The organism is Trinickia diaoshuihuensis, from assembly GCF_003390925.1.
GTDB classification, from domain to species: domain Bacteria; phylum Pseudomonadota; class Gammaproteobacteria; order Burkholderiales; family Burkholderiaceae; genus Trinickia; species Trinickia diaoshuihuensis.
Genome location: NZ_QUBS01000086.1, coordinates 1 through 57671 on the forward strand (window position 1 = coordinate 1; position 57671 = coordinate 57671).

38 protein-coding genes and 2 pseudogenes (1 of these 40 running past the window's edge) are annotated in these 57671 nt (G+C 62.2%); 24 read left to right on the forward strand and 16 right to left on the reverse strand.

Annotated features, from left to right (window positions below; translation table 11 throughout):
* Positions 1-199 (forward strand): annotated as a pseudogene (locus DXT59_RS31000) (hypothetical protein); the annotation flags it as partial.
* Positions 200-550: 351 nt separating this feature from the next.
* Positions 551-1009 carry an energy transducer TonB gene (locus DXT59_RS23980; protein ID WP_162878226.1) on the forward strand — a complete coding sequence of 153 codons (459 nt, stop codon included), beginning with the start codon at positions 551-553 and terminating at the stop codon, positions 1007-1009.
* 163 nt (positions 1010-1172) lie between these two features.
* On the opposite strand, the gene araH is transcribed toward DXT59_RS23980, so the two are convergent.
* The 9 genes from araH to DXT59_RS24025 form a co-directional block, all read right to left on the reverse strand.
* Positions 1173-2168, reverse strand: a complete 996-nt coding sequence (gene araH, locus DXT59_RS23985; RefSeq protein WP_116139904.1) for an L-arabinose ABC transporter permease AraH — start codon at positions 2166-2168, stop codon at positions 1173-1175.
* Positions 2169-2239: 71 nt separating this feature from the next.
* Positions 2240-3799, reverse strand: a complete 1560-nt coding sequence (gene araG / locus DXT59_RS23990; RefSeq protein ID WP_116139906.1) for an L-arabinose ABC transporter ATP-binding protein AraG — start codon at positions 3797-3799, stop codon at positions 2240-2242.
* 5 nt (positions 3800-3804) lie between these two features.
* On the reverse strand, positions 3805-4809 hold the full coding sequence (locus DXT59_RS23995) for an arabinose ABC transporter substrate-binding protein (RefSeq protein WP_116139908.1): 1005 nt from the start codon (positions 4807-4809) through the stop codon (positions 3805-3807).
* A gap of 161 nt (positions 4810-4970) precedes the next feature.
* Complete coding sequence (locus DXT59_RS24000) at positions 4971-5897, reverse strand: Gfo/Idh/MocA family protein (RefSeq protein ID WP_116139910.1); 927 nt, start codon at positions 5895-5897, stop codon at positions 4971-4973.
* A gap of 15 nt (positions 5898-5912) precedes the next feature.
* Positions 5913-6842 carry a dihydrodipicolinate synthase family protein gene (locus DXT59_RS24005; protein WP_420823425.1) on the reverse strand — a complete coding sequence of 310 codons (930 nt, stop codon included), beginning with the start codon at positions 6840-6842 and terminating at the stop codon, positions 5913-5915.
* A gap of 18 nt (positions 6843-6860) precedes the next feature.
* Positions 6861-7973, reverse strand: coding sequence for a galactofuranose ABC transporter, permease protein YjfF (gene yjfF / locus DXT59_RS24010; RefSeq protein ID WP_116139914.1), 1113 nt, complete (start codon positions 7971-7973; stop codon positions 6861-6863).
* The gene (locus DXT59_RS24015) at positions 7970-9007 is read right to left on the reverse strand and encodes an ABC transporter permease (RefSeq protein ID WP_116139916.1); all 1038 of its coding nucleotides are present in this window, start codon (positions 9005-9007) and stop codon (positions 7970-7972) included. The genes yjfF and DXT59_RS24015 overlap by 4 nt, the downstream gene beginning before the upstream one ends.
* On the reverse strand, positions 9004-10521 hold the full coding sequence (locus DXT59_RS24020) for a sugar ABC transporter ATP-binding protein (RefSeq protein WP_116139919.1): 1518 nt from the start codon (positions 10519-10521) through the stop codon (positions 9004-9006). The genes DXT59_RS24015 and DXT59_RS24020 overlap by 4 nt, the downstream gene beginning before the upstream one ends.
* A gap of 27 nt (positions 10522-10548) precedes the next feature.
* The gene (locus tag DXT59_RS24025; RefSeq protein WP_240324657.1) at positions 10549-11460 is read right to left on the reverse strand and encodes an ABC transporter substrate-binding protein; all 912 of its coding nucleotides are present in this window, start codon (positions 11458-11460) and stop codon (positions 10549-10551) included.
* 420 nt (positions 11461-11880) lie between these two features.
* On the opposite strand from DXT59_RS24025, the gene DXT59_RS24030 reads away from it, so the two are divergent.
* Positions 11881-13626, forward strand: a complete 1746-nt coding sequence (locus DXT59_RS24030; RefSeq protein ID WP_116139921.1) for an IlvD/Edd family dehydratase — start codon at positions 11881-11883, stop codon at positions 13624-13626.
* Positions 13627-13708: 82 nt separating this feature from the next.
* Here the strand turns inward: DXT59_RS24030 and DXT59_RS24035 are convergent, their stop codons facing one another.
* A complete protein-coding gene (locus tag DXT59_RS24035) occupies positions 13709-14437 on the reverse strand; it encodes a FadR/GntR family transcriptional regulator (protein WP_116139923.1) in 729 nt (242 codons plus the stop codon).
* A 219-nt stretch (positions 14438-14656) separates the two neighbouring features.
* Between DXT59_RS24035 and DXT59_RS24040 the strand changes: the two genes are divergently transcribed.
* The 5 genes from DXT59_RS24040 to DXT59_RS24060 all read left to right on the forward strand — a co-directional run bounded on the left by DXT59_RS24040 (position 14657) and on the right by DXT59_RS24060 (position 20391).
* Positions 14657-15817, forward strand: a complete 1161-nt coding sequence (locus tag DXT59_RS24040) for an iron-containing alcohol dehydrogenase (RefSeq protein WP_116139925.1) — start codon at positions 14657-14659, stop codon at positions 15815-15817.
* 183 nt (positions 15818-16000) lie between these two features.
* Positions 16001-16276 carry a hypothetical protein gene (locus DXT59_RS24045; protein WP_162878227.1) on the forward strand — a complete coding sequence of 92 codons (276 nt, stop codon included), beginning with the start codon at positions 16001-16003 and terminating at the stop codon, positions 16274-16276.
* A 13-nt stretch (positions 16277-16289) separates the two neighbouring features.
* Positions 16290-17933 (forward strand): DUF2334 domain-containing protein, encoded by a 1644-nt coding sequence (locus tag DXT59_RS24050; protein ID WP_116139930.1) that lies wholly within the window; start codon positions 16290-16292, stop codon positions 17931-17933.
* A gap of 131 nt (positions 17934-18064) precedes the next feature.
* Positions 18065-19789: a phospholipase D-like domain-containing protein gene (locus DXT59_RS24055; protein ID WP_116139932.1), complete on the forward strand. Its 1725-nt coding sequence runs from the start codon at positions 18065-18067 to the stop codon at positions 19787-19789.
* 32 nt (positions 19790-19821) lie between these two features.
* Positions 19822-20391, forward strand: a complete 570-nt coding sequence (locus DXT59_RS24060; protein ID WP_116139934.1) for a hypothetical protein — start codon at positions 19822-19824, stop codon at positions 20389-20391.
* Positions 20392-20416: 25 nt separating this feature from the next.
* Here DXT59_RS24060 and murI read toward each other — a convergent pair whose 3' ends face one another.
* Entirely contained in the window at positions 20417-21265 is an 849-nt protein-coding gene (murI, locus tag DXT59_RS24065; RefSeq protein WP_240324646.1) for a glutamate racemase, read from the reverse strand.
* A gap of 223 nt (positions 21266-21488) precedes the next feature.
* Between murI and DXT59_RS24070 the strand changes: the two genes are divergently transcribed.
* From DXT59_RS24070 to DXT59_RS24100, 7 genes are all read left to right on the forward strand, one after another.
* Positions 21489-22298 carry an alpha/beta fold hydrolase gene (locus tag DXT59_RS24070; protein WP_116139939.1) on the forward strand — a complete coding sequence of 270 codons (810 nt, stop codon included), beginning with the start codon at positions 21489-21491 and terminating at the stop codon, positions 22296-22298.
* Positions 22299-22437: 139 nt separating this feature from the next.
* Entirely contained in the window at positions 22438-22878 is a 441-nt protein-coding gene (gene gspI / locus DXT59_RS24075) for a type II secretion system minor pseudopilin GspI (RefSeq protein WP_116140097.1), read from the forward strand.
* Positions 22862-23524, forward strand: a complete 663-nt coding sequence (locus tag DXT59_RS24080; RefSeq protein ID WP_116139941.1) for a PulJ/GspJ family protein — start codon at positions 22862-22864, stop codon at positions 23522-23524. The genes gspI and DXT59_RS24080 overlap by 17 nt, the downstream gene beginning before the upstream one ends.
* Positions 23525-23726: 202 nt before the next feature.
* Complete coding sequence (locus DXT59_RS24085; protein WP_116140099.1) at positions 23727-25949, forward strand: tetratricopeptide repeat protein; 2223 nt, start codon at positions 23727-23729, stop codon at positions 25947-25949.
* A 65-nt stretch (positions 25950-26014) separates the two neighbouring features.
* Complete coding sequence (locus DXT59_RS24090) at positions 26015-28249, forward strand: tetratricopeptide repeat protein (RefSeq protein WP_240324647.1); 2235 nt, start codon at positions 26015-26017, stop codon at positions 28247-28249.
* The gene (locus DXT59_RS24095; RefSeq protein ID WP_240324648.1) at positions 28246-30507 is read left to right on the forward strand and encodes a tetratricopeptide repeat protein; all 2262 of its coding nucleotides are present in this window, start codon (positions 28246-28248) and stop codon (positions 30505-30507) included. The genes DXT59_RS24090 and DXT59_RS24095 overlap by 4 nt, the downstream gene beginning before the upstream one ends.
* A gap of 195 nt (positions 30508-30702) precedes the next feature.
* Positions 30703-43410, forward strand: coding sequence for a filamentous haemagglutinin family protein (locus tag DXT59_RS24100; protein ID WP_116139945.1), 12708 nt, complete (start codon positions 30703-30705; stop codon positions 43408-43410).
* A 103-nt stretch (positions 43411-43513) separates the two neighbouring features.
* On the opposite strand, the pseudogene DXT59_RS24105 reads toward DXT59_RS24100, so the two are convergent.
* Together DXT59_RS24105 and DXT59_RS24110 are read right to left on the reverse strand one after the other, a co-directional pair.
* A pseudogene (locus DXT59_RS24105) lies at positions 43514-43711 on the reverse strand (substrate-binding domain-containing protein); the annotation flags it as partial.
* A gap of 122 nt (positions 43712-43833) precedes the next feature.
* Complete coding sequence (locus DXT59_RS24110) at positions 43834-45129, reverse strand: substrate-binding domain-containing protein (RefSeq protein WP_116139947.1); 1296 nt, start codon at positions 45127-45129, stop codon at positions 43834-43836.
* Between the two features lie 452 nt (positions 45130-45581).
* Here DXT59_RS24110 and gspF point away from each other — a divergent pair, with 452 nt between their 5' ends.
* The 6 genes from gspF to DXT59_RS24145 all read left to right on the forward strand — a co-directional run bounded on the left by gspF (position 45582) and on the right by DXT59_RS24145 (position 50322).
* Positions 45582-46796 (forward strand): type II secretion system inner membrane protein GspF, encoded by a 1215-nt coding sequence (gene gspF, locus DXT59_RS24115; protein ID WP_116139949.1) that lies wholly within the window; start codon positions 45582-45584, stop codon positions 46794-46796.
* Between the two features lie 14 nt (positions 46797-46810).
* On the forward strand, positions 46811-47284 hold the full coding sequence (locus tag DXT59_RS24120; protein WP_275895788.1) for a GspH/FimT family pseudopilin: 474 nt from the start codon (positions 46811-46813) through the stop codon (positions 47282-47284).
* A 155-nt stretch (positions 47285-47439) separates the two neighbouring features.
* Positions 47440-48213 carry a TonB C-terminal domain-containing protein gene (locus DXT59_RS24125; RefSeq protein ID WP_116139953.1) on the forward strand — a complete coding sequence of 258 codons (774 nt, stop codon included), beginning with the start codon at positions 47440-47442 and terminating at the stop codon, positions 48211-48213.
* Positions 48214-48236: 23 nt separating this feature from the next.
* Positions 48237-48785 (forward strand): RNA polymerase sigma factor, encoded by a 549-nt coding sequence (locus DXT59_RS24130; RefSeq protein WP_116139955.1) that lies wholly within the window; start codon positions 48237-48239, stop codon positions 48783-48785.
* 8 nt (positions 48786-48793) lie between these two features.
* Positions 48794-49819, forward strand: coding sequence for a FecR family protein (locus DXT59_RS24135; protein ID WP_116139957.1), 1026 nt, complete (start codon positions 48794-48796; stop codon positions 49817-49819).
* A gap of 212 nt (positions 49820-50031) precedes the next feature.
* Entirely contained in the window at positions 50032-50322 is a 291-nt protein-coding gene (locus DXT59_RS24145) for a DUF4880 domain-containing protein (RefSeq protein ID WP_240324650.1), read from the forward strand.
* A 93-nt stretch (positions 50323-50415) separates the two neighbouring features.
* On the opposite strand, the gene DXT59_RS24150 is transcribed toward DXT59_RS24145, so the two are convergent.
* The gene (locus DXT59_RS24150) at positions 50416-51231 is read right to left on the reverse strand and encodes a hypothetical protein (RefSeq protein WP_116139961.1); all 816 of its coding nucleotides are present in this window, start codon (positions 51229-51231) and stop codon (positions 50416-50418) included.
* Positions 51232-51395: 164 nt separating this feature from the next.
* Between DXT59_RS24150 and DXT59_RS24155 the strand changes: the two genes are divergently transcribed.
* Complete coding sequence (locus DXT59_RS24155; RefSeq protein WP_162878228.1) at positions 51396-53024, forward strand: type II toxin-antitoxin system Phd/YefM family antitoxin; 1629 nt, start codon at positions 51396-51398, stop codon at positions 53022-53024.
* Here the strand turns inward: DXT59_RS24155 and gspK are convergent.
* Both gspK and DXT59_RS24165 read right to left on the reverse strand, forming a co-directional pair.
* The gene (gene gspK, locus DXT59_RS24160; protein WP_116139965.1) at positions 53021-54013 is read right to left on the reverse strand and encodes a type II secretion system minor pseudopilin GspK; all 993 of its coding nucleotides are present in this window, start codon (positions 54011-54013) and stop codon (positions 53021-53023) included. The two genes, DXT59_RS24155 and gspK, sit on opposite strands and share 4 nt — an antisense overlap.
* 49 nt (positions 54014-54062) lie before the next feature.
* Positions 54063-54608 (reverse strand): hypothetical protein, encoded by a 546-nt coding sequence (locus DXT59_RS24165; protein ID WP_162878229.1) that lies wholly within the window; start codon positions 54606-54608, stop codon positions 54063-54065.
* Positions 54609-54988: 380 nt separating this feature from the next.
* Here DXT59_RS24165 and DXT59_RS24170 point away from each other — a divergent pair, with 380 nt between their 5' ends.
* Both DXT59_RS24170 and DXT59_RS24175 read left to right on the forward strand, forming a co-directional pair.
* A complete protein-coding gene (locus tag DXT59_RS24170; RefSeq protein WP_116139969.1) occupies positions 54989-56164 on the forward strand; it encodes a TIGR03032 family protein in 1176 nt (391 codons plus the stop codon).
* Between the two features lie 229 nt (positions 56165-56393).
* Positions 56394-57671, forward strand: the 5' portion of a protein-coding gene (locus DXT59_RS24175; protein WP_116139971.1) for a ShlB/FhaC/HecB family hemolysin secretion/activation protein. The gene runs 384 nt beyond the window's last position; only the first 1278 of its 1662 coding nucleotides appear in the window; it begins with the start codon at positions 56394-56396; the stop codon falls past the right edge of the window.

Sequence of the window (57671 nt, forward strand, 5' to 3'; positions counted from 1 at the left end):
AAGTCTGGCTCAATCCGGAGCGTATGCCCCGAGCCGAATTAAAGCAGTGCGCGTGAAGCGACGCGACAACTACGTTGACAAACACCGACATATAGTCGAGACAATTCAGCGAATCGAGCGGTATTCGCAGAACATGGACAAGGCCATGTTCGAAACAAACGAGCTTGTGCAGGATGCAATCGTCCGCAAGCCGCTATAACTGAACCTCTCGAAACCCTCGATCACACGTGCCTGATCGCTTGCCCATTGGCGAGGGGGCGTTTTGATTTGCGACTTCCTCAAGAGTCTCCCTGGGGCGCCGTTAAAGGCGGGTGAGAGGGCCAGCCGTCGGTCCATTTGCCAAACACTACCTGAATCTAAAAGTGCTCGATAAAACATGAAAAAGACTGCGTGTGTCCTCGGAACCTTGATTCTGGCTGGTTATGCCGGTGCCGGCCGCGCCGGCGATATCGCCGACAGCCGGGCTCCTGCATCGTCCAGCCAATGTCCTGTCCAACTGCGGCATGGCGTGCGCGAACCTGTCTGTGCATCTCAAGCGATTACGCCTCCGATGACGCGGTCCCAGGCGCAAGTGCTCGCGGCCGCGGTCGTTCAAACTGGCGCTGCACCGGCGGCGCCCGGCATCCCCGCGATACCTACGATACTTGCGGTACCCGCCGCCATCTCCTCATCGCCCTCATCGCCCTCGGCGCCTGCGCAGACACAAACGATCACCAAGGCGGTGGGCGAACAGCAGATCACTTGCCAGGTCCCGCGTCCCGAGTATCCGGGCGAAGCGCAGCAGCGTCATCAAACGGGCTCCGTCACTGTTCGCATCACGATCTTCCCGCCGCACGTCGTCAAGCAATTGACGTTGATCGAATCGAGCGGCAACGCGTCGTTCGATGCGGCGGCAATGAGGGCGGCCGAAGGCACCGAATGCTCCGACACCGAGCAGCGCTTCCAACTGTTTCAGCCTTTCGCCTTCGATCTGTCGAAGGACGCGGGCGCGACGGCGCTCGCGCAATAGGCGAATCGATCGCGTTCGCGGCGCCTGAAAAGAAAAAAGGCCGAACGCGAAAGCTCGGCCAAACCGCAGATCAGACAGGACCGCGGGACTTCCTCAAAGGACAAGGCGTCCGGGCGAGGGTGCGCCCGGTACGCCGTTGAGTCGATTTCGAGAACGCGCAGCGTTACCGCACGCTGCGCGAGCGGCGGATGTGGTCGAAGAAGACTGCGAGCAACAAGATGCCGCCGCGAATCAAATACTGATAGAACGTCGGTACGTTGAGCAGGCTCATCGCGTCTTGCACCGATCCCATGATCAGCACGCCCACGAGCACGCCCGAGATCGTCGCCACGCCGCCTGTGAGCGACACGCCGCCCAATACGCACGCCGAGATCACGCCGAGTTCAAGGCCGACGGACGTTTTCGGATCGCCGAGGCTCATCCGCGATGCGAGCATCACGCCTGCGAAGCCCGTCACGAGGCCTTGCAGCACGAACACGAGAATCTTGATGCGCGTGACCGGTAGGCCAGCCAGCAAGGCCGCCTCGCCGTTGCCGCCGACGGCGAGCACGTTCTTGCCAAACACGGTCTTGCGCAAAATGAAGCCGAACACGACGAAGCCGACGATGTTGCTCCAAATCGGGTAGGAAATGCCGAGGAACGAGCCTCCGCCGAGGTCGAAGAAGCGTTCCTCGGAGATCATGACCGCGTCGCCGTTCGAGACGATGAAGGCCAAGCCGCGCACGACTTCCATCATCGCCAGCGTCACGATCAACGAGTTGATGCGATAACGCGCCACCAGCACGCCGTTGACGAGACCCACCAGGCCGCCCGCCAACACACCTGCGGTCACGCCCAGCAAGACGCTATGCGTCGCGGTAATGAGCGTCGATGCGACCACGCCCGACAGCGCTACGATCGACGCCACGGACAAATCGACCTCGCCGAGCGCGAGCACGAACATCATCGTGACCGCGATCGAGCCGATCAGCGTCACCGACAACAGCAACCCCTGCATGTTGCGGCTCGTCAGGAAGTCGGGCACGGTGAAGCAAAGGGCGATGAACAAAATCGCGAACACCATGACGATGCCGGATTTGTTGAGCATGCGCCAGGTCTTGGCCGCGTAGGCTGCAGCGCCGCGCGGCGCCGGTTGCGATAGGGTTTGAGGTTGTTGCATGATCCGTTCTCGTTCGTTGCCGCGCTAGCCGGCGCGGCCAAAAAATCAGTGCTGCGGGGAAATCGGCGTGGTCATTGAGGCAGCGCGAGCTTGATCAATTGATCGGGACTCGCCTCGGCCTTGGGCAACTCACCCACGATGCGGCCTTCCTTCATGACGACGATGCGGTCCGCGACGCCGATCACTTCGGCCAAGTCGCTGGACACGAGCAACACGGTCCGGCCCGCTTCGGCCAGTCCGTACAGCAACTCGTAAATCTGCGCGCGGGCGCCCACGTCGATGCCGCGCGTCGGCTCGTCCATGACGAACACATCGATCTTCTCCGCCAGCCAGCGCGCCAAAATCACCTTCTGCTGATTGCCGCCGGAGAGGGTTCCGATTGCCGTATCGCCGTTGCGCGTTTTGATCGAAAGCTTCTCGATATATTCGCTCGTGAGCTCGCGTTCGCGCTTTTCGTTCAAGAGCCAGCGCGACAAGCTGGAGTGGCGCCGGGCGCTGATGTTCAGATTGTCGGAGACCGAGGCAATCGCCACGATGCCTTCTTTCTTGCGATCTTCCGGACATAGCGCGATACCGGCGCGCACGGCGTCGCGCGGCGTCGAAAAACGCATGCGGCGGCCGTTCAACTGAATCTCGCCTTCGCTCGGACGCACGGCCCCGCAGACGAGCTTCATCAGTTCCGAGCGGCCTGCGCCGACCAGCCCGAAGAAGCCGAGGATTTCGCCCCGGCGCGCATTGAACGAGGCGGGCTCCGATAGGCCCGGCCCGAGCAGGCCCTTCGCTTCGATGCGGACATCGCCGACGGGGCGGGCCCGGTAGCCGTACACATCGCGAATCGAGCGGCCCACCATCGAACTGATCAAGCGATCGCGCTCGAGACCGTCCACGGCCTCGAACGTTTCGATCGAGCGTCCGTCGCGGAACACGGTCACGCGATCGCACAGTTCGTAGACTTCGTCCATGCGGTGTGTGACGTAGATGATCGCGCGGCCCTCTTGGCGCAGGCCGTTGATGATCTTGAACAGTTGCTTCGTTTCACGGGCCGACAGCGAACTGGTCGGCTCGTCGAAGGCGATCACGCGCGCGTCGCGCATCAACGCCTTTCCGATCTCGATCATTTGTCGCTGACCGATCGAGAGATTCTTGACCTGCTCGCGCGGGTCGATGCGCTCGCCGAGCCGGTCCAGCGTTTCGGTGGCGCGTTCGATCAAGGCGCGCTCCGTGAGCACGCCCATGCGGCTCGGTAGTTGGCCGAGCATGAGGTTTTCCGCGACGGTGAGTTCGGGGACGAGATGCAGTTCCTGATAGATGATGGCCACGCCTGCTTCGATCGCGGCCTTCGTCCCCGAGAAATGCTGCTCGACTCCGCCGAGCAGCAACGTACCCGACTGCGGTACGTTCACGCCCGAGAGCACTTTCAGCAACGTCGATTTGCCGGCGCCGTTTTCGCCCATGAGGCCGTGCACCTCGCCGGCGCGTACCGCGAACGACACACGATCGAGCGCAAGGACGCCGGGAAAACTGACGGTAATGCCGTCCAACTGCAAATACGGCGGGGCCTTACCGGCATCCGGTGGGCTCGCTGTGCCCGTGCCCGCCGCTACGATAGCGTTGTCGTTCGCGTCATGCATGACGTTTAAATCCCCAGTTCCTTACGCACGTCTTGCCAGTTTTGGCGCGTCATCAGCTTGCCCGTCGTCTGCGTGTCCGCCGGCGGCTGCTTGCCCGCGCGGATCCACTGAACGAGGTTCTCCGTGCTGTCCTTGCCATGGTTCGTCGAGCTCACGGCGATCGTGCCGTAAAAGCCCGTCGGTTCCTTCTTCTGGAACTCGGCGAACGCTTCGCCCGCACCGTTGATGCCGACGCCGATCACGTCCGAGGACGGAATGTGCAACTGCTCCGTCGCCCGCACGCCGCCGAGCACCGACTCTTCGTTCAGCGCGAAGATCACCCACTTCTTGATGTTCGGGTGCTTGGACAGCACGGGCGAGGTGGCAACGAAGCCGCCTTCGTCATCGGTCGTCTTTTGCGGTGCGTCGAAGATGTTCTCTTGCTTGAAGCCGTTCGCGAGCAGCGTTTGCGTGGCGCCGTCCGTGCGCAGCTTAGCCGTCGGCAGCTCGTAGTCGGAGATGCGGATCGCGCCGACTTCGGCGGGGTTCCAGCCGCGGCGCTTCATTTCGTCGGAAATGGCCTGGCCGACTTGGTTGCCGATCTTGAACGCGGACATGCCGAGGTGCGGCACGCCGCCGAGCGGCTTGCCCGACGAATCGACGAGTTGGTCGTCCACCGTCACGAACTTCATGTTGTACTTCTTCGCGCGTGCTTGAATCGCCGGTCCGAGTCGGACGTCGGGCGCGCAAATGACGAAGCCCTTCGCGCCTTGCGCGCCGAGGTTGTCGATCGCGTTCAGGACGCGCTCACCGTCGGGCGTGCCAATGTTGACGACGCTGAATCCTTCAGTCTTGCCGAGCGCCGTGGCCGCCTTTTGCTCGTTGATGAACCATGCCTGCTCGGGCATCTTCACGAGGAAGCCGATCTTCAAGGGCTCGTCCGCGTGGACGCCGAGCGGGGCCGCGAGCGGGGCGGCCAGGAGGGCGGCCATGGCGGCACGCAACGTAAAGCGGCGAAGCTTGCTGGTCATACTAGTCTCCTTCTTGTCGGTCTACCGTAGACCGTGTTGTGAAACAAAATCCAACTTATCGATTCGATTAGGACTGCAAACTGGTCGAAACCGTTAGGGCGCAGGCGCGCTTCGACCCGGTGTCCGGCACCGATGCCGAATCGAAGCACCGCGAATGCGAGTTACTCGACGAACGCTTCGACCATCTCCCGTTTGCCGAGTAAGAAGGCGTCGGCGACGATCGTAAGCGGCCGCGCATCGACATCGCGTTCGCCGCGCCGGATCAGATCGTGCCAATGGCTATAGAGCGAGGGGTACTCGTGGACGGAGCCCAATGCCACCTCGCGATCGTCGATCGTGAGCCGATTGCCGCCTTGCGAAAGCAGCAGGCTGCCATCGGCCGTGCGCACGTCGATTTCCCACAGTTCTTGCGGACCGTGCCGCCAGTCGAATTCGACCTGCACGGGTACCCCGGCCGTGTCGGTCAATTCGAGATCGGCCGCGATCGGCATTTGCTTATTGGACGGAATCTTGAGCGTCGACGAAACGAGCGCGACTTCGCGCGGCAAGATACGCGTGACGATCGACAGCGCGTTGATGCCGGGATCGAAGACACCGAGTCCGCCCGGCTCCCAGATCCACGCTTGGCCCGGATGCCAGCGGCGCACATCCTCCTTCCAACGCACGTGGACGTGGCGGATGTCTTGCGAGGCAAGCCAGGTCCGCGCCGCCTCGACGCCGAGCGCATGCCGGGAATGCCAGCTCGTGAAGAGCGTGAGGCCGGCGGCGCGCGCCATTTCCTCGAGTGCGCCCACTTCGCTCAGGCACGCGCCGGGCGGCTTTTCGAGCATGACGTGCTTACCGGCCGCGAGGGCGAGGCGGGCTTGCGCGAACCGCGGCAACGGCGGGGCGCAGAGGGACACGGCTTCGATGCCGGGCTCCGCTTCGAGCAGCGCTTCGAGCGTGGGGTAGTTGCGCACGCCCTCGACGCTCGCATTGCGGCTCGCGCACGCGACCAATTCGAAACGCGGATCGGCGGCGATGGCGGGCAAGTGCTGGTCGCGGGCGATCTTGCCGATGCCGACGAGCGCGATGGAAATCTTCTTCATGGTCACTCTCCGCGCTCAGCGGCCCCAGCGCAGCGCGAGCGGATTGGCTTCGCGCGCGAGTTCGAGCAACTCGGCGCGCGTGGCCGGCGCGAGCGCCTCCAGCGGACGACGCACCGCGTCGCTCTTGATGACGCCGCCTTCCATCATGACCGTCTTGGCCGCGCGCAAGCCGCATTGGCGGTTTTCGTAATTGATGAGCGGCAGGATGCGCGCGTAGCCGGCCCGAGCTTCATCGCGCCGGCCGGCGCGGAAGTCGTCGAATACGGTGCGGATCAGATCGGGCAGCAATGCGCTCGACATCGTGCCCGTGGCGCCGGCATCGAGATCGGGCAGCAGCGTGATCGCTTCCTCGCCGTCGAACGGTCCCTCGATCGCCGCGCCGCCCGCCGCGATCAACGCGCGCAGTTTGGCCGCGGCTTGCGGCACTTCGATCTTGAAGTACCGCACGAGCGGCAATTCATTGGCCACGCGCACGAGGAACGGCACGCTCAACGCCACGCCGGAGAGCGGTGCGTCTTGAATCATGACGGGCACGTTCGCCGCCGTCGCGACTTGGGCGAAGAAGTCGAACATCGCGTTGTCGTCCACGCGCAACGTTGCGCCGTGGTACGGCGGCATCACCATGATGATGCTCGCACCGGCGGCCGCCGCGCGCTTTGCGCGTTCGGCCGCGATCTGCGTGCTGAAGTGGCTGCACGTCACCATGACGGGCACGCGCCCGGCCACGTGCGTCAAGCACAGGTCGACCAAGACGTCGCGCTCGGCGTCGGTCAGCAAGAATTGCTCGGAGTAGTTCGCGAGAATGCAAATGCCGTCCACGCGCTGATCGATCATGCAATCGAGCACGCGGCGCTGGCCGTCGAGGTCGAGATCGCCCGATTCGGTAAAGGGTGTCGGCGCGACAGGGAATACGCCCGAAAAAGGGCGGGTCGATGCGGTCACTATTCGTGCTCCTAATAAAAACTATCCAAGCGTTCGGGGTGCTCGCGCGAGGCGCGCGCGCAAGCCCAACGAGGCGGTCCCGGCCGCTTCCTCGCCGGCTCCGCGCTTTGCCCTATCGTCCGGCACGGCGGTGCTGCCGAGCCCCGAGCCGTTCGACTTGCGGCGCGCGGCTTGCCGCTCGATCACCCGTTGCAACAAGCAGAAAACGCAGAGCAGGGCGCCGATGACGATACGCGTCCACCATGAACTTAGCGTGCCGTCGAACGTGATCAGCGTTTGGATCGTGCCTAGCACGCCCACGCCGAACACCGAGCCGATGATGTAGCCGACGCCGCCCGTCAACAGCGTGCCGCCGATGACGCTGGCCGCGATCGCGTCGAGCTCCATGCCTTGCCCCTGCAGGCCGTAGCCCGACAGCACGTAGAGCGTGAAGACCAGGCCGCCCAGCGCAGAACACAAGCCGCCCAGCGCATAGACGCCCACCTTGGTACGCGCAACGGGCAAACCCATCAGCAACGCCGATTTCTCGTTGCCGCCGAGTGCATAAACGTTGCGCCCGAACCGCGTGAAATGCGCGACGTAGATGGCGACCGCAAGCGTTGCGAGGGCGATCATGGCGCCGGCGTTCAATTGGCCGCTGCCGATCTGAAGGTTGTATTCGGCGACGGCATGGAACGAAGGCTGCGTGATCGTAATCGATTGCGTCGTGATCAAGAAGCATGCGCCGCGTGCGAGGAACATGCCGGCCAGCGTCACGATGAACGGTTGCAGCCGCAGATAATGAATCAACGCGCCCATGGCGGCCCCGTACGCGGCGCCGATGACCAGCACGACCGGCGCGACGGCCCAGATCGGCCAGTGCCAGTGTTCGCCGAGAACGGCGCAGACGATCGTCGTGAACGCGACGACGGACCCGACCGACAGATCGATTCCGCCCGACAAGATGACGAACGTCGTGCCGATGGCGACGATCAGCAAGAACGAGTTATCGACGAGCAGGCCGAGCAACACTTGCAGCGAGCCGAAGCCCGTGTACATGAACGAGCCGAAGCCGAACAGCGCGGCGAACAGAGCGATGGTGACGACGATCGGCAGCGTGCGAGGATCGAGAAGACGGCGGATGAACGCGCTCATTGCACCTCCGGCCGAACGCGAGTGGAAGAATGGGACAGTTTCGCGGCGAGGGCCGCGATCATCGCGCGGGCACGTTCCGATTGGATGACGCAGACGATCAGCACGACGATCGCCTTGACCACGAGCGTGGCCTCCGGCGGGACGCCGATCGAGTAAGTCGTGTAAGTCAACGTTTGGATGATCAATGCGCCAAGAACGGTCCCGGCGAGCGAGAACCGCCCGCCGGCCAGCGACGTGCCGCCGAGCGTCACGGCGAGAATCGCATCGAGCTCGAGCAAGAGGCCGGCGTTGTTGCCGTCGGCGCTGCGCACGTTCGAGCTCGTCAGGATGCCGGCGATCGCGGCCGTCAAGCCGCAAAACACATAGACGCCGAACATGATCATCGTCGAGCGCACGCCCACGAGCCGCGCCGCGACGGGATTCACGCCGATGGCGCGCACGAGCAGCCCGAGCGCCGTGCGATTGACGAGCAGCGACGTGGCGATCAGCACGGCGGCCGCGATCCAAACGGCGCAGGGCACCATGGCGATGAAGCCGTCGCCCAGGCGCAGATAGCCGCGTGCGCCGATGGGGATGATTTGGCCGCCCGTGAGCAATTGCGCGACGCCGCGGCCGGCCACCATCAAGATCAAGGTCGCGATAATGGGCTGCATGCCGACGAGCGCGGCGAGCAGTCCATTCCAGGCGCCGGCGAGCAAGCCCACGCCGAGCGCCGCGCCGAGCGCGAGCCCGACGTGATTCGGGTCGGCCGCGAGAATGATCGCGGCGGTCGCGCCCGCGATCGCGACGACGGTCCCGACCGAGATATCGATGCCGCGTGTGGCGATCACGAGCGTCATGCCGAGCGAAACGACGATCAGCGGGGCGGCGCGGTTCAGGATATCGATCGGGGCGCCGAAGAGGTGTCCATTCAACACGGATATCGCAAGGAAATCGTGCCGATGGGCGACGTCGAGCGCGAACAGCGCGATGAGCGTAAGCGCGGGCCAGACCAACTGATGGCGCGCGATCGCTTGCAGCGAGCGTGTGTTCATGCGCCGCCTCCCGCGATGAGCCGATAGACGGCCTGCTCGTCGAGCGCATCGCCCGAGAGTTCGGCCACCTTGCGGCGATCGCGCAGCACGGCGATGCGGTCGCTCACGCGCAGCACTTCGGCGATTTCGGAGGAGATCAGCAAGATGCCGAGTCCCTTTTCGCACAGCTTACTCACACGATCCATGATTTCGAATTTGGCGGCTACGTCGATCCCGCGCGTCGGTTCGTCGAGAATCAACATTTTCGGATCGATCGCGAGCCAGCGAGCCAATAGGGCTTTCTGTTGGTTGCCGCCCGACAGCAGTTCGATCGGCTGTTCGATATCGCGCGTTCGGATGCCGAGCGCTTTCACATAATGCTCGGCGATCCGCTTTTCTTTGGAGCGGCCGAGTGGGCGCCACCAGCCGCGGCGGGCCTGCAGCGCCAGCACGATGTTCTCGCGCACGGACAGCGCGCCGACGATGCCCTCTTTCTTGCGATCCTCGGGGCAGTAGGCGATGCCATGTTGCACCGCATGGCGCGGCGAGCCGAGTTTGATGGGCTTGTCGTCAACGGTGATCGTGCCGGTATCCGCGCGATCGGCGCCGAACAAAAGCCGCGCCGTTTCCGTGCGGCCCGAGCCGAGCAGCCCGGCCAGGCCCACGATGCGCCCAGGTTCCAGCGTCAGATCGATCGGCTGCACGGCGCCGCGACGGCCCACGCCGCGCATATCGAAGCGAGACGCGGCGGGGCCGGCCGCCGCCGCATCGCTCTGCGCTTTGGCGGCCGAACGTTCGCCGGGGACGGGAACATTGCCGACCATCTTGTGCACGAGTTCGTCGACGGGCAGATCCTTGGCAAGATATTCGCCCTCGCGTTCGCCGTTGCGCATAACGGTGATGCGGTCGGAAATCGCGTAGGTCTGTTCGAGAAAGTGAGTGACGAACAGAATCGCGATGCCCGACTCCTTCAAATTGCGTAGAACCTCGAACAATTTGGCGACTTCTGAATCGTCGAGACTCGAAGTCGGTTCGTCGAGAATCAGCACGCGCGCTTCCACGCTCACGGCCCGCGCGATTGCCACCATTTGCTGCACGGCGATCGGATACGTATCGAGCGATTGCGTGACGTCGAGCGATAAATTCAACTGCGCGAGCGCATCGCGCGCGCCCGCATGAATGGCCTTCCAATCGATCGCGCCGCGGCGCCGCGGTTGGCGGCCCGCAAAGATGTTCTCGGCGACCGAGAGGTTGGGGCAGAGGTTGACTTCCTGGTACAGCGTGCGAATACCGGCCGCCTCGGCTTCGAGCGGCGCGGCGAAACGCACTGGGCGCCCATCGACGCGGATCTCGCCCGCGTCGTGCGCATGAACGCCCGTCAACACGTTGATCAACGTCGATTTACCCGCGCCGTTCTGGCCCATCAGCGTATGAACTTCGCCGGCGAACAGACGAAAGTCCACGCTTCTGAGCGCATGCACGCCGGGAAACGACTTCGTCAAGCCAAGCGTTTCGAGTACGAGAGGGCCGGTCATGGGCATTACTCGCTTAGCGCGCGCCGATCAATACTTACGCGAGGGCAGCACTTGCGCCGCCACGTTTTCGGGGAACACCGTTTCCTTCGTGACGATGCGCTTGGGCAGCGTCTTGCCGGCGACGACGTCCTTGACGGCGCTCATCAATTGCGGTCCGAGCAGCGGGCTGCATTCCACGTCGACATTGATCTTGCCCGCGATCATCGCTTGGAAGCCACCCTTGGTCGCGTCGAAAGAGACCACCTTGACGTCGGTGCCCGGCTTCATGCCCGCTTCTTCCATCGCCTGGATCGCGCCGAGCGCCATGTCGTCGTTATGGGCGTAGACGACGTTGATTTGCTTGCCGTAGGTTTTCGCGAACGCTTCCATGACTTGCTTGCCGCCGGCCAGCGTGAAGTCGCCGCTTTGCGAGGCGATGATCTTGAACTTCGGATCGTTCTTGATGATTTCCATCAGGCCCGCATGGCGGTCGTTCGCCGGAGCCGAACCCACCGTGCCTTGCAGTTCGGCGATGTTGATCGGGCCGGCGTTGTTCTTATATTCCTCTTCGAGCCAACGGCCCGCGCGGCGGCCTTCTTCGAGGAAGTCCGAGCCGATCATCGTCACGTACAGCGATTGATCCTTCACATCGATGTTGCGGTCGGTCAGGATCACGGGGATTCCCGCCTTTTTCGCTTCCGTCAGCACCGGCTCCCAGCCCGATTCGACGACAGGCGAGAAGGCGATGACGTTGACCTTTTGCGCGATGTACGAACGAATCGCGCGAATCTGGTTCTCTTGCTTTTGCTGAGCGTCGGCGAATTTCAGGTTGATGCCGGCGTCCTTCGCCGCTTCCTTCACCGATACCGTATTCGCGGTACGCCAAGCACTTTCCGCGCCGACCTGCGCGAAGCCGAGGGTGATTTTGTCTTGCGCGTGGCTCTGCGCAACGACCGACATGGCAAGTGTCAATCCGAATAATGCGTTCCGTGCCAACCGTACCGTACGTCCCATGCTTGTCTCCATTTGTCTTTGGTGCGTGCTTGGTTTTGCTGCGTCGAACGAACTACTTTGTTATGGCCCCGCGCGCCGGAACGGCCCGCCGCTCGCGTTGAACGCGCCTCATTTCTAAATAGCCAAACTATAGGCATCAGCGACATCGACGACGATTAGCGTTTTCCCCAGCTACTTCGGTCCAATAGTCATGCTATTTCTATCGGCAATCTGGCCAAAAGCAGTTGGAAAGGCGTAAGATTGTGCCAATATGTGGGAAATCGCCGCGACAAAACGGATGCGAAAAGTCATCCTGCGCTGATCGACGGTCTAGCGGGCGGCGACTTCAATCGTTTTACTATATCTGCTTAATGCAGGCAACGAGCAATGACAGACAAACCCGCTAAGCTTCGCTCCGCCCAATGGTTCGGCACAGCCGACAAGAACGGCTTCATGTACCGCAGTTGGATGAAGAACCAAGGCATCCCCGATCATGAATTCGAAGGCAAGCCGATCATCGGCATCTGCAACACCTGGTCGGAGCTCACGCCCTGCAATGCGCACTTCCGCAAGCTGGCCGAGCACGTCAAACGCGGCGTGTTCGAGGCGGGCGGGTTTCCGGTCGAGTTTCCCGTGTTCTCGAACGGCGAATCGAACCTGCGCCCGACGGCCATGTTCACGCGCAACCTGGCCAGCATGGACGTCGAGGAATCGATTCGGGGCAATCCGATCGATGCCGTCGTGTTGTTGGCCGGCTGCGACAAGACTACCCCGGCCCTGTTGATGGGAGCGGCCAGTTGCGACGTGCCGGCGATCGTCGTCAGCGGTGGTCCCATGCTCAACGGTAAGCATGAAGGGCGCGATATCGGCTCGGGCACGGTCGTCTGGAAACTGAGCGAGCAGGTCAAAGCCGGACAGATCACGCTGCACCAGTTCATGGCGGCCGAGGCCGGCATGTCGCGCTCGGCGGGCACGTGCAACACGATGGGCACAGCTTCGACGATGGCGTGCATGGCCGAAGCGCTCGGCGTGACGTTGCCGCACAACGCGGCGATTCCCGCCGTCGATTCGCGGCGGTACGTGCTCGCGCATTTGTCGGGCATGCGTATCGTCGAAATGGCGTTGCAGGATTTGCGGCTCTCCAAGCTCTTGACGCGCGAGGCGTTCGAGAATGCGATTCGGGCCAACGCGGCGATCGGCGGCTCCACGAACGCCGCCATCCACTTGAAGGCGATTGCGGGGCGCATCGGCGTTTCGCTCGAACTGGACGACTGGACGCGCGTCGGGCGCGGCACGCCGACGCTCGTCGATTTGCAGCCGTCTGGCCGCTTCCTCATGGAAGAGTTCTATTACGCGGGCGGGTTGCCCGCGGTGTTGCGCCGGTTGGGCGAGGCCGGGCTGTTACCGCATCCGGACGCCTTGACGGCCAACGGGCATTCCCTGTGGGAGAACTGCAAGGAGGCGCCGATCTATAACGACGAAGTGATTCGTCCGCTCGACAAACCCCTGGTACCGGACGGCGGCCTGTGCGTGCTGCGTGGCAATCTCGCGCCGCGCGGCGCGGTCCTCAAACCGTCGGCCGCGACGGCTTCGTTGCTCAAGCACCGCGGGCGGGCAGTCGTGTTCGAGAATTTCGACGATTACAAGGCGCGCATCGGCGATCCCGAACTCGATGTGACGGCCGATTCGATCCTGGTCATGAAAAACTGCGGGCCGAAGGGTTATCCGGGCATGGCCGAGGTCGGCAACATGGGCCTGCCGCCGAAGCTGCTCGCGCAAGGCGTGACGGACATGGTCCGTATCTCCGATGCGCGTATGAGCGGAACCGCATACGGAACGGTCGTATTGCACGTCGCGCCTGAAGCACGCGCGGGCGGCCCGCTAGCGGTCGTTCGCAACGGCGATTGGATCGAACTCGATTGCGAGGCGGGGCGCTTGCATTTGGAGGTGGACGAAGAAGAGTTGGCGAGTCGTCTTGCCGATTGGCGGGAGACGCATGCGCGGCCCAACGCGGCCGATCTCAGCGGGTATCGCAACCTCTACGTCGACCATGTCTTGCAAGCGGACGAGGGATGCGATTTCGATTTCCTCGTCGGATGCCGTGGGGCGGAAGTGCCGCCGCATTCGCACTAAGGCTGGATTGATAGACGCACGGCGCTTCGGGCGCCGTGCTTACCGAGTGGAATCGGGAGTGAAATCGGGCGAACTCGCCCGATTATCGATCGGCTCGCCCGCCGATGACGAGAATCGTCTCGGCATCGGCTTTCGCGTTTTCCAACTGAACGAGGCTGGCTTGACGGGCACCGAGCGGGTCGCGATGTTCTATCGCGGTCAATATTGCCTTATGCCGCGGCAGCGAGAGCGCATGCGTATCGGGATGACGGCTCGTTAGCTTGATCGACTCGCTCAAGGCCATCGACATCATGTTGCCGATAAATGCGAGCATGTCGTTATGCGTGGCGGCCATCACCGCGCGGTGAAACTCGAGATCGGGCTCGAGCAGGGCGTCCGACGTCTGCGCGCCTTCCATGCATTCGTAGGCCCGGCGAATGCGGGCGACGTCCTCTTCGGTTGCGTTCGTCGCCGCAAGTGCCGCAGCCGCGGGCTCGATGATGCGGCGTACCGTCAGCAATGAGCGGAAGAATTCGCCTTCGGGCGTCACGCTGATCGTCCAAAACAGCACGTCGGGATCCAACATGTGCCATTCTTCGCGCGGCCGGACGACGCTGCCGACGCGCGGCTTCGAGACGACGAGCCCTTTCGCGACGAGCACGCGCGTGGCCTCCCGCAATACGGGGCGGCTTACGCCATAAGATTCGCAAAGCGTGGGTTCGGGCGGCAGCCTGTCGCCGGGTGCGAACTTGCCGCTGACGATCTCGGTGCCGAGTTCCTGCACGATCCGCGCGTGCATGCTCTTGCGGTTCTTGAGATGTCGATAGTCCATAGGGTGGGGATGGTGTCAGCTTCGCGCCGGTCCCGGCCGTGAAGTGTCCGCCAGCATAGCACAAGGGGCGCGCCCCTTACGACCGGAACTAACCCTCGCTATCGTTCGGCTCTTTGGTCGAAGCGATGCCGATGCTCGGCTCTCCTATCGTCGTGCGCGCCAGGCATACAATGCCTGGCTAAAGCGATACGCGAACCGAACCTTCGACGGAGACGATCCATGGCCGACGCATTTCGTTTTCAAACCGTTCCTACGCTCGTCGTGGAGTTCGGCACCGCGCGGCGCCTGGGCGCGTTGTTGCGCGAGCGCTATCCCACGCTCGAGCGCGCGTGTCTCGTGACCGACGGTTTCCTTCATCGCAGCGGCCTGCTTGCCCCCGCGCTCGCCGATTTGTCGGCGAACGGGTGGCACGTCACGGTGCTCGATCAGGTCGTGGCGGATCCTCCCGAACACGTGGTGCTCGAGGCAGCCGGCGCCGCGCGCGAGGCACGGGCGCAGATCGTCGTCGGGCTCGGCGGCGGATCGTCGATGGACGTGGCCAAGCTCATTGCCGTATTGCTCGACTCGCGGCAGACGCTCGGCGAGATGTATGGCGTCAATCGCGTCGAAGGCGCGCGTACGCCCCTCGTGCAAATTCCGACGACGGCGGGCACGGGTTCCGAGGTCACGGCCGTATCCATCGTGACCGTTGGCGATGCGACCAAGATGGGCGTCGTGGCGCCGCAACTGATCGCCGATCTCGCGATTCTCGATGCTGAGCTGACGTTGGGGCTCCCCTCTCCGGTCACGGCGGCGACCGGCATCGATGCGATGGTGCACGCGATCGAAGCGTACACGTCGGCCCGCTTGAAGAACCCGATTTCCGACATGCTGGCCGTCCGCGCGTTGCAACTGTTGTCGAGCCATCTATTGAGCGCATGCCGCGATGGTCAGGACCGCGCGGCACGCGAAGCGATGCTGCTCGGGGCGACGTTCGCGGGGCAGGCATTCGCCAATGCGCCCGTTGCGGCCGTGCACGCGCTCGCTTATCCGATCGGCGGCATCTATCACGTGCCGCACGGCCTATCGAACGCGCTCGTGTTGCCCCACGTTTTGAAGTTCAACGCGCCGGTGGCTGCGCCGCTTTATGCGCAATTGGCAACGGCGATCGTACCCGGCGCGGCGGGTACGCAGGAAGAAAAAACCGCTGCGTTCATCGAGCATATCGAGCATCTGATCGCCGAGACACATATCGCCTCGACGTTGCGCGAGGTCGGCATTCCGAGCGACGGATTGGAGCGCATGGCTAAGGACGCGATGCTTCAGCAGCGGCTGCTGGTCAACAACCCCAGGCCCGTGACCGAAGCCGACGCGTTGGCCATCTATCGCGCGGCGTATTGACGCCGAGCGCTCCGAACGCTTTGTGCTTGCGCGCACATTAAGTTTCGCGCGCAAGCATTACGATCGGCTTAAGTCGCGCAATCCCCCATTGCGCGTGCGGCCCCCAGTGCGTTGTTCGAACGTGCGCGTCTATCGCGCGGGTTCGACGCGCGCCTTCGATCGTGCCATCCATCGGAGCCTTTCGTGAAAGTCAGTCAACTCGCTATTCATGCGATGCCGGCCATTTGCGCTCTTGCGTTGACCGCGGGCGTCCAAGCGGCCGACGCACCGACGCCGAACAACCCCGTGGCAACCGAACATCGTCATGTGACACCCCCGCCCAGACCCACGGTCGTGACCGAGATCGAGCCCGGTATTCCCGGCTCCGTCCGGGAGACCACCGAGCAAGGAAAGGGCCGGGCCCGAGGCTTCGACACGCGGCGGCACCGTTTGCCGAGCGGCGAATACATCCGCAAATAAATGGGAGGCCGTCATGAAACGTTTCTTCCTGGCATGCGTATTGGCGATCGGCTTGATGACCTCGCCATGGTCCGGTACTGCGTATGCGCAGTCCACGACGGCGAAAGTGCTCGTTCTATACGACGCACCGCCCAACGATCCCTACACTAAGCTCGGGTTTGCCTATGCCATCATGCTGCGCAACTTGCTCGGGCATTTCAATACGGACGTGACGCTGGCGCCCGTATCGACCTATACGGCCGGCAGTGTCGAGAACTACCAGGCCGCGTTCTACCTCGGCAGTTACTTCGACAACGCGATCCCTTCGGCTTTTTTGACGGACGTGGCCAAAACGAGCAAGACCGTCGTGTGGTTCAAGTACAACCTCTGGCAGCTTGCTTGGGACTCGAGCTACGGCTTCAGCGCGCGTTATGGGTTCACGTTCACGGGGCTGCGCGGATTATCGGCCGCTCCGTCCAGTTCGAATCCTTCGCCGGATTTCTTCGATACGGTCGTGTACAAGAACATGAACATGGTCAAGTACTACGCCTATAACGCGAGTACGGGCACGATCAGCGCGGATCCGGACATCGGTGTCACGTCGGTAGCCGACGCGACGAAAGCCAGCGCGCTCGTGACGATCAAAGACAGCCAAACAGGCGAGCAGGCGCCTTACGTCATGCGCGCGGGCAACCTCTGGTATTTCGCCGATTTGCCGTTCTCGTATATCGGTCCGCGCGATCGGTATCTCGTGCTGTGCGATTTGCTGCACGACATTCTCGGGACCAACCAACCGGTCTTGCACCGCGCTCTCGTACGGCTCGAGGACGTCAATGCACTGACGACGACGAGCTCGATGAAGTCGCTGACCGACTACCTCTACAGCAAGCAGATTCCGTTTTCGATCGCGACGATCCCGCTCTATGAAGATCCGCTGGGCGCGTACAACGGCGGCGTTGCGTTGACGATTCATCTCAGCCAAGCCACGGGCCTGAAGCAGTCGTTGGACTACGCGCTGGCGCGCGGCGGAAAGGTACTCATGCACGGCTATACGCATCAGTACAATTCGACGCCGAACATCGACAACGCGGTGAGCGGCAACGATTACGAGTTTTGGCTTGCCACGCAGAATCGGCCGGTCGACGAAGACTCGCAGCAATGGGCGAGCAACCGTCTCAGTGCGGGGCTCCAGGAGTTCTCGTCGAACGGATATACGCCGTTCGCGTGGGAGGCGCCGCATTACCAATCGTCGCCGCTCGCGATGAAAGCGGTGCCGCCGCTGTTCAAGAGCACCTATCAGCGCGCGGTCTACTACACGTCCGACACGCCGAATCTGAATTCGACGGCGCCCAATCACGACTATTCAGTCGGGCAATTCTTTCCGTACATCATCAACAGCGATTATTACGGACAGCGGATCATTCCGGAAAACCTCGGCAATATCGAGTACAACATTTGTTCCATCGATCCGTTCTCGTGCCTCTCCTATACCTGGAACGACATCTATACGAACGCGCAATACGCGCTGGTCGTGCGTGACGGTTTCGCCTCGTTCTTTTTCCATCCGTTCTGGCTCGAACCTGATCTAAAAACGCCAGGCCTCCAGGATTTCCAGAGCCTAGTGCAAGGGATCAGCGGGCTAGGCTTTACGTGGGTGGCGGCGGACACGGCGCAATAACATCGGCTGGGACGGCGGCGCCGTCCTCGCATTCAAAGCGTTATCAAAGGTTCACGCTCGACCCCATCGATTTGTACTATCCTCGTTCCACCGGTTTCATCAGTTTTTTTCGAAACGGGAACGGGGGTGCGATGGGGAACGTTTTCAGCGCGACGGCTTCATCGCGCGGATTTACCGTCAAAGCATATTCGGGCGATCGCTGCGCGATGCTCGCATTCGATCTCGCCGATCATTTGACCGATCGCCTCGCGGGCTTTGCGATACGCCGCAAACCCGCGGACGGCGGAGCATGGACCTGGCTCGGCAATCGCCTGTCGTTCGAAGGCGACTACACGAGCGGGGGCGGGAAGTTTTTTCCGTCCAATACGGCGCCTTTCCAGAAATTTCGGTGGCTCGATTTTCCGGCCGGCGACGTGCAGGGCGCCTTCTGTTACGAAGTGGTCGTCAAACGGTTCGTACAAGGCAAGTCCACCCAGTTGGAAGACGATCAAACGGTGCAGGTCACCCTCGACGTCGGGCCATTCGTCGCGGGTGCGATCGAAGTCGCCTTCACGCGCGGTTATCTTTCGTCGCAGGCGTATGCCGACGAGTTCGGCAATAAGCCGTTCGAGCCGAGCCTGCCGGCCGGTCAGTGGAGGTTCGACTGGGCGCCGTACGAAACGCAATGGGCTTGGCTCGGCGCGCATGCGCGCACGGCGATCGAGGGCTTCCTGACGGAGTGCTACGAAGACCCGCGCGCGAGCGTCGATGCGTTCGTCTACGACCTGAACGAACCTGCGATCGTTACGGCGTTTATCAAACTCGCGAGCATGGGCAAGCTGCGCATGCTGGCCGACGATGCCAAGCTCCATGAAACGGGCACGGCCGCGGCGCAGGCGTTCGCCGATATTCAATCGGCCGCGACCGAGGCGAGTCGAAGCGGTTTCAAGCGCGGCAAGTTCAAGCGCTATCAACACAACAAAGTGCTGATCAAGCGCGTGGACGGCGTTGCGCAGAAGGTGCTGACCGGATCGACGAATTATTCGATTACGGGGCTTTACGTGAACGCGAACCATGTCTTCATATTCGACGACGCCGCGCTGGCCGCCGAATACGCGCAAGCGTTCGACACCGCGCTCAAGGATGGCTTACAGGCGGCGGACTTCTACGAACAACCCATTTCGATGCGCGAATTCCCAATCGAGCAACCGGGAATGCCGCCTATCGTGGTGTCGTTCGCGCCGCATCGGGACGCGCAGGTCGGCCTCGGGCGCTTGTTGAAAGCAATCGACGGGGCCGACAGTTCGGTGATCTTTGCGGTCATGGATTTGAACGGCACGGGGCAGGTGCTCAAAGCGCTCGCGCAACTGCATACGAACCAGAAGGTGTTTTCGTATGGAATTTCCGATTCGGTGAGCCCCGCCGACGACACGATCGATGGGACGACGGTCTATACGGCGACGTCGAAGGGCGGCGAGCTCGTCTATTCGAAGGCGAACCCTGAACGGTTTCCGCCGCCGTTCTCGATGGAGCGCGAGGTGACGGGGCCTGCCGCCCATATCGTTCATCATAAGTTCGTCGTCGTCGACTTCAACGGCACGAACCCGGTCGTCTTCGGCGGGTCGTCGAACCTCGCGGAAGGCGGTGAAACGTCGAACGGCGATAACCTCGTGGCCATCTACGATCGTTCCATCGCCACTGCATTCGCGATCGAGGGTATCCGGCTTGTCGATCACTACGCCTTCGCCGCCGCCTTGAAGCGAGCCGGGACCAGCCAGCAACCGCTGCGCTTGAAGCTCGACGACGAAAAATGGTGGGCGCGCTATTACACGGCAGGCGACATTCGCGAGAAAGAACGCAAGCTGTTCAGCCGCTGATCGGCTATTGCCAGAAGACAGATGGAGGGCTCATGTCGACCACTAAAATCATGTTGGTTCGTCACGCCGAGAAGCCGGTCGGCAACATAGCGGGTGTCGGTCCGGACGGCACGGCGAACGCGGAAGACTTGATCGTGCAAGGCTGGCAGCGGGCCGGCGCACTGATCGGCCTGTTCGATCCGCCCCCCGGGAAGGGATGCCGAACCGCGCTCGCCACGCCGCAGCATCTATTCGCGGCCGGCGTCGGCAAGCATAGCGAGAGCTTGAGGCCAGAGCATACGATCGCGCCGCTTTCGGCGAAACTCGGGATCGAAACCGATACGCAGTATCTGAAGGGGGACGAGGACAAGCTTGCGGCAGCCGCGATGGCAGCCGGCGGCGTCGTGCTCGTATCGTGGGAACACCAAAACATTCCCAAGATCGCGGAAGCGATCTTGCCGAAGGGACCTTATCCGCGTCACTGGCCCGAAGGCCGTTTCGACGTGGTGTGGGTGTTCGATCGTACGGCGAGCGGCGCGGGATGGGCCTTCTCGCAAGTGCCGCAATTGCTGCTGGCCGGCGATCAGCAGGGGGTCATTCCACTCGATGCGGGCGAGCATTGAGCCGCGCCCTCTCGCTGACGCTTCGCTAGTGCTGGGGTTCGGTCACCGCATGCGCGATCTCGACATAGGACACCGAGGGTCGCATGTCGCTCGCGCGTAGACCGCTGACGACCGCGACCAATGCCTCGCGCTGGTGGGCCGATTGCGCCGTGGAAAAATACTCGATCTCACCGGTCGCGGTGACATCAGCGCGTGCGGCGAGCCCGTGTTCGGCCAACAACGTTTCGACTCTTCGTGCGATCGCCGGGCCCGTCTCGATCAGCCTAAAGCGCTCGCCGAACAGGCGGCGGATCGACGGTGCCAGGAGCGCGTAATGCGTCGAGCCGAGGATGACAGTGTCGGCTTCCGCCTGCGCCATCGGTGCCAGGTAGCGTGTGAGCAGATCGTCGATGACCGCGCCTGCCAGGTTGCCTTGCTCGATTTGCTCGACGAGCCCGTGACCGGCTTGGCAAACGAAACGGCATTGCGTCTCGTGTTCGGCGATCAGAGTCTTGAGCCGTTCGCTGCGCAGCGTGGCCGCCGTCGCTAGGACGCCCACCACGCCGCTGACTGTGGCGAGCGCCGCCGGCTTGATGCCGGGCTCGACACCGACGATCGGAATCGAGAGCGTGTCGCGCAAGTGACGGATGGCATGCGTGGTCGCCGTATTACAGGCGACGACCAGCACTTTCGCGCCGCGCGCCACGAGCCAGTCGGCAATCGCTTTGCTGCGCTGACGGATGAATGCATCGGTTTTTTCGCCGTAGGGCGCATAGCCCGAATCGGCGATATACACCATCGATTCATTCGGCAGCCTCGAACGCATCGCATCGAGGACGGAAAGGCCGCCAAGCCCGGAGTCGAACACGCCGATCGGCGCATCGTGCGTGGTCATGTGCATTCCAAACGTAGAGAAGCAGCGGATCGCGATAGCGCGTAATGATACACAGCTTCGATTGCAACCGTGCCCTGCGCCCTCACGCTACGATTCGATCATTTTGCGATCGACTGACGCTCATAAACGGCCGATTATCAACACTTCGATCTCTGCCTAACATCACTCCTTGGGTTGTACCGGTATGGCTTGCCGGTGATTAACATCGTCGAGGAGTGAAGATATGAACATCGATTCGAACGGCGTACGGATCCACGTGCGCGAGAGCGGCAACGGCCGCGAGGGCAATGTCGCGCTAGTCTTTTTGCACTATTGGGGCGGCTCCTCGCGTACGTGGCGGCCCGTGATCGAGACGTTGGGCGGCGGCTATCGAACCGTTGCGTACGACCACCGTGGCTGGGGAGAATCGGACGCGCCGGCCGACGGCTATGCGATAGGCGATCTGGCCGACGACGCCCAAGCCGTCATCGCCAAGCTCGGTCTCGAGCATTATGTCTTCGTCGGCCATTCGATGGGTGGCAAGGTGGCGCAATGCGTCGCGGCGCGCCGTCCGCCGGGGCTCGCGGGTGTGGTGCTCGTGGCGCCGTCGCCGCCGTTGCCGATGGATGTCAGTGACGAGCAGCGAACCCAGATGGCGCACGCCTACGACTCGCGGGAATCGGTCGAGGCTGTCGTCGACCACGTTTTGACCGCGGGGACGCTCTCGTCTGCATTGCGCGAGCAGGTTATCGCCGATAGCCTCGCGGGCGCGCCGCAGGCGAAAGCGGCCTGGCCGCAATCGGCGATGCGCGAGGATATTTCCGAGGCTGCCAAGCGGATCGACGTGCCCGTTCTCGTCATCGCGGGCGAGCATGACCGCGTCGATCCCCCCGATACGCTGCGCCGTGCGTTGATGCCTTACATCGAACATGCGCGGATGGAAGTGCTGCCCGGCACCGGTCACCTCTCGCCGCTCGAAGCGCCGGCTGCGGTGGCGTCGTTAATCGATGAATTCGCCCAAGCATTAGGCGGTGGCGAGCGCAGTGCGAAATAAGCGGCGCTTCACGGCTAAGGAAATCGAACTCGACGAAACGGTCGGCCGTGATGCTACGCAACATTCGTCACGCGTTTGCAATGGTGGCCGATTAGCGTGACGGCGATTGCTTATCGTCATCGGGAAGCGCGGAGGCGCCATGACAATCAAAAGCCGTTCAATGACGGCGGCTGCGCGGCGAACGACATCGCAACCGGCGGCCCCACGCGTTCCCGCGCGCGGCTTTACGCTGATCGAGGTACTTGTCGCGCTGGCCATCGTCGCGATTGCACTCGGCGCCGTGCTCAAGGCCGTCGGTGCACTCGCGAACGACACCGAACTCGCCCGCGCGCGGTTGCTCGCTCTGTGGAGCGCGGACAACGCGTTGAGTACCTTGCGCATTTCGTCGGCTTGGCCCGAGCTTGGCCGCACGACGTTCGACTGCCCGCAAGGGCGGTATCGCTTCGTCTGCCGGCAGGCGGTGACCGCGCTGGCGAGCCCGCTGGTTCGGCAAGTGTCGATTTCCGTCTATGCGTCGCCGGCAAGCCGCAGCGTGCTCGCCGAACTCGTGACGGTCGTTCAAGATGAAGCGCGGCACTGAGTCGCGCGGCCGGCGCCGCGCGCAAGGATTCACGCTCATCGAGATGCTCGTGGCGATCGCGCTGCTCGCGGTCATCGCGCTGCTTTCTTGGCGTGGCCTTGATTCGACGATCCGGGGCCGCGACGATATCGCCAAAAATCTCGGCGAAACACGGCTGCTTGGCCGGTATTTTTCGCAACTGCAATACGACCTGCTCAATATCGTCACGGCCGACGAAGTTTTCGGGCCGCCGCTACGCATGCGTCCGAACGAACTCGTGCTGATCCGCCACCTGGGCGTCGATGCCGGGCAATCGGAAATACAGATCGTCCGGTATGCGTTGAAAGGGCACCAACTATTGCGGAGCGCGTCGCCGCCGATCGATTCGCTGATCGACCTCGATCATGCGTTGCACAACATGGACGATTTCGCGGGCGTCGTTGCAAGCGATCGCGCGGACACCATGCAGTTTGCGGTATGGCTCGCGCCGAGCGGCTGGACATCGAATCAGACCGCCGTGGAGGCCGCATACGTTCAATATTTGGCACAGCACGGCGTCGGCACGGTGACTTCACATGGCATGCCGTTGCCGCGCGGCATTCGCTTTTCAGTGACAGTGGGCAGCCCGCCTGTCGAGTTCGTGCGCACGATACCCATCGGCCAGTAGCGATGTGTGTGAATACGTAACGGTCGGTACACGAGCGGCGGCGTAAGGCTTCCTCTAGCCCCCCAAAAAATGGTGTGTACCTTTCGTCATACGTTTGTTACGGCGCACCCGTAGTCTCGCCGCGAGGGCCGATGCTACCGGCGGTCGATCGATCTCGATCCGGGCAGTGCGGCTGGCCGAATACTATGAAGAAGAGGCGGACATGGACGTCGAATTCTCAGCCGGTACGGGAGCGGGCGGGCAGAGCGCGGAGACGGGAGTCAAGCGTGCGCCGGGCGCAAAGCTTCTGCGTGCGAGAGACTGGCATGCCGCGGGTCGGCTCGACGAGGCCGAGCGCGAATACGAAGCCGTGCTCGCGCAGACGCCGCACGACGCTCAAGCCATCCATCTTTACGGCGTACTGCGCTATCAGAAAGGCTCGTTCGAAGAGGCGCAGTCGCTGCTCCGGCGCGCGATGCAATTGGCGCCGTCGGCGCGCATGCACTCCGATCTTGGCGCGATGCTGGCCGATCATGGCCGCGCGAACGAAGCGCTCGAACATTTCGATGCGGCGCTGCGTCTCGACGAAACCGATGTCCAAACGCTCGTGCGCCAAGGCAATACGTTGCTTGGGCTCAAACAGTACGCTCGCGCGCTGACCTCGTTCGATCGCGCGCTCGCGGTGTCGCCGCTCGTGCTCGACGCGCTTTGCAATCGCGGCAGCGCGCTGCGTGCGCTGGGGCGGCATCGCGAAGCTCTCGATACCTACGATCGCGCGCTCGTCGTCGATCCTCGATCGTTCGAATCGTGGTTCAACCGCGGACTCGTTTTACGCGAGCTCGAACAAAGCGCCCCGGCATTGGAGTCGTTCGATCGCGCGATTGCGATTCGTCCCGGCAACGCGGCGATGCATTCGGCCCGCGGACAAGCGCTGCTCGAACTCGGACGCGAGACCGAGGCACTCGCCGCGTTCAACGAAGCCATCGCGATCGATCCGGCGTTCGTCGAAGCCGTCTATAACAGCGCCGTGGTATTGGAACGTCTTGGGCGCAACGAAGAAGCGATGGCGCGCTGCGACCGCGTTCTGTCGATCGACCCGCGCCACGCGCGAGCGCTCGCGTGCCGAGGCAACACGCTGCTTCACCTGAAACGCTACGACGCGGCGATTGCAAGCTACGATCAAGCGCTGACCATCGATCCGAAATCGGCCGAAGTCCTCTGCAACAAGGGCACGGCGCTGCGCTATCTGAAGCGCTTCGACGATTCGCTCGCCAACTACGACGCCGCGTTGGCGCTGAACGAAGCCTTCGCTCAAGCGTGGATGAACCGCGGCAGCGTGCTGCAGAACCTGCATCGCTACGACGAGGCACGCGTGTCGTTCGATCGCGCCATGCAGCTTCGGCCCGATCATGCAACGACTTGGTTCAATCGCGGAAATCTGGACTACGAGATGGGCGACCACGACGGCGCGCTATCGGCCTACGATCGTGCGATCGCCATCGATCCCGAGTACGCCGAGGCGCATTTCGCGCGCGCATCGCTCTATCTGGCTCAGGGCGACTTCGAGCGTGGATGGCCCGAATACGAGTGGCGTCTCAAAGACGCGACGCTTGCGCGTCACTACCGCGCTTTCACCCGACCGCTATGGCGTGGAGACGAGCCGCTCGCGGGCAAGACGATCCTTTTGCACGCGGAGCAAGGGTTTGGCGACACGCTTCAGTTCTGCCGTTTCGCGCACGACGTGGCGGCGCTCGGGGCGCGGGTCGTACTCGAAGTTCCCCCGGCGTTGCACGAACTGATGACCTCGCTCGACGTTCCCGCGCAAGTGATCATGCGCGGCGATCCGCTCCCGCCGTTCGACTACCACTGCCCGCTACTGAGCTTGCCGTTTGCACTGCGCGTCGATCCGTTGCGCATGGCGGCGCGCACGCCGTACCTGCACGCCGACCCGCAGCGCGTCGAGGCATGGTCGCAAGTACTGGGCGAGCGCCGCCGGTTGCGAATCGGCATTGCGTGGTCCGGCAATCCCGAGCATCGCAACGATCATAACCGCTCGCTTTCGCTGCAAGCGCTGTCGGCGCTGTTCGACGTCGATGCCGAGTGGATCAGCTTGCAGAAGGGCGTTCGCGAAGACGACGAAGCATGGCTCGACCGTGTACCGCTCAAACGATTCGACGACGACTTCGCCGATTTCGCCGATACGGCGGCGTTGATGGCATCGCTCGATCTCGTCATCGCGGTCGATACGTCCGTGGCGCATCTGGCCGGCGCGCTCGGCCGCGAGGTTTGGATCTTATTGTCCAACCCGCCCGAATGGCGATGGATGCGCGGGCGAGAGGATACGCCTTGGTATCCGGGGGCACGGCTTTTCGTGCAGCCGGCGCCGGGCGATTGGACGCGTGTCATCGAAGCAGTCAAACAAGCGCTGGGCCGGTTGAACGCTTAAGTCGCGGCACTGCCGCTCTCTCGCGCGGCAACAGGGGTTGAACAATGACATCGAGTGGGGAAGGTATGCCGCTTGCGACAGAGCAAGCGGTGGCGTCGCGTGCGCGGCCGATCGAGCGGGCCGATAGCGCGCAGATCGAACGGCTCTTGCAAGCGGCACGCAGGGCGCATCGAGAGGGCGCGTTGGAGAAGGCCGAGACAGCCTATGAGGGCGTGTTGGCGCTCGATTCCGAGCACCCTGATGCACTGCATATGCTGGGCGCCGTGCGTTTTCAGCAAGGGCGGCTGCATGAGGCCGAGGTGCTGATGCGAAGCTCCATCGAGTTGCGCCGCGACTCGCTCGCGTTGACCAATCACGCCGCGGTGCTCGCCGCGCTTGGCCGTTCCGCCGAGGCGCTGGACCGGCTCGACGACGCGTTGACGATCGACCCGCGTCACCAGCGTTCTTGGTTGCAACGTGCGGGGCTTCACGCCGCGCAGGGCGATAACGAACGAGCGCTCGCTTCGTACGATCGTCTGCTCGAAATCAACCCACGTTTCGCCAACGGCTATGTCAAGCGCAGTGAAGTATTGCGCGCGCTTGGACGCGCAGGCGAAGCCCTTGCGTGCTGCGAGCAAGCGATCGCCATAGGCGGACGTACATTCGACGCATGCCGCGAGCAAGGGTTGGTCATGCGCGAGTTGGGGCGGTTTCGCGATGCGCTCGATTGCTACGGACAAGCGCTGAAGGAAATTCCCGGCAACGCCGAGGTCTTGTTCCATCGAGGGGTTGCCTTTCTCGATCTCGGCGAGCTTGACGCCGCGCTAGCCGATTTCAACGAGGCCATCGCCGCGCACCCCACGTTCGTCGATGCGCTGTATAACAGTTCCGTGGCGCTCGAGCGGCTCGAACGTCACGAAGAAGCCATCGCGCGCTGCGATCGGGTACTGGCGATCGATCCGAAGCACGCGATGGCGCTCGCCAATCGCGGCAACGCATCGCGCCATGCGGGCCGGAACCGCGAAGCGGTTGAACACTATGCGCGGTCGTTGGAAGTCGCACCCGAGAGTCCGGGCGTGCTGTGCAACTACGCGAGCGCCTTGATCCGCACCGACCGGCACGACGACGCGATCGCAGCTTGTGAGCGCGCGCTTGCGATCTCGCCCGACTATGCGCCGGCTTGGTTTGCTCGCGGCAGAGCGTTGCTCGAGACACATCATTACGAAGCGGCGTTGGAAGATTTCACGCGTGTGGCCGAGGCCGATCCGCGCGACAAGCTCGCCCACTTCCACCGCGGCAATGCGTTACGGGCACTGCGATCGCATGAAGCGGCCAAGGCAGCCTATGAGCGCGCGATCGAACTCGATCCCGACTATGTGTTGGCGCATTGCATGCTTGCGTTCCTCTGTCTCTCGGTGGGCGATTTCGAAGATGGCTGGGCCGAGTACGAGTGGCGATGGAAAGACGCCCAGATGGACCCGAGCCGTCGCGAGTTCGCGCAGCCGCGGTGGACCGGCGACGTATCGCTCGAAGGCAAGACGATCTTGCTGTACGCCGAGCAGGGCCTCGGCGATACGCTGCAGTTTTGCCGCTACGTGCCGCTCGTCAAGGCGCGCGGTGCGCGCGTCGTACTCGAAGTATCGGATGCGTTGGTGCCGCTGTTGCGCACGCTCGACGGCGTGGATGCGCTCGTCGCGCGTGGCGCGCCGCTGCCGCCGTTCGATCTGCACTGCCCGCTGCTGAGCTTGCCGATGGAGTTTCGCACGGGCTTCGACACGATCCCCGCCGAGGTGCCGTACCTCAGTGCGGACCCGTCGCGTATCGAGCACTGGCAGCAGAAGCTGGGCGCGACCGGACGGCCCCGTATCGGGCTAGTGTGGTCCGGCAACCCGCAGCATTTGAACGATCGAAATCGGTCGATGAGTCTGTCGGACCTGCTGCCGTTGCTCGATGATCGATACGAATGGGTTAGCTTGCAAAAAGTCGTGCGCGAGGAGGACGAACCGATCCTTGCCGCTAGCCCCATCCGTCACTTCGGCGAAGAGCTTGCGGATTTCGCCGACACCGCGGCGATGACGGCATCGATGGACTGCGTCGTTAGCGTCGATACATCCGTCGCACACTTGGCCGGTGCGATCGGCCGGCCATTGCTCGTCATGCTGCCGCATACGCCGGACTTCCGTTGGCTGCTGGATCGGCAAGACAACCCGTGGTATCCGACTGCGCGTCTGTGCAGGCAAGCCGCGGGCGGCGAATGGAGCGATGTGATCGATCAGGTTCGACTCGCGCTCGCGCAAATCGTTGGAGGGCGCGAACAATGAACGCGTCGCGCGGCGGGGCAACGGCGATGCAAGCTCTTGCGGGCTTCGGCGGGAACGATTCGTGGATGCGAGCCGCCGTGGACCACTCCTTGCGTCGCGCGCGTGCGTTGCTGGAAAAGGCTGACTTTGCAGGCGCAGGGCGACTCTACGAAGGCGTCCTGTCGATGGCGCCAGATCACCCTGAAGCGCTGGCACTGTTAGGCCTCGTCGAGCTTCGCTTGGACAACGCGGTGCGTGCGGAGTCGTTGATCGCGCGGTCGATCGCCCGTGGCGTCAGGACGGGATGGAATATCTGTAATCACGGTGCGGCGCTCGTGGCAGCGGGCCGGCACGGCGAAGCGCTCACGGTGCTCGATGCGCTGCTTGCTCAAACGAGCAACGATGCGGCGGCATTGGCGGCGCGCGCGGATGCCTTGCAGGGACTCGCGCGGTTCGACGACGCGCTGGCCGCCTACGATCGCGCGCTGGCCCAAGCGCCGGGCGTGGCGCAGACATGGACGCGGCGCGCGACTACTCTGCTGTCCTTGGATCGACCGGCCGATGCATTGATCAGCGTCGAACGCGCATTGAAGATCGATCCGAACGCGGCCATCGCCCATTTGGAACGCGCGCGCGCATTGCGTGCGTTGGGCCGGTTGGAGGAGGCACTGCGCGGGTACCAGCTTGCGATGGTCGTAACCGGGAAGACGCCGGCGATATTGCATGCTTGCGGGGGCGCGTTGAACGCGCTGGGGCGGCCGCAAGAAGCGCTCGCTTGTTTCGACGAGGCACTCGTCTGCGCACCGCGCGACGAAGCACTGCTGTTCGCAAGCTGCGCATCGCTCGATTTGCTGCACGCCCACGCCGAATTGCTGACGCGATGCGATCGGCTGCTCGAATTGAATCGTAAACACGGCGGGGCCTGGCTCGGGCGCGGCAATGCACTCCTGGGGCTGGGCCGTCACGATGAAGCGGTGCTCGCTTATGACGAAGCGCTTTCGATTTCACCGAACGATGTCGATGCGATCCGCAATCGGGCGGCGGCGTTGAGAAACGGCGGCCGCATGGAAGAGGCGCTAGCAGGCTACGATCGGGCACTCGCGCTGTCGCCTGACGATCCGCAGTTGCTGTTCAATCGAGGCGTCGTTTTACAGCAACTGGGCCGCTTCGAGGAAGCCGACCGTGCCTACGAACTAGCGGCATTGGTTCCGGCGCAATCGGCGGAAGCATTGCACACCCAAGCCGTGGCGCTTCAGCAGCGTGGCGAACACGAAGCCGCCTTGCTTCGCTATGCGTTCGCGCGCGAACGCTTTCCCAATAACGGAGCGGTGCGCCGCTCCGAGGCCTTCTGCCGCTTGCTGGTGGGCGATTTCGAAACCGGCTGGCGGCAGCACGAAGACCGCTGGATGGCGCCCGATCTGCACCTGCGCCGACGGCACGCCGACCGGCCGCTCTGGCTCGGCGTCGAGCCTCTCGCCGGCAAGACGATCATGCTGCATGCCGAGCAAGGATTCGGCGACACGATCCAGTTTTGCCGCTATGTGCCGCTCGTGCTTGCGCGCGGCGCCAGCGTCGTGATGGAAGTGCCGCGTCCGTTGGTTCCGTTACTCGCTTCCTTGGAGGGCGTAAGCCGAATCGTGGCCGAGGGCGATGCGACGCCGGCTTTCGACGTGCAATGCCCGCTGATGAGCCTTCCGTACGCCTTTCGCACGACGCTCGAAACGATTCCGGCGGAAATTCCGTACCTGAAAGCGGATGCACGGCGGCGTGAGTCATGGGCACGGCGTCTCCAAGAGGCGGCCCCTACACGACGGCCGAGGATCGGCCTTGCTTGGTCGGGCAATCCGCGTCACAACAACGACGAGAACCGGTCGCTGCGTTTCGCGGCGCTTGCGCCGCTGCTTGGGCTCGATGCGACCTTCGTCCAATTGCAGCCGCAGGTTCGCCAAGCCGACGAGCAAGCCGTTCGAACAAGCGGCATCGTCTCGTTCCGCGATACGTTGGCCGATTTCGCCGATACGGCCGCATTGACGGAACACTTGGATCTCATCGTCTCCGTCGATACGTCCGTCGCGCATTTGGCGGGGGCGCTAGGGCGGCCCGCTTGGGTGCTGCTTCCTTTCGCACCGGATTGGCGATGGCTGCTGGAGCGCGAGGACAGCCCTTGGTATCCCAGCGCGCGCCTGTTTCGGCAGCAGCGCTCGGGCGATTGGGCGACGGTCATCGAGCGGGTCGTGGCTGCGCTGCAAACCGAGTTCGGGCTCGCGCGCACGCGATAGAGAGCGCCTTAAGGTGCGTACCTTTTCCGGCGGCAAGAATGGTTCTCAACACTCGCCATCTCGATGCCATGACCGGTTCGTATTTTCTATGGATTTCATTGGCCTCACGCAGCCGGGCGCTTGGCGCCGGCTCACATTCCCGACGGGCTTGTCGGCGGATGGGTAGGTCATCAATTATTGGTGTCGGGGTGGAGAATGGCAGCTCGCGCATGCGCGGTACGAGAACAAGATCTGAACCGTTCGCGGTCGATGCTCAATTCGGATTTGCGTCCGTTGTGCCGCGCGATCGCGATGGTCGTGGCGGCAGGGTTGTCGGTGCATGCGCATGCGGCCGGCATCATGAACTTGGGGCATGTCGGTAGTGGGATGCCGACGGCCGGGGTGGCCGGCGTCCCGGGCGGGGCGGTGCCGAACTTGGGCGTGTCGCCGCAACAGGCGTTGCAAGCTAGCCAGCCCTCGATTCGGAATCTCGGGCATGCCGCGCAGGCCATCGCGGCGCAAATCGCCGCGCAGCAGGCGGCTGCGGCCGCCGCGGCGGCGACGCCGTCGACGGTGCCTAATGGGTTGGCGGTCGGCGGATTGCAGGTTGCGCCGGGCGTGACGTTCGCGCCGGACACGAACGGCAATCTCGTCAGCCAAACGACGGATACCAGCAAGCCGGTTCTTTGGATCAACGCGAACGGGCCGACACAAACCGTCGATACGAACGGCAATGTGACCGTCGACGTCAAACAGACCGGGCAGAACGCGGTGCTGACGTGGCAGACGATGAACGTCGGCAAGCAAACCACGTTGAACTTCGATCAGTCGAGCGGCACGCAAACAAACGGCGCGAATAACTGGGCCGTGCTGAATCGGATCAACGATCCGAGCGGAGCGCCTAGCCAGATTCTTGGACATGTGAACGCACAAGGGGCGGTGTACGTCATCAATCGGAACGGCATCGTCTTCGGCGCGGGCTCGCAAGTGAATGTGCATTCGCTGGTGGCGTCGTCGTTGAATCTGCTCGATATGACGAACAAGCTCGTGCAGTCAGACAGCGCGGTGGCGCAGAGCAATCAGCTTTTCCTCGGGACTGCCGCGGGGACGACGGGGGGGCTGGCCAATCCTGAGGCTGGGAGTTCGAGTGGTTTGAACGGCAGTTTCCTAGTGCCAAACGTAGTCCTTGGCTTGGGCTCCGTGTACAACGTGGATGCGAACAATCCTCTCTTGGTACCGGGCGACGTCACGGTCGCGCCGGGGGCGTCGATTACTACGCATACGAACGGTACCGTCACCGACGGTGGTTTCGTGATGATGGCCGCGCCCAATGTGACGAACGCGGGAAGTATCTCGGCGACGGCGGGGCAAGTTGTACTTGCGGCCGGTGTTGGGGTGAGTCTCATACCTAACGGGAATTCAGGCGTTGTAAAGAACCCGCAGGTGCTGCTGCCCGAGTTAAGTGGACAAGTCTCTCAGACGCAAAACGGCAATACCGTCGATCTGACGCCGGCTGGGACATTGATCAACAGCGGGATTATTCAGGCGTCGCGCGGTACGGTGAATTTGCTCGGTAGTCAGGTTCAGCAGAATGGCGTCGTCGGCGTGACAACGAGCGTCAGTACGCCCGGGAATGTCGTGATATCGACGGTTGACGAATATTCGTCGAATAATCCGCTCGGGCAGTCTTACACGGCCGGGGGCACACCAACTTATTTGTCTCTCACATCGGGTGGGCTTCTTACTCGCCGAGCCGGGTTACTAAGTTTCGGGCCCGATTCGGTTACGGCTGTCATGCCGGACGGTAACGGCCAAACGGCAACTTCCACGCCCGGGACCGTCTTTACGCCGGGCAGCGTCAGTATGACGGCCGGGTCGGTTTGGTTGGAGGGCGGTTCACTCATTGAAGCGCCGGGCTCGACCGTATCGATAACCGCGCTTACGCCGAAGGTCGCGTTAAATGCAACGCCTCCCGGGCAGACGGCCGTCCAAGGACGAATCTATCTCGACAACGGCGCGACGATCGACGTATCCGGCCTGTCCAATGTCGAGTTGCCGATCGCGCAAACGCTCGTCACCATCGACCGCATCGGGCAAAACGAGTTGGCCGATTCGCCGTTGCTGCGCGATGGCTTCTTGTTCGGCATGAAGAATGTCGTTGTCGACGGCACGTTGTCGGGTACGCGCAGTGATGGTGTGGAATGGGTGGGTAGCCCGATATTGAATTTGTCGGGATATGTGAACCTTATTCCGCGTACTGTCGATCAATTGTTGACGAACGGTGGCGCTATCACGCTGTCGGGCAATGAGGTCATGACTGCGGCCGGCTCGTCGATGAATCTGAACGGCGGATACGTTCACTACGACGGCGGCATGCTGAACACGACACGGCTCGTCGATGCCAGTGGGGCCATCGTGCCGATCGGGCAAGCGAGTCCGTACGATACTTACGTCGGCATCGCCGGGGAGTTCACAGAGAAACACCCGCGGTGGAATGTGACGAAGAGTTGGTACAACACGTTGCAAACAGGTGGGACGTACGAGGGCGATTACATCGTCGGAGGGAATGCCGGGACGCTGGATATCTTTGCAGAAACGGCAGCGGTGCTCGATGGGGACATCACGGCACTGGCGTTCGGCGGATCCAAGCAAGCGCAAACGAACAACCTACCTAGCGGCGGGACGTTCAACTTGGGTGCTGATCCGCATGCAACGAAACCTATTAATTCATTGACGCAGAACGGAGCGGATGGCGCCCCGAACGGCGAGCAGACCCTGATCATTTTGCAACCCGATGCTCCGGATCTCTCGTCGCTGATACCCAATTTCTCGATCGACACTGCGCTCGATCCCAGTGCGCTCGGTTCTCTATCTCCGACGGACCCCAACAACCTTCTCGCAACGATAGTTTTGCCGGTTAGTGTGCTCAATACTGCGGGGTTCTCCACCCTGTATGTGGCAGCCGATAGGCAAGGAAAGGGTTTTGTCGTGGCGCCGGGCACCGCGTTGAATTTGCAACCGGGGGGCTCGGTGACGCTAGCGGCTGCGGGGGCGACCGGTGCAACGGCGACCATAGCGGGTGCGATCTCAGCACCGTCCGGTCATGTGACGATCTCGACGTCCGGGGACATCGCGGTCACGCCCACGGGTTCGATCAACGTCGCTGGGCAATGGGTCAACAACGACCTACAGGCGGCGCCTGGATCGACCCCGGGCAATAGCGAATACATCAATGGCGGGTCGATCAGCTTGAGTGCCGACGGGCACATCGATCTACAACCGGGCAGCGTCTTGGATGTTTCGGGTGGCGGAGAGGTACTGCCAAAAGGTTCGCTGCTGACCAGCAACGGCGTGCCGGCGGGCAAGGGCGGCAGCGTGTCCCTCGTCACGTATGACGGCGACCTCGCCACGTTGCCGAAGGATCCGTATCTGACGATGGACGGGACGATCCGCAGCTTCGGTTTCTCGGGTGGCGGCACGTTGACGCTTGGTGCGGGTGGCTTTCGCATCGGAGGAGATCCGGCTACGGCAGCGCCTTGGGATATCGTGTTGCCGGCTGATTTCTTCGAAAAACAAGGATTCGGCAACTACGTGCTCAATGCGCTGTACAGCGCAAGCGTGGAACCGGGGGCGACGGTTCCGCTCACGCAGGAAAACCTGCTTCCTACGGCGGGAGGGCTGGAGCAGCTTGGCACCGGAGCCGAACTTGCAACAAGCGGATTGGCGACGGTAGGTGTGCTGGATCCTTATCATCGACAGCCTACCAGCCTTGTAATGACTGGCGCAGGATACCTCGGTATCCCATCGATGCTGAACAATCAGAATCGTCATAGCGATTCGCCTCCTGCGCTCCCCGCCACCGATGGATCGGTCGGGCAGGTCAGTATCGGGGAAGGGGCGTCGATCGTCGGGGATGCGGGGGCGAACATTGGGCTCGGTTCACCGGCGCAGGTGACGGTGCTCGGCTCGCTGATCGCCCCTGGCGGCACGATCACGCTATCGGCGGAAAACGGCGGCGGTCATTCAGTGACAGGCCAGCATAATTCTAACGATAACGCATCGTTGACAAGCAACAGTCAGTCGGTCTGGCTCGGCCCTAACGCATTGCTCGATGTATCCGGTGTGGCATTGACCAACCCGCTGGCTGCGCCTGTAAAGAACGGCTCTACACTCTATGCCCCGAACACAGGGAAAGTATTGCCGGGCGGCTCCGTTGTCATTGCCGACGACTCCGGGTACATCGTCGCTCAGCAGGGTTCGGTCATCAACGTTTCAGGTGCATCGGCTGTTTTCGATCAGCTCGGCGCCAACGGACAGTACGTGGCAACGCCCGCTTGGAGCGATGCCGGCTCAATCACGCTGGCTGGCTCAAGCGGGCTCTATTTCGACGGCACACTAAAGGGGCAGGGGGGAGCGCCGCAGGCCGAGGGAGCTACGCTTACGCTTTCGGCGGATGGCGGTGCGGGTACAGAGTACCGAGCTGATGGCACAAAGCTCCAATTGCCGGGTTCGACCGCGATCGTGCTCCAGCAGAGCGGCCTGCTCGTGCCGCAAGGCCTCGCGCTGGGGAAAGATATCCTCGCCGCAACAGCCGCTACCATAACCAACGACGATCAGACAAATACCCGAATCGCCAGCGGCGTTTTGCAGTTTGCGGCCGACCGCCTGAAAAACTCGGGAATTTCGACGCTTGTGATCGGTAACCCATCGACAATCGGTGCCGTGCCGATCGGATTCGTCGGCGATGTCGATTTGTCGTTGCCTAGGGCTGTGCAGATCTACGGGAACGAGATCGCGGCGCTTAGTGGCGATCAATTGAACTCGCTGCTCAATGGCGTGAAGGACGCAACGGGGAAATACTCCGTTCCGACGATGGCGTCTTTGCTGACTGCTGAAGCGGCGTCCACTACCCCGCCAACGATCAATTCGACTGTGACGATCGACGCGCCTTACGTATCGATCGTCAACCCGGTCACGTACAACCCAACTACCATTGTGCCGATCGCGGCACCGTCCCAGGCGACGCTCGACGTTAGCGCATCCTTCATCGATCTTCAGAACCAGTTTCAGTTAAGCAACTTCGGACAGGCGAATTTCATCAGCACCGGCGACATTCGTCTCAGTTCTACGGCCCTCGGGAACTCGTTGATGCCCGGTGTGCTTTATACACCTGGTAACCTTAGTTTCGCTGCCGCCGATGTTTACCCCGCGACGGGCAACTCATTCATTCTGTTGGCAAAGGGGCCGACGCCAACAACGATTTCGTTTGCCGGAAACGGCGGCTCAAGTGTCCCTCTCTCGGCGGGAGGCACGCTGCTCGTCGATGCCAACAATATCGTCCAAGGCGGAACAGTTCGCGCGCCGTCGGGTTCGATCGTTTTCGGCGTGGGCGATCCGACTAATGCAGCTACCCAGTCCCAATTCTCGGGGCTTCAACTCGTAGCAACCGATTCCGTTACTTTCGGAGATGGCAGCTTAACGTCAGTCTCCAATGACGGTTCGATTATCCCGTACGGCGTCACCGTCGATGGGACCAACTGGCAATTCAATCCCAGTCCTCGAGCGAAAGCGACTAATTTAACGGCGCCCCCCGCAAAATATATCGGCGTGAACGGGAATTCGGTCTCCCTAAGCAAGGGGGCAGCGATCGACCTTTCGGGCGGCGGCGATTTGCAAGCCAGCGAGTGGGTTCCTGGCACGGGCGGTACGCGCGACGTCCTCTCTCAGTACACGGTCAGCTACGCCAACAACCCGACGGGTGTCGCGGTGCCGACGAACGTCGGGGCCACGAATGTCTATGCGATTATTCCGGGCGCACAGTCGCCGGTGTCGGCCTACGATCCCGTATTCGCACAGACCTTGCAGCCGTCGACTAACGCGAATGGTACAGTCGGAACGACGACGACTACCCTTGGTATTGGCCAAGCCCAGTTGAACGGCGTCGCTGGACAGGCCGTGTATCTTTCCGGCGTGCCGGGGCTTGCACCGGGGTACTACACGTTGCTGCCGGGCAAGTACGCCACGCTGCCCGGCGCCTTTCGCGTGACGGTTTCCTCGAACACGGCCGCGGTCGCTCCTGGTGCAACGCAATTGCTGCCTGACGGCACCGTCGTCACAGCCGGCTATTTCGGCGACGCGCTCACGGGTGCACGTAGCGCGACGCCCACCTTATTCAACGTCCAATCGGGCCCGGTGTGGCAACAGTCGTCGCAATATACGCTCACGAAAGCGGACAGCTTTTTCACGACGCTCGCGACCACCAAGGGTAACGTGACCCCACCGCTGCCTGCCGATGGCGGGCAATTGGTGCTCGCCGCGACCAAAGCGCTGACACTCGGTGCGGCGTTGAACACTTCCGCTGATACGGGAGGGGCAGCAGCCGAGGTCGACATTGCGTCGCAAGACATCGAAATCACCGGTGGAAACAGCGCGCCGGTGCTGCCGGGCTATTTGCAGATCGGCGCCGATGTGCTTAATACCCTGAACGCCGGCAGCTTGCTCATTGGCGGCACGCGTACGGCGACAACCTCCGGCGTGACGATCACGCCCATCGCGGATAGCGTTGTGCTGTCCAATGCGGGGGGCGGTGCGTTGACCGGCTCGGAAGTCATGCTTGTGACCAAGACTGACCAGACGGGCAGCGATCCTAACGCCGCGAACGGGCTGCGCGTGGACGCAGGCAGCGCGATGACCGCAAGCGGCAGCTATCCCGCGGCAAAGGACGCCTCAATCACGATAGCCGGCGACGGCGCGCTACTGCGCGTATCGAACGGCGCGATGACGGGCGTCACGCGCACGGGCTCGAGCGGCACGGGCGTCTTGACGATCGGCGCGGGTGCGACGCTTCAAGGCGGGCAAGCCCTTACGCTCGATTCGTCGGGCAGCCTGAAGGTGGATCCTACGGCTGCGCTGTCGGGTAACGCGATCGCCGCCGATGGGTCGGCGATCACGCTGACGAGTCAGCAAGGCGCCGCTGCATCGGGCTTGCCCGGTTTCGTGCTGGGGCCCACGGGATTGGCACAGTTGTCGAATTCGAAGCAAATCTTGCTCCGAAGCCTTGGTGCGATCAATTTCGACGGCAACGTCGACGCGACGTTCGGCAATAGCGTCGTATTGAGCGCGGGTACCTTCACCGGCGACGGCAACGTTACGCTCAACGCGAAGCAGATTGCGTTCACGAACGATATGGGAGCGCCTGAGGCGACGGCTGCGCTCGGTAACGGAACGCTCACCGTGAACGCACCCGAGATCGATTTCGGTGCGGGGACGAAGAACGCGAGCGGCTTTGGCTCTGTAACGATGAACGCGACGAGCGGCATCGCGGGTCAGGGCACAGGGGCCTTCGACTTCGGCGCTGCGACGGTAGCGTTGAGCGCGCCGGTGTTCTTGGCCGACGCGAGTTCCGCATCGACGCTCAAGACGAGCGGTGCGCTGATTCTGAATCAAGGCGCTGGTACGGCGCTTAGCCGACAGGCAGTTGGCGGTGCGTTGAATTTCGTCGGGGGCACCGTTGCCGACAATGGCGCCCGTATTACCGCTGCGGCGGGCAACGTCAGTCTCGAATCGACTTCGGGCGACCTCACGATCAGCGGCGGATCGACGATCAGTTCCGCCGGTGTGGCGAAGCAATTCTTCGACGTGACGGCATTCGCGCCGGCCGGGTCGATCTCGCTTACGGCCGATAACGGTACTGTCGACGTGCAATCCGGCGCAACGCTCGATTTCTCGGGAGCAGGCGGTGGCGGTGCGGCGGGTAGCCTCGCGTTGTCCGCGCCGAAGCAAGGCGTCAACCTTAACGGAACGATCAAGGGCGGAGCCGCAAGCGGCTATATGGGCGGTTCGTTCTCGCTCGATACGGCTAGCGCAGCCGACCTCGACAGCTTGGCAACGACGTTGGCGACAAGCGGTGTCGATAATTCGATCACTATCCATACGAGAACCGGTAATCTGCAACTCTCGGCGGGTAACACGCTGACGGCTCATACGGTCTCGCTCACTGCCGATGGCGGGGCGGGCAGCGCGCCCAGAACGACCGACGGCAACGTCAATGTGCTCGGCACGATCAACGCGTCGGGTAGCGCGGGTGGTGAGATCGACTTATACGGTCGAAACGGCGTCGATGTGGAGGGAACACTCATCGCACGCGCTTGCGCAATAGGCAATGCGTGCGATGACCAACCTCAGAATTTGAATTCGATTCAACGCGGCGGGACCATCAAGATCGGTACCAGCGCTTTGTTCAATCCAAACATCGCGCAACCGTACAACACGACGTACGGCTATGAAAATATCGACCCAGCGAACGCGGGCGTCATCACGATTGGCTCAAACGCGTTGATCGACGTTTCCGGTGGGGCGGCGGGCGGGCTCGCCGGGGGAACGGTCAGTCTTCGTGCGCCGGTGCTCGACAATGGTACCGTCAATGTGAACATACCGGATGCCTTCAATGCGGGGCGAGGCATCGTCGGTTCGCGCGCAACGACGCTCGAAGCTTATGCGGTATGGAGCACGACAGATGCAACGGCAGGGTCGCAGCATTTCGACGGCGTGGTTGATCCCGCGGGTTGGTTCGATAGCAAGGGACACCTGCTTGCTGGTACCTTCACCGGTCAAAGCAGTGGCGGGACGTTCACGTTCACGCCGAATTCGGATGGCAGTGGCGGCGGCACGCTGACCAACACGACAACCGGTGCGCAATTCACTATCGGCAGCGATCCGCAAAGTCTCGCGCAACTGTATACGGGCGTGACGTCTAGTACGTTCAGCGGCTTCGGTGGACTCGACAACATGTATTTCGCGCCGACAGCCGTTAATGGCGACCACCAAGCGTTCTATGGCTATCAAGGCGATGGCACCACGCCCGGTGCATTGATGGGCTTTGTGCAAGCGGGCCTGGGCGGGGTGTCGAATCCTTTTGCAGGTAAAGCGATCGCCAACGCCGCAGTGGTCCCCGGTATCGAGTTGGACAATCCGAGTCCCGCGATCAACGGCGGTGACATCCAAGTGCTGACGACCTGGAATCTGGGGGCAGGCACGTCGCCAACCGATCTAGCTTATCGATTCAACGCGCAAGCGCCTGTCGTCACGTTCCGCGCCGACAACAATGTCAAAGTCAAGGCGAGCTTGACGGATGGGTTCTTTCAGATCGCCAATCCGGTGGGTGGAGGAGGCACGATTCCGGTTCCTCCATTGTCTACCTATGACCAGGTGAACTATTTCTTCGCCGTAAAGCCATCCGGTTACTACGGCGATTTGCTCGGCTACTCGCTTTCCTATTGGGCAACGGACACCGCCCACCACCTCGTCGAGGGACCCGGGAAGCCGGCCGGAGGGACTAAGGAAGAAATCGCTGAGTACTACGCGCTCTATTCGGCTTACGAAAACTATCTTCTATCAAGCGCGGCGGGGACCGGAGTGCCAATTCCAACGGATGGGGATATGGTCGAACTCATCAACTACCGTTTTAGGGCGCCTGGGAACGTAAGTGTCCCGGGGCTGGCGGCCCCGATCGCACCAAGCGCCAACGTGCAGCAAACAGATCCCGGATCGTACTTGATTTACTTAAGCGAGTATCAGGCGTACATCGCGAAAGCGGCTCAGTTGCTGATAAGCAGCAATTACTCGGTGAAACCGTTGGTCGATAAGCTTGCCGCGCCCGCGGTTCAGCCTGATTCGGTGATCGGCACAGCGACGATTCCTGTGCCGGCTGTGACCGACAACTCACCGTCGCCGCTTCCAAATGCCGTCAACCCGTTACCCATTCAATCGGCCTCGCTAGCCGGAGGTTCCAGCAGTAGCTTGCGCTTAGTGGCGGGCGCCGATCTAACGAGTACAAATCCGTTGGCGCTCAAGCCTGCCTCTGTTTTCCTCGGCATGACCGACAGCGGCAACCTGACGCTCGATGGGCACTTCGCCTATATCGATCCCAATGGGCTAGCCCTGCTAGCGCCCACGTCGATTCGCACCGGGGCGGGCTCATTAAGCATTGCATCGGCGAATAACGTTAGTCTGTTGGATTCCGTCGCTCCCGGTGTGATCTATACGGCAGGAGCGTCTACGAATGATGCCCCTAATGGAAATACTCAAATCTCGATTGCTATAGGTTCTCCTGGCGATCCTGATATTATGGTCACGCCGACGTCTCATCCGAACTCCGCAGGCGACGTCTCGATTTTTGCTCAGGGTGATATCAAGGGCATCGAATACACCACGGACAGCACCGGCCTTGTAACAGGCAACACCAACAATGCGACAAGCCAGTTCTGGTGGCAATGGATGGAGATCGGGAATCCCATCGGCGCCGTTGGGAGCACCAATCCGCACCAACAAATGGTCCAAACGTCGATCAATTTCGGTGCGTTCGACCAAGGTGTCATGAGCGTTGGCGGCAATGTCTCTGTCTCGGCAGGCGGGAACATTTCGGACCTGGCTGTATCGTTGCCGACGACGTGGTACCTCACGGCTACGAATACGGACCAGCCTGTGCTGAACACCGTAGGCGGTGGCAATCTGAACGTGAAGGCGGGTGGGGATATTCTTAGCGGCGACTATTTCGTCGCGAAGGGAACCGGCAGCATCACCGCGGGAGGGCGGATCGGTTCGGATATAAGCGTTGCCTCCAACTACATTAACCAACTCGCACCGGTTGCCGTGGGCACGGTGCTCGCGATACAAGATGGTGCGATGAGTGTAACGGCGAGGCAGGGGGCCGAAATTGGGGCGATTCTCGACCCATCTTATTCGACTCAGTCTCCGTCGCGGGGCGGGCCGAATAACGGCTCTCAGTTGCGCGATTACCATATCAGTTCTCCCGATCTTCAGCCGTATTCGTCTACGTCCTCGGTTTCCGTGCTGTCTACGACCGGAGACGTGCAATTCGGAGGGTTAGCTGGTTTGCTGACAGGCGCGACGGGAATGCTACCGTCAAGCCTCGGCTTGATCGCGTTCGACGGTGGGATTGCGATTCAATCGGGAGGCACGCTCTATCCCTCCCCGGTCGGGCAATTGAACCTTCTCGCGGACCAATCGATTTTGATATCGAATTCAGCAGCCTTGTTGACTGGTGCTGGATTCGCTCCCTCGACGTTCGGATTGTCCGACTCCGACCCGTCTCTGATGCCGTCGCCGACGAACCCGAACGCTAATGCGCCTACTCATGCAGCGTTTCCGTTACATGCGGACGATGCGACACCCGCGCGGGTTTACGGTCTGAATGGCGACATCATAGACGGTACTTTACAAACGTCGGGACAAAGTGCTGGTCTTTATACTGACAACATCGTCCTCTCGATCGACAAACCGGCGATCGTCGAGGCGGGACGGGACATACTCAATCTGACGTTCGATGGGCAAAATCTGCGCGGCGCTGACGTTACGCGCATCTTGGCGGGGCGAGACATTTACGATTCACCGCTCCCGTTCAATGACCCAGTCTCGCCGTACTTGATCTTGGGCGGCCCGGGTACCTTCGACATAGAGGCCGGCCGTAACATCGGTCCGCTGACAGGGGCGGCAGAGTTCCATGCGGCAAACAGCGCCGCGCTCATTCTTCCCCCTATGGGCATCCAAGCGGTCGGCAACGCGAGAAACTCATACTTGCCGCACGAAAGCGCGAACGTCAATGTGTTGTTCGGCGTCGGCCCAGGCGTCGATGTCACGACGTTTGTCTCGAGTTATATCGATCCGGCGGCGAACGTCGCGGGCGTCTCTAGTGCGAGTCCCTCGCTCATCGCCTTTATGCAGCAGTACGACGAAGGGCAGTACTTGGACACGGGCTTGCAGCAAGACAAGGACGCCGCGCAAAAAGCTGTGGGCAAGTTGACGGCAGCGCAAGCGTGGTCTCAATTCAAAGCTCTACCCCAGAACGTCCAGCAGCTTTTCGCCGAGCAGGTCTTGTTCAATGTGCTGACGCAGGTCGGTGAAGACTATAACAACCCGAACAGCCACTATTACCAGCAATATTCGCGAGGGTACCAGGCGATCAATACGTTGTTCCCCACTGCCTATGGGTATACGAAGAATGGATTGACGGGCGGACTCAACGGCGCCCAAACGTCGGTCCAGACCGGCAACTTGGACATCCGCGGTACGACAATTCAAACGCAGCAAGGCGGCAGCGTGTCAATTCTCGGCCCTGGAGGACGCGCGCTGATCGGCAGTAGCTCGGCACCGCCGGCGATCGTTGATAGCAGCGGCAATGTCGTCGCGGGCCCAAGCACCATGGGCGTGCTCACGCTGGAAAAGGGCGACGTCGACATCTTCATCGATCAGAGCTTGCTGTTGGCGCAAAGCCGCGTGTTTACCGAACAGGGCGGCGATATGACGATCTGGAGTTCGAACGGGGATATCAACGCGGGTAAGGGTTCGAAGTCGTCCGCCGATACACCCGCGCCGCAGTATGTCTGCGACGTGAATCACTACTGTCTCGTCGATGCGCGCGGTGAGGTGACCGGAGCGGGTATCGCCACGCTGCAAAGTATCCCTGGATCGCCGGTCGGTACGATCAATTTGATCGCGCCGCGCGGTACCGTCGATGCGGGCGATGCCGGCATTCGCGCGGGGAACCTCAATATCGCGGCATTCAGGGTGGCGAACGCGGACAACATTCAGGTTACGGGTACATCGACCGGCATACCGATTGCACAGGCTGTCAATACAGGTGCGTTGACGGCGGCCAGCTCGGCATCGTCCGCAGCGAGCGAGATGGCGCAAGAGTTGGCCAAGAAGAACGCGACGGGCGGCGGGCAGCGCCGATGGTCTATTTCCGTACAGGTCGAGGGCTTTGGGCAGGCGAGCGACGACGATCAGGACAATCGCAAGCGGCGCAAGCACGAGCAGGTTAGCTACGATCCATCGAGCGCGGTGTCCGTCGTGAGCTTTGGCAATGCTGGTGCAGCGCGGCTCCGCAACGTAAGCGCCGAGTAGTCTCGGCGCCGGTAGAGAATTGACGTCTATCGCTTCGCGAAACGCCGCGGCCATGAGTCAGTCATAGCTGCGGCGTGATTACGATGGGTGTTCAGACGTGACCGATTAACGTTGTCGTCGAATAGAACGATCCTGTTTCCGGATTGACGACATCATTCCGATCCGTGGTCTTGCCCGAGAAAATCCCGCACAGGTCGTCATCGTTCAACGCGATGCTATGCGCGTGACCAGGCGTCGTTTGTGGCGTCGTCGCGCTCGTCACGGCGGGGCCGTTGACGATGGCGAGCGAGATAGGCGTCATTTCTTCGATTTCATACTAGGCCCTCGAACGTCGTCTTTTCCGCTTCGAAATAAAAAAGCTACGGCGCTGGGACGTACCCAGCGCCGCAGCGTCACAACCACTCAAGAGTCAAACAAGGTCGATTAACGACCCTTGCCGGCGCAAACCGTGGCGTTGCCGATATCGAGGTTGTAGCCGCTCGTGTTGCTCAGGAAATCGGCTTGGATCGCCGTTTGATAACCAGCCGGCACCGTGTCGAAGCCATTGCCATGAACAATCGAGGCAAATGAGGCGTCGGTGTAGTGATGCGTCAAGAAGTCATGCACGGCCGTCGTAACGCCGGAAGCGGCATAGCACTGGCTCACCAGGATTTCGCTGGTGCCGGACACCGGATAGCCGGTGCTGGGGTTGCCCGAAGCGGGGACCCATTGGGCAGGGCTGGAAGCAAGCGCCTTGGAGTTCGGGGCCGCAGCGCTGCTAACCGCCAGCGACGCATTCGCAGCCGTCGGTGCGTAGTAGTGCGTGTCCACCTTGTTGTACAAGCTAGCCACAGCCAACGCAGTCGAAGCCGACGAGCTTGACGGAGCGAGGAACGTGTTGGTGTAATCCGGGCTCAGGTAAGCGACGGCGGCTTGCGTACCGGACGTTTGATAGCTGAGCAGCGCCGAGCGAACACCACCGCTGCCGGTGGCGCCAACGAAGTTCGAGGGCACCGTACCGCCGGAGAAGTTATTCGCGAACGTGAGGCCATCGACGAACGTGACGCCGGCAGCGGTCTTGCTCGACGACGGGCAAACAGCAGCCAGGTGGCGGGTCAGCAGTTCGGTCGTACCGCTGCCGTCCAGACGGTACACAACCTTGATCGGCGAGCTGGTCGACGAATAGGCCGAACCCGTTTCAGGGTTGATCACAGCGTTCCAATCCTTGATCCCACCCGAGAAAATCCCGCACAGATCGTCGTCGTTCAGCGCGATGCTATGCGCTTGACCCGGCGTCGTTTGCGGCGTCGTCGTGCTCGTCACGGCGGGGCCGTTGACGACGGGAACCGTGATCGGCGTCACGACATACGGGATTTGGATCAGCGGGCCGTCGGCCGTGGCCAGGCCGCTCTTATAAGCCGAGATTTGCGCGGTCGTCAGCGCGGCGTCGCTGTTCGCGAAATCGACCGTGCCCGTCAACCCGGGGGCGAGGTACGTCGGTTGGTTGTTCAGGAACGCGTTTTGACCAGCGCCCGAGCCCACCGAGTAGTACGTGAACGTACCTTCGGTCGTGCCGAAGGCATTGATTTCGGTACCGGCAACACCCGGATTACCGATCGTCGGAGCGACGAGCGACGAACCACCGCCTTGCAGGAGCGGCGAGGCCATGGCAACGGAGGCGCCCATGCCCGAAACGACGAGAGCAAGGATCTGACAAATCTTGCGTTGGCTGGATTTCATGAGATTCCCTAAACGAAGATAAACGGAGAACTTGCTTGATGCGGCCGGAATGGCTGAGGAGCCGCGTAGGAAATGTAGAATGAAATCCGTTTTAATCGTGTGAATTTTTAATAACGGATGGTACGCAACATTTTTGATTCCGGTGAAAACGTTTTTTGCCCACCTTTCGATAATTGAAATGATAACTAGGAATGTCATGAGAAGCTGCTTTTCGCGTTTGAAGATAACGATAAAAATTTAAATGATTTTGGCGCACATAAAACATAAAAATGTCACGCGCATCTGTTCCAACCATTCGAACGATTATCCACACGCGCGAGTGAATGAATGTTGCCCACCATTCGTCATCATTCCGACGATTTCGCACGTTAGTCTCGCGGGTAGCCCGATGGATGGGTACGGCGGCAATAAGGACGAGAGGGACGTAACCGAGAGCGATCGGGGAGCGCGAGATGTCGGCATTCCGTTACGAGGCGATCGACCATGCGGGCAAAACGGCGCGCGGGATACTAGAAGCCGATAGCGCCCGCGCAGGGCGGGGCGTCCTGCGTTCGCAAGGCTTTACGCCCCTGCTGGTCGAACCGGCCGGCGGCAAGAACGCGGCCCGCACAGGAAGAACAACATTAGGCCGCAAACTTTCCCAACGCGAACAAGCGGTCATCACGCGCCAGCTTGCGAGTCTGCTCGTCGCTGGACTCCCGCTGGACGAATCGCTTTCCGTCCTTTCGGATCAAGCGGAGCGCGATTACGTGCGGGAACTGATGGCATCCGTTCGAGGCGAGGTAATGGGCGGCCATTCGCTGGCGAATGCCCTCGGGCAACATCCGCGCGACTTCCCCGATATTTACCGGGCCTTGGTGACGGCAGGCGAACACACCGGCAAGCTCGGCCTCGTATTGTCACGCCTTGCCGACTACATCGAGCAAAGCAACGCATTAAAACAAAAAATCGTATTGGCGTTCACGTATCCGGGCGTCGTAACGTGCATCGCATTCGGTATCGTCGCGTTTTTGCTGAGCTATGTCGTCCCGCAAGTCGCGAACGTATTCAGAAGTACGAAACAGCAATTGCCGTTTCTAACCGTCGCAATGCTTGCCTTATCGGATTTCGTTCGGCATTGGTGGTGGGCTGCGTTAGCGGGAATCGGCGTCGCCGTCTTCGCCATTCGAACCGTGCTCGCGCAGCCGGGCCCGCGTCTGGCCTTCGATCGCTGGGCGCTCACAGCGCCGCTCGCCGGAAGGCTCGTGCGCGGCTACAACACTGTCCGGTTCGCGAGCACGCTCGGCATCTTGACTGCCGCCGGCGTCCCCATTCTTCGTTCGTTGCAAGCAGCCGGCGAGACGTTGAGCAACAAGGCGATGAGCGAGCAGGTGGACGACGCGATCGTGCGCGTGCGCAGCGGTACGTCGCTTTCTCGTGCGCTCGGAAACACAAAGGCGTTTCCCCCGGTACTCGTCCACCTGATTCGCTCCGGTGAGGCCACGGGCGATGTGACGACGATGCTCGATCGCGCGTCGGAGGGCGAAGCACGCGAGCTAGAGCGGCGAACGATGATGCTGACGAGCTTGCTGGAGCCGCTTCTTATACTGGCCATGGGCGGCGTCGTGCTCGTCATCGTCTTGGCCGTGATGATGCCGATCATCGATCTGAACAACATGGTGCAGTAATGCAGCGCCGAACGATGCATGCGCCACATCGTCGATCGGCCACCGGTTTCACGTTATTGGAAATGCTTGTCGTATTGCTGATCGTCGGTCTGCTGACGGCTGTCGTCGCGCTTGCTCCCTCGAGGAATCGCCGCAGCGATCTCGCCGAGGAAGCACAGCGTCTCGCGACGTTATTGGAATCGGCCGGCGACGAGGCGCAGGTTCGTTCCTCCGAAATTGCCTGGGAGCCGGGTGGCGGCGGCTATCGCTTCTATCTACGCGACGACGGCGGCAAGTGGCGGCCGCTGCAAGACGAGCCTTTTCAAGGCCGTCACTGGGGCACCGACGTCACGGCCGTATCGATTCGCTATAGCGGCAGCGGCAAATCGCTCTCGCGCATTGTGTTCGGTGAGGAAAGCATCGCGCCGCAAGTCACGATCACGCTGTCTTCCGGGACGGCTCACTTGAACGTGGTCAGCACGGGGATCGGCAATTTTGTCGTCCGCTGATCGCGCCGCATGCCGGCCGATATGCACGCCAAGTCCATGCTGTTTCACCGGACTGTCACAGTCTTTTCCTACGATGCGACGTTCGCTCGTTTCCTGACCGCGACGAGAGCCGCCGTTGCGCCGATCGCGCGCGGTTCATTTCCGGCCTTTGACCGATGACATTTTCACGGGCGCCGGCCGGTGTCCGGGCGCTGATCGCATGCTTGCCGCTGATCTTTGTCGCGCATTGCGCGGCGCTAAAAGCGCAAGTGCAACAGCCAACGCAAAGACCTGCACAGGAAGGGGCCAAGCCGGCCGACGCGCAAAGCGCAACCGGCAGCGCCGACAGCGCGCGTCCGTTTCACTTGGCGCCGCAACCGCTCGCAGACGCATTGAAGAGCTTCCGTCAACTGAGCGATCTCGTGATCTTGGCGCCGGCGCCGCTATTGGAAGGCAGGACGAGTTCGGTGGTGGAGGGAAATTTGGGGGCGCGCGAGGCGTTGGAGCGAATGTTGAGCGGGACGGGTTTGCACGCTGAATTTACGGGCCCTGACGAGGCGATCATCGTGGCCGACCCCGCACCGCCTCAACCCATGCAAGCCCAGGCGGCCGAAGCGCCGGCGGACGCGCCGATCGGCGGTATCGACGGCAACGAGGCACGCCGTGCCTTCGCGGCGGTGCTGCAAGCCGGCATGACGCGCGCGCTGTGTGCGAATCCCGCCGCGGTGCCGGGGAGTTACCGTCTGCTCGCGCAACTGCGGATCGACGAAAACGGGAGGGTGGTCAAGGTGGATGTCGTGGAATCGAGCGGTCTCGCCGCGCGCGATGCGGCAGTGACGCATGCGCTGCGCGGCCTCGTCCTCGATGCGCCGCCCCCGCCCGGCTTGCCGCAACCCGTCGCGATCCTGCTGCGTCCGGCCGGAAACGGCGTGCATATTCGTTGTCCCTAACTCGGCCACCGGAACCCGCCGCCATGTCCGATAGCTCACGCTCGCAGCTCAAACAGATCCTGACGGAGCGCTACGCCTATCTGGTGCGCCGCCTGGAGCGCGTGACGGGGTCGAAGGAACGCGCATCGGACGCCTTGCACGAAACATGGTTGCGCCTGGAGAATGCGAACGTCTCGGCCCAGGTTGCCAACGCGGATGCGTACATCCTCGGCATGGCCAACAACGTGGCCATCGATCAACATCGGCGCGAGCGGCGGCATCTGCATGACGACGATGTCGAGAATCTGCTCGAAGTCCCCGATGAACTTGCCAACCCGGAACGAATCGTAGCTGCACGCCGGAAGGTCGAAGCGCTGAAGGAAGCGCTGCGCGGATTGACGCCGCGCCGCCGCGATATTCTGCTCGCCGCCCGCGTGGACGGCTTGCTGAACCGCGAAATCGCCGAACGTTTCGGCATTTCTTTGCGTCTCGTGGAAAGCGAATTGAGCACGGCGATGAAGCATTGCATGCAGTGCATGCAAGACATGGGCGATGCGTATCCAGGCTCGAAAGGCGGGCCGCGTAAATTTTGAGCGGCGTAATGATGACGAAAGCACGAGTCGATTTCTCAACCGAAACAGCGGAAGGTCCGCACGAGGAGGCCAGCCAGTGGCTGCTTCGCCTGCGCTCGGGCGCCGCCACGCACGCCGATGCGGACGCGTTTCGTGACTGGTGCGCCAAAGAGCCCGAGCAAGCGGCGTTGCTTTCCGGCACATGGGGTGCGCTGCGTACGGCCGCGGAGGAAATCGCCCAGGAGATCGCCGAAGAACGGCGCAACGGCGTGCCTGCGTGGGCCGAAGCGGCGCGCAAGCAGCGCGCGGTCAGCACGGGCCGTCGCGCGTTCATCGGCTTTGCCGTCGCGGCCGGCGCGTCATGGCTGGCCATACGCCCGCCGCTAGGCTTGTGGCCGTCGATCGGCGATCTGGCCGCCGATTATCGTACCGGCACCGGCGAGCAGCGGCGGTTCGCGCTTTCGGAACGTGTGACTGTCGAATTGAACACGCAAACGCGGGTGGATGTTTTAGCGGCGAGCACCGCGACGAGAGGCATCGAACTCGTGGCCGGCGAGGCCGAGATCGACGCGGCCACACCGTCCCCGTCGCAAGCCCGCTATATGCGTCCCGTCACGGTGGTGGCAGGCCGCGGGCATATCGAAGCGGCCGTCGCGCGCGTGAATGTGCGCAAAACCGGCGATCAAGTGTGCGTGACTTGCATCTCTGGATCCGCCATGGTGAATCACCCTCTACGGCGCGTTACGCTCAAAGCGCAGGAGCAGGTGATCTACGACGACCGTCGCGTCGATGCGATCGCTTCGGCGGATCCGGCCCAAGTCACCGCGTGGCGGCGCGGCGTGCTCGTCTTCGACGGCGTGCCGGTGTCTCAGGTCGTCGGCGAAATCAACCGTTACCGGCCGGGCAAAGTCATCTTGCGCAATGCAACGCTCGGGCGCAATCGCATGCAAGCGCAATTTCCGATTGCGAAAGTCGACGACGTGCTCGATATGCTCGCGAAGCTTTACGGTGCGCACGTCACGCGCCTGCCCGGCGATATCGTTCTTCTAAGCTGACGGCGTCGGCCACACCTCCGGCGACGCACATTCTTGCGTCGAACCTTGCGGGTTACGCACACTCCTTTCGACCTTATCGATAAAGGCCGGCTCAGAACCGGCCACCGAGGGGGCCGAAGCCGGCGGCAAGACGCGACGGCCGTGCTGCGCATTCGATCCGCCGTGATCGAGGCGCTCGGGCGCGCTCGCGCCCACTGCTATCGAAGGTCGCGATGAACAAGCGAGCTACGCAGGCGGGGGGAATCTACCCAACCACGCAAATACCGTCCCGAGATGCAAGCGACGGCGCCATCCGCTGGCTCCTGCGACTGCGCGCCGGGCTGCGGCGCGGCGCTCAGCGCGCCGCCTTCAAACGTTGGCTCGAGCAAAGCGCCGAGCATGCGCAAGCATTAGAGGAAGTCCTCTGGATCTGGCATGTGCTGGGTTCACGCGCTGTTCTCGACGCCGTCATGCCTAAGCCAAGCGCCGCCGGCGCTCACGAGAGCCCGACCGACGACGGCTAGCCGGCGTCTGCGGGTTACGCGAACTGGCTTCGACCTAGGTATTGAGAGCCGCGATGCGCGTTGCCGATCGACGTTCGATCGAGCGACGGCGCATCACGGAGCGCACCTCTGATCGGGCGCGGCTTTCCACGCCGCATCGAGCGGATCGTCGATGCTGCGATAGGGCTCGAGCAAAAACGGAAATCGATCGGATAACGCCGCAGAGTTTCGCAAAGCCACGATATGGTCGACCATCCATTGCAGCAACTCGCTTCCTTGCCGGACTTGGGTGGGGTGCCAGTGCGGCATCGCATCGAAGAGCGCGGCGAAGCCATCCCATCGCGAGCTTCGCCCATTGGCTTCCGGTTTGATATAGGTCTTCAGGCAAACATCGTCGTTTGCCGTCATCTCGCCGATAAAAAGGCCGCGGTTGCTCGGCACCCCGATTTGTTTCCACCCCTCGACAAGCGCCAGCGCGCGAATCACGCGAGCGAGAACGAACACGATGGTCGTTTCCTGTTCGATCTCCGCGAGCGAGGTCGTGCCGTTGCGTTGCATGCAGCGCGCCACCGCATGCGGGCGTACGACCGTCGACGCAAAGCTTTTCAGCACGAGATCAGGGACGGTCAACTGCAACTGAAACTCGCGCAACCCGTGTTCGCCGCTCATCGTCGAGAAGTTGACGAACAATCCCTGCGCCTGCCCCAGTTCACCGACGTAAGGATCCAACCCGAGCCGTTCGAGCTTGGGCGCGACTTGCCGCGCGAGCAAACGCATCAGATTGCGGCGCGTGCGCGGACCCGCGAAGTGCTCGAGGCACTGCGCCACTACGTCGGAGATTTCGGCGCGGCGCTCCTCCGCCACCATGCGGGGAGACCGGCTCAGGTCGAAGCGGGCGCGTCCATGCGCCACGCGGGGGTCTACGAACATTCCGAAGCCTCATGGGTACGGCGGAGCGCCAGGCTTACCGGCGTGCGGTATCGGCGGGGCGTCCGACAGCACGAGATGGTCGGACGACGCGGCGTAGGCGTCAAGTATCCGTTGGCAGGTGTGATCGATAGGGCGGTTGGCTCAACATTGACGGAGTGAATCAGGTGATACGCACGGTCGTGGAGCGCTTCGTGGAGCAGTGTCCGGCTGCCGTCATGGCGAGGCTGGTGATGCAGTGGTCGTTGCAGGCGGAATCGATGCGGGATCCAACCGAGAAGGAGGACGAGGACGAGTCCACGCGGGAACAGGTGTTTGCGCTTTTGGTGCAAGCGTTGGCGCCCATCGCGAAGCGCATAGGTGGTTCGGCGCGGGATTCGTATAGCGCGGCATCCGAATTCGTCTCGCTCGTCACTGCGTTGCACGACAAAATGAGCCGCGTGCACGCGCAATGGGCGCGCTCGCTCATCGCGGATAGCGTCGACGTGTTGCGGGCGGCCTCGATGCCGCGCGCGAATGCGCAGCGTGCGATGGCGTCCGGATTCCGGCTGCGCATCGTGGGGCTGCCCGCCGTTTCCGGGCGCGAGGTGGGCGCGGACGACTTCGCGCGCCCAAGCACGTCCATGCCAACCCTGCTGCCTGTATACGATCCCGAACTTGCGATGATCGTCGATTTGCTGCCGCATGACCGGCCCCGCGCGCGCGGACGCCGGCTCGAATTGCAATCGGTCCGCGCGGGCGAGCTTTGGATCATCGGCGAGGACGTCGAGACGAGCGCCGTATTGATGAATTGGCCGAGGCACGGCGGGGCGTTTATCGTCGCCGAAACGGGGGCGCCTCCTCGATATCGGCACAGCGTAACCTCGCCCGAGCAATGGGCCTACGACGGCGGTACCCTCTGCGAAGAGAGTCTGGAAACCGACGATGAAACGGGCGGCACGTTTGCCTTGCGGCGGATCGTTTGGCGGCAGGACGGGACAACCGACGCCGTAGGCGAACAAGGCGAGGGCAACGAAGAAGGCCTTGCGATCCTGACCAACGTGCCGGCGCATCAACTAGACGCAGTCGAAGCTGTTCGCCTGTTTCGGACGGCGTGGCTCGAGAGTGCGCCGCTACCCATCGAGGCGCTCGTCGATGACACGCTGCTCGCAGCCATCCCGCCGCGGGCGGCTTCGTTGGCGAGCGGATTCGTCGCGCTCGCCTACAACCTGCTCAGCACGATGATGCGTGTCGTGAGTTCCACGCTCGAGCTGGACCAGCGCGAACTGGCGAAGCTCGCGCAGCGAATGACGGCGGGTATCGATTCGGCGTATCCAGGCATGATGATCGCGTTGCCGCCCGAAGACTGGCGCCGCTTCGATACGTTCCCCGATTCGGACATCCGCGAAATTCTATGGCGGCTCGCGATCCATCTGGACCCGCGCAGCGAGCGCCGTAAGCGCCGCGACCAGCGCGCTTATACGAAGACGCAGGCGAGCTTGCGCGCGGCGACGCTCGAACGCTTGCTGCGCGACGACGGCGAGCCGCACTCGGCCGGACCATTCAAGCCCCATACGATCGCCATGGCGACGCGCGATTTCAGCGCCAATCCGTCGCGTGCTCTGCGCTACGCGAACGAATCGCTCGTCATGGTGACGAAATACAATCGTCCGATCGCGCTGTTGGTCTCGATCGACGATTGGAATCGGCTGATGGGCGAGGTGCGCGAAACGAGCATCGAGCGCGTTTCGCTCGAATGCGCGGGGCATGTGTGCGGCGATACGCCGGCGATCTTCGGGGAGCGCTCGTTCAACTAACCGGTCAGGCGATGGACCCAGACGACTTGCGTCCAACTGAAATTGCCGATGCCGTAACGGGCGATCAGCGTATCGATGCGCACGTTGATCCGCGCGCCGCGGACGCGGCAATGGACGAGGAAGTAGCCGCTGTCCACGCCGACGAGTGCCCCCTCGGGCAACGTTGCGCCAGCTTGGACCGGGGCGAGGTATTCGGCCAGTTCACCGGTGCTGACGAAATGTGCCGTCGCGCGTCGCTCGACGATACGGCGTGCTTGGCTAGTCGCAAGCGTCGGAATCGCCGCAACGAGCACCGGCTCGGGCGCCGTATTTGCGTTGACGGTCGTAATCTCGGGCAGGAACGTCACGTAGGGAGTGAGCGTTTCTATCGCGTGCGCATCGTAGCCGTCCACGCGGGCGAGATCGGCGGCGCCCACGAGTTGCAACGGCCATTTTCCTTCGGTCGGGGTTTGGCTCAGCGAGCGCGCGATATAGTCGGCCGTGCGCTTGGCCAAGGCGGGGTCGAGCGACAAGCCCTCGAGCAGGCGGCGATAAGCAAGTAGGGCTTGGGGGTTCGCACGCCATGGCTGCCCCGGTGCGCTGCGTTCTACGAGATCGCTCAGGTTCAAGCGCGCTTGCGCGTCCTCCACGCTGCCAGAAATCGAAGCACGGGCCAGTTCGCCGTTGACGGCTGCCGCGCCGGGCGGCAAGAAGTCGGCCAGCCGCGTATCGCCGACGGGCACGGCCCAAGATTGACCCGCGTAGGTCGCGTTCGACGTAATGGTCTGTGCGCGCAACGTGGCGCGCGCCCATTCGACGGCCGCGCGTTCCGCCCACATCGTCTGCATCGACAAGCGCTGATTCTCCACGTCGCGCGTGGCGACTTGCTCGCGCCACAATACACTCGCGGCTAATGTTGCCGTCAGGGCGACGACGAGCAGCACGGTAACGATCGCGATACCACGTTCGCGGGGTACGGCTAGGTCGCGCGCTCTGGTCGGCTCATGCATGGATCGGCTCAGGCTCGTTGGCACGTGGGAGAGGCAAATAAGGCATGCCTCATGGCTCGAAGGCGAGCCATGCGTGCAGGATGCTCGCATGGGCAGATGACGATATGCCGAAGCCCGCCGCTAAACCGGCTGCCCACAGCGCTTGCGAAGCGGGGCGCAGCACGGTTTGTGCGGATGCCAACGGCTCGATCAACGTTGCGACGGAGCCTGTCGCCCAAATCAGGAGCAGACAGAGTACCGTGGCCAGTAACGCGCCTACGCCGAAGTAATAGCGCGCCGCCGCGGGACGAGAGACGAATACGCTGCGGTAGTGCCGCTGATTCGACAGGACGATGGCCGCGGCTTGGGCGAGGGCTACGACGATCAGAGCACCGGGCCAAAACAGCGGTTGATCGCTGCGTGGATCGACGGCCAGCAATACCGCGACGAAACAGAACGGGGGCGCGGTCATCGTGACGAGCGCCCAGGACAGCAGTTGCCATGCATACCACGGCTTGCGCCACCTTAAAGGCAGCAGGGGGACGTAATCGTCCTCGGCGCGCGCCACGGTGCTTTTTGTTCTAAAGCGTGCTTTCAATCCATTCGTAATCGACATGAAAACGTTTCTCCGCATGCGTCAACGTATAAACCTAAGGACGCAGCCGGAGCGCATATCCCGCAAAACCGCGGTCGTCACGTCGTCGATGTGAGACTTATATGAGCGCTGTCATAAAAAGTTGCGATATCTACCATGACGATAACCGCTTGAAACGTTCTCGTACGCATCGATCCGAGCGATGCGTTATGTGTCCGCGCGATGACAAACGCGTAGACGAACGACTTTAAAAAAACCGTGCGGCACTAGGCGTCGTATTCCGTCTAGTGACTTGAGCACCGCGCTTTATCGATCGAATCAGCAGGCGACGATCGAAGCGGCCGCAACGATTTTCATACTGATAAACGCGTCATGGGCCGACGCGGGGAGCCTACCGATCAATGAGCGAGCATGAAGTCGGGCCGGACCACGAAGCGCGAATTCTCGCTGCGCGAGAGCCGAGCGAAGCAGCGGCATTGGAATTGGCGGACGATGCCGCGCTAATCAATCTGCGCGATACGGGGCGCTTTCTCGAGGTGCTCTCGTCGCTCAAATGCTCTTTGGCTTTGAGCCGAAGGCCGTCCGGCGTTGCATTGCTCGGTGTGGAAAACGGGATTCCAACGCTATCGGCCTGCGTGTTGCCGCGTTCGATGGGGATGACGGTATCGGGCAATCGATTGGCCGTCGCGACGATTCATGAGTTGATGATGTTCGCCAACGTGTCGACGCTCGCACCGCATTATCCGCCAAGGCCGGGGTATTACGATGCGATGTTCGTCCCGCGCATGACGTATTTCACGGGCGACCTCGATTTGCACGACATGGCGTTCGACAAACAAGTCGTCCTCGCCGTCAATACGCGCTATTCGTGCGTTTGCGTGATCGACGGGTATTTCAACTTCACGCCGATTTGGCAGCCGCCCTTTATCACCGAATCGCTGCCGGACGATCGCTGCCACTTGAACGGCATGGCGTTCCATGGCGGAAAAGTGCGCTACGCCACGGCGCTCGGCGATACGAATACGTCGTTCGGGTGGCGCGCGAATATGGCCGATGGCGGCATCGTCATGGAGGTCCCGTCGGGACGCATCGTGGCGCGAGGGCTGTCGATGCCGCACTCGCCGCGCGTCATCGGTGGCCGGCTGCTCGTGCTCGAAGGCGGGCGCGGACAGGTTTTGCAGATCGACCCGGCGACGGGCGCCAAACGCGTACTGGCCACGTTGCCGGGCTTCACCCATGGTCTCGCCGAGTACGGCGGCGTGCTGTTCGTCGGTTTGTCGAAGCTGCGCGAGAGGCGCGGGCCGCAGGGGTTGCCGATCGAAGAAGAGCGGGAAACGCTCGTCGCGGGCGTGGCCGCGATCGATGCCGGCAGCGGCGAAGTGCTGGGCATCCTGCAGTTTTATAACGGCGTGCACGAGGTGTTCGACGTGCAAGTGATGCCGAACGTCTTGCGTGCCGAGATTTTGAGCCCGAACGAGTGGCGCGAAACCCCGTCGATCGCGACGATGACGACCGGCTTTTGGCAGACGCGGCCGCGCGAGGAAGACGAGGCGGCCAGTGCGAAAGGCGAGGCATAACGATCATGCAAAAAAATCTGCGGGTTTCGTGCACTCGTCTCGTCTTGGTTAGTGAACGTCGAGCCGATAGCAATCCACGGCTGACCGTTCGATATTTCGTTAGGAATACTAATCGATTGTCACGCGGTTGAAACATCGTTATGCGGGCGCGGTACGAAGGAGGGTGCGGACAGATGCAAACGTCTACGAACCGGCGCGGCGAGGAATCGAATGAAAAGGGGAATGGCGCATGCCGCCGAGAGTTGACGGGGAACCCTGCGGACGCAATTGGTCACGGCACTGCCGCTGGGCAGGCGTTGCCGTGATCAGCGGGCTGAGCCTAGCCCAAGCCGCTCGGGCGCAAAGCGCGGACGCCGCGAAGAGTGCCGCCGCCGGCGCGCAAACGAGCGCGCCGCGCGTATTCGACGTGAACGAGTACATCGTGCGCGGCAATACGACGTTGCCGAGCTTGGATATCGAGAAAGCGGTGTACCAGTTCGAAGGTCCGGGCAAGACGCTGACGGACGTCGAAGCCGCGCGCGACGCGTTGCAGAAGACCTATCAAGACAAGGGCTATCAATCCGTCGTCGTGGAATTGCCGCAGCAAGAAGTCAAGAACGGCGTCATCGTGCTCCAAGTCGTCGAAGCGCGCGTGGGGCGTGTGCGTGTGGAAGGCGCCAAATACGATTCGCCGCTGCGCATACGCGATGCCGTGCCGGCGCTTGCCGAGGGCAAGGTGCCCGATTTCGGGGCCGCGCAACAACAGTTGGCCGACCTGAATCGCTCGGCCGACCGGCAAGTCATTCCGGTCCTGAAGCCGGGCACCATGCCGCAAACGGTGGATGTGGATTTGAAGGTCGACGACCATAGTCCGGTGCACGGCACCATCGACTTGAACAACGACAACAGCCCGGGCACGTCGGCGCTGCGCACGAGCGCGACGCTCAGCTACTCGAACTTGTGGCAGCTCGGTCATGTGCTGTCGGGAACGTATGTCATCGCGCCGCAACATCCGAACGATGCGCGCGTGTTCTCGTTCTCTTACCTTGCGCCGCTGCAAGACTCGCATTGGAGCTTGCTGGCCACGGTGGTGCATTCGGACAGCAATGTCGCGTCGGTTGCCGATACGAACGTGCTCGGCAAGGGCACGACGTTCGGGCTGACGGCGATCTACACGCTGCCGGCGACGGATACCTACGCTCAATCGGTCAGCGTCGAGATCGACCGCAAGCATTTCGACGAGACAGTGAGCGTCGTCGGCCAAAACTCGACCGTGCCGCTCACGTACGTTCCCGTGACGGTGGCCTACAACAGCCAGTTGAGTCTGAAGCAGTCGCAAACGAGCTTCAGCGCATCGCTGACCACCAATATTCGCGGCGTGGGCAGCGATTGGAGCACGTGGGACAGCAAGCGCTACAACGCGCAACCGGACTTCCTCTACGGCAAGTTCGATATCGATCATACGCAGTTGCTCCGCAGCGATATGAAGGCGCGCGCGCACGTCACGGCGCAGTTGGCCGATTCGCCG

Coding starts and splice junctions, on each gene's coding strand:
- DXT59_RS24000 (WP_116139910.1), bottom strand. CDS start 5,897: ATGAAGAAGATTTCCATCGCGCTCGTCGGCATCGGCAAGATCGCCCGC.
- DXT59_RS24095 (WP_240324648.1), top strand. CDS start 28,246: ATGAACGCGTCGCGCGGCGGGGCAACGGCGATGCAAGCTCTTGCGGGC.
- DXT59_RS24145 (WP_240324650.1), top strand. CDS start 50,032: ATGAACAAGCGAGCTACGCAGGCGGGGGGAATCTACCCAACCACGCAA.
- DXT59_RS24130 (WP_116139955.1), top strand. CDS start 48,237: ATGTCCGATAGCTCACGCTCGCAGCTCAAACAGATCCTGACGGAGCGC.
- gspK (WP_116139965.1), bottom strand. CDS start 54,013: ATGCATGAGCCGACCAGAGCGCGCGACCTAGCCGTACCCCGCGAACGT.
- DXT59_RS23980 (WP_162878226.1), top strand. CDS start 551: ATGACGCGGTCCCAGGCGCAAGTGCTCGCGGCCGCGGTCGTTCAAACT.
- DXT59_RS24015 (WP_116139916.1), bottom strand. CDS start 9,007: ATGAACACACGCTCGCTGCAAGCGATCGCGCGCCATCAGTTGGTCTGG.
- araG (WP_116139906.1), bottom strand. CDS start 3,799: ATGCATGACGCGAACGACAACGCTATCGTAGCGGCGGGCACGGGCACA.
- DXT59_RS24125 (WP_116139953.1), top strand. CDS start 47,440: ATGACATTTTCACGGGCGCCGGCCGGTGTCCGGGCGCTGATCGCATGC.
- DXT59_RS24150 (WP_116139961.1), bottom strand. CDS start 51,231: ATGTTCGTAGACCCCCGCGTGGCGCATGGACGCGCCCGCTTCGACCTG.
- DXT59_RS24100 (WP_116139945.1), top strand. CDS start 30,703: ATGGCAGCTCGCGCATGCGCGGTACGAGAACAAGATCTGAACCGTTCG.
- DXT59_RS24070 (WP_116139939.1), top strand. CDS start 21,489: ATGAACATCGATTCGAACGGCGTACGGATCCACGTGCGCGAGAGCGGC.
- DXT59_RS24050 (WP_116139930.1), top strand. CDS start 16,290: ATGAAACGTTTCTTCCTGGCATGCGTATTGGCGATCGGCTTGATGACC.
- DXT59_RS24165 (WP_162878229.1), bottom strand. CDS start 54,608: ATGTCGATTACGAATGGATTGAAAGCACGCTTTAGAACAAAAAGCACC.
- DXT59_RS24060 (WP_116139934.1), top strand. CDS start 19,822: ATGTCGACCACTAAAATCATGTTGGTTCGTCACGCCGAGAAGCCGGTC.
- DXT59_RS24055 (WP_116139932.1), top strand. CDS start 18,065: ATGGGGAACGTTTTCAGCGCGACGGCTTCATCGCGCGGATTTACCGTC.
- DXT59_RS24035 (WP_116139923.1), bottom strand. CDS start 14,437: ATGGACTATCGACATCTCAAGAACCGCAAGAGCATGCACGCGCGGATC.
- DXT59_RS24080 (WP_116139941.1), top strand. CDS start 22,862: ATGAAGCGCGGCACTGAGTCGCGCGGCCGGCGCCGCGCGCAAGGATTC.
- DXT59_RS24020 (WP_116139919.1), bottom strand. CDS start 10,521: ATGACCGGCCCTCTCGTACTCGAAACGCTTGGCTTGACGAAGTCGTTT.
- gspF (WP_116139949.1), top strand. CDS start 45,582: ATGTCGGCATTCCGTTACGAGGCGATCGACCATGCGGGCAAAACGGCG.
- DXT59_RS24025 (WP_240324657.1), bottom strand. CDS start 11,460: ATGTCGGTCGTTGCGCAGAGCCACGCGCAAGACAAAATCACCCTCGGC.
- DXT59_RS24030 (WP_116139921.1), top strand. CDS start 11,881: ATGACAGACAAACCCGCTAAGCTTCGCTCCGCCCAATGGTTCGGCACA.
- araH (WP_116139904.1), bottom strand. CDS start 2,168: ATGCAACAACCTCAAACCCTATCGCAACCGGCGCCGCGCGGCGCTGCA.
- yjfF (WP_116139914.1), bottom strand. CDS start 7,973: ATGAGCGCGTTCATCCGCCGTCTTCTCGATCCTCGCACGCTGCCGATC.
- DXT59_RS24170 (WP_116139969.1), top strand. CDS start 54,989: ATGAGCGAGCATGAAGTCGGGCCGGACCACGAAGCGCGAATTCTCGCT.
- murI (WP_240324646.1), bottom strand. CDS start 21,265: ATGACCACGCACGATGCGCCGATCGGCGTGTTCGACTCCGGGCTTGGC.
- DXT59_RS24135 (WP_116139957.1), top strand. CDS start 48,794: ATGATGACGAAAGCACGAGTCGATTTCTCAACCGAAACAGCGGAAGGT.
- DXT59_RS23995 (WP_116139908.1), bottom strand. CDS start 4,809: ATGACCAGCAAGCTTCGCCGCTTTACGTTGCGTGCCGCCATGGCCGCC.
- gspI (WP_116140097.1), top strand. CDS start 22,438: ATGACAATCAAAAGCCGTTCAATGACGGCGGCTGCGCGGCGAACGACA.
- DXT59_RS24090 (WP_240324647.1), top strand. CDS start 26,015: ATGCCGCTTGCGACAGAGCAAGCGGTGGCGTCGCGTGCGCGGCCGATC.
- DXT59_RS24040 (WP_116139925.1), top strand. CDS start 14,657: ATGGCCGACGCATTTCGTTTTCAAACCGTTCCTACGCTCGTCGTGGAG.
- DXT59_RS24120 (WP_275895788.1), top strand. CDS start 46,811: ATGCATGCGCCACATCGTCGATCGGCCACCGGTTTCACGTTATTGGAA.
- DXT59_RS24110 (WP_116139947.1), bottom strand. CDS start 45,129: ATGAAATCCAGCCAACGCAAGATTTGTCAGATCCTTGCTCTCGTCGTT.
- DXT59_RS24085 (WP_116140099.1), top strand. CDS start 23,727: ATGGACGTCGAATTCTCAGCCGGTACGGGAGCGGGCGGGCAGAGCGCG.